Genomic DNA, 40,540 nt, shown 5'->3' on the forward strand with positions numbered 1-40,540 from the left:
AAACTGTGGGAGCGAGCTTGCTCGCGAAGGCGGCCTGCCAGCCGACCTGTTTCTCACTGAACGCACCCGATCAAACTGTGGGAGCGAGCCTGCTCGCGAAGGCGGCATGCCAGCCGACCTGTTTCTCGCTGATGTACTCGATTCAAACTGTGGGAGCGAGCTTGCTCGCGAAGGCGGCCTGCCAGCCGACCTGTTTCTCACTGAACGCACCCGATCAAACTGTGGGAGCGAGCCTGCTCGCGAAGGCGGCATGCCAGCCGACCTGTTTCTCACTGAACGCACCCGATCAAACTGTGGGAGCTGGCTTGCCAGCGAAGGCGGCCAGTCAGCCAACAACGCTCTGCCTGACTCACCACCTGCGCAACCAACATCCTGCTCTTGTCACTCCGGCACAAGCCTGTCCAGTACGCGGTTGACCGCCAGTTCGCCCAGCATGATCACTTGCTGTATTCCCAACAGGGAGCTGCGCTGCGGTCCATCGATAAATCCGGCGAGGTCGCTGGCCATGATGCTTGCCGAGGCCAGTGATTCGCAGGCATGGACCAACAGGGTTTCGTTGTCCGCAGCCGGGTCGACGATGAACAGGGTGCTGGGTTTGCGCGGTGCGGCGGGGTCTTTGATGAGGCGGGGGTTGAGGTAGTAATCGATGGCGCGGTCGGCGGCTTCCTTGAGTTTTTGCGCTTCGACGAGCGGGTCGGCGAAAGTCGGATCGGCAAGGGGTGGATCGGGCGTTATCTTTTTCACGGGCTCAGTCTCCTTGTGGAGTAAGGGCCGCAACCTCACGCTGCTAAACGATAAGGGTGGCAGCTGGACGCAGGTTAGCAGACCGATGAGCCACGAAATCGGCGCGCCCGAGGGCGCCCTGCGCACAGCCGCCATCAAGCACAGGAATGTATTCCAGACTGATGGAACTGGTGCAACGTGGTATCGGCGAGCTGCTAAACCCGACCACTGATGAGCAGTGGCAGGCAAACGATAAAACCCGCGCCCCAGGCGCACAAGCCGGCGGATTCTGGCGTAGCTGTAGGCAACGGCGCAAGGATTTGTGGGCTGTTGCGAGGTAACGGGGCGTGTGTTTAAACGGCTGGTTTAAGCGCTGCGATAAATCGGTTGAATAGCCGAACGCTTTCGCGAGCAGGCTCGCTCACACAGCGACGGCGGTTGTACTGAGGAACCGTGAACACCGCCGAATCTGTGGGAGCGAGCCTGCTCGCGAAGGCGGTGCGTCAGTCAAAAAATCCTGACTGACACACCGCTCGGCCATCACAACTGATAACTGAAACTGATGCTGTACCGAGGCTTGCGGTTCAACGTATCCAGCGCTTCATCGGACATGGCCTTCGCCACTTCCAGCGCGACGTTGTAGTACTTGGCATCGCCGAACCTCAGTCCGAGCGCGGTGGATGACAGGTTGTTGGCCTGCACCGGCAGTTGGTTGAACCAGCTGCGCGAGCGGTCGACGACGACGTAGGGTTGCAGGATGCGCACCCAGTTGCCGTCGCGGTTGAAGCTGTAGTTGACCTCGTAGGCCACGCCCCAACCCTTGTCGCCCGAGGCCTGGTCGTCGGGGTAGCCACGGCCGAAGTTCTGCCCGCCGAATACGGCGCGTTCGCTGTCGGGCAAGGTGTCGTCGCTCCAGTACAGCGCCGCCGAGAGCACGCCTTGCCAGTTGTCGAGGAACTTGTCGCTCTGCACGCCGGACAGCCTGACGCGGAAGAAATCCAGGTCTATGTCGTCGTAGTTGGTGTGCGCGCCGAGGCTGTCGAAGCCCTGGTAGACGCCGGCACTGAGGATGCGCAGTTGGCGGGCGTCGGCCTTGCGCCAGTCGCCTTCGAAAGCCAGGGCGCGGACGTCGGTGCGCAGTTCGGTGCTGAAGGGAAAGTTGATGCCGTCGTAGCGCGTCTTGTCGTCGACCGCATACAGGCGCGAGCCGGCGGTCAGCAGTTCGTTGGCGGAGGCGATCAGGGGCGTGCTGAAGCCGATCGAGTAGCGATCGTTCTCGCGGTGAGTACTCAGGCGTCCGCCACCGCCCACCAGCACTTCGGTGTCCGGGTCGGCGCGGTAACGCGAGGCCGAGACGTTGAGTTGCGTGCCCTCGGTATCGAGGAACTGGCTGTAGTCGAGACGGTAGTAATGCTCTTTGTCGTCGCCCGGTGGGAACAGGCCGCTGAGGCTCAACTGTTCGCCCATCGAAGTCTGCGAATTGCTGCTAACACCGAGCAACGCCTGCGGGCCGTTGCGGTTGTCTTCGGTGGTGCTCAGGGTGCTGGTGAACGGTTTGCGACTGGCCTGGGCAACCAGGGTGGTCGCGCCATCGGTGGTGCCCGGCGGTGGCACTTGCGCTTGAATCGTCACGCCGGGAATGCGGCTCATCAGCGTGGTGTAGCGCTCGAAGGTTTTGCGCGTCAGCGGGCGTTCGGCCTGGATTTTCGCGGCGAGTTTGTCGAGCAGACTTTTGACCCGGCCGATGTCGCCCTGCATCTGGATATCGCGCACGTAGCCCTCGACCAGTACCACGCGGGCCACGCCATCATCGAAGTTCTGTTGCGGCAGGAACGCGTAGGACAACAGATAGCCGTCCTGCTGATAGCGGCGGGTGATGTTGCGCGTGGCTTCGATCAGTTCGGCAAGGCTGGCCTGACGGCCGATCAGGGGCTTGTAGATTTCCGCGAGTTCGTTGAGCGGGTAGATCGTGCCGCCTTCGATCTGCACGGTCTTCAGGTTGACCTTGGTTTCCATCAGCAGTGGCTGTGCGGCGGTCGCACCCGGGTCCGGCACTTGCAGCGGCGCCGCGCTCGGCCGATAGGCGTCGGCGGGCAGGTTGGGTACGGGGAGGTTGCGGATGGTTTCGTTGCTGTTGAGAAAGCTGGGCAAGGTGTCGGCGAGGGCAGCGGAACTGAGGCTCAGGCACAGCAGGGATGCCAGTACGCGCATAGGACACTCCATGGTCAGAACACAGCACAGGGCAAGTTTTTCCGTAGAAAAAAGGCGGAAGACTCGTGGGAATCTTCCGCCCTCAACCAAGCGTAGGCGCTGTAGGTAAGGCCGTCGAATCGGCCAGGTGCAATTTAGCGTTTGTTGCCGCCCAGCGCGCCGGTCAGGCCGCCGAGTACCCCGCCCAGACCGCCAGTTGTGCCGCCAGTGGCAGTGCCGCTGTTGACCAGGCCACCGACCGCTGCCACGGTGCCGCCGACGTTGGTAACCAGACCGCCGACAGCAGTGGTGACCGGGTTGTTGGTGGCGGCAATCGCTCCGCCGAGATTGCCGACGGCGGCGCCCACCTGATTTGTAAGACCAGCGACCGGAGTGCCAAGACCGGTAGCGGCGCCGACTTGTTGAGTGACAGTGGTGACCGCGCTGGTGACCGGATTGAGGCCCGCACCGACTGCGGCGCCGACACTGGCCAGCGGCGACGTGGTTGCAGTGATCGGTGTGCCCGAGCCGCCAAGTACGGTGTTGATCGACGCAATCGTGGTGCCCAGCCCGCCAGCGGTGACGCCGCCGGCACTGACCACGCCGCCGGTGCTGCCGGCATTCAGACCGCTGCCGACGTTGACCACGGCGCCGCCCACGGTTTGCAGCAGACCGGTGCCGCCCAGCCCGCCACCGATGCCACCGATGCCGCCAGTACCCGAGCCAGTGCCATTGGACACCAGGCCGCCCGCTTTGCCGACCGCCGTGCCGGTGTTGCTCAGCGCGCCGCCAAGGGTGTTGGTCAGGGCATTGCCGCTGCCTGCGTCGGTGACTTTGCCGCCAAGGCTGTTCACCGTGCCGCCCACTTTCGAGATCACCCCTTTGAGCGGATCACCCAGACCGGTGGCATCGCCGAGTTTGTCAGTGGTGCTTTCGACCATGGCGATCACCGGCACCAGGCCGCTGCCGACCTTGTTGGTCAACTGGCTGGTCGGGCCGCTGGTCAGTGAGGTGTTGAGGGTGTCGCCAAGCATGGTGACTTTTTCACCGATGCCATCAACCAGCGGCGCCACGCGGGTGACTACACCGCCAACGACGGGAACGCTACCGGTCGCGGTGTTGAGTTTGACGCTGAGGTCCGACACGCCGTCGCCAACATCGGAAACCACGCCGCCAACCGAGGCGACGGTGGTGGTCAGGCCATTGGGGTCAGTGGCCAGTTTGCCGATGCCATCAGTGACGCCATCGCCCAAGGTGCTGACCACGTTGCCGGTGGTGTTGGCCACGCTTTGGACGATGCCGCCAGCGACCGGAACAGTACTCAGTGAATCGCCGATCTGGCCGACGCCATCGCCGACACCGCTGACGGTTTTGCCGACATCCTGAACAAGTGTTGTGGTCACCAGCGAAGGTGCAGCGGGATTGGTCGGGTTGGTGGGATCGGTCGGGTCTGTCGGATTGGTTGGGTTGGTCGGATCGGTGCCACCGCCGGTACCGCCAGTGCCACCGGTTCCGCCGCCAGTGCCGCCAGTGCCGCCGGTGCCACCAGTGCCGGCAGTATCGCCGCCGGTTCCGCCGCCCGCTCCACCGCTGCCATCGGTGCCCGCCGTACCGTCCGCCGTCGAGCTGCCCGAACTGCTGCGATGACCGCCACCGCCGCTGCTGCATCCGACGAGGCCGACCGAAAGAATCAGTGCCAGCGCGATTGCCGATTTGGACCACATCACTTGAGTTTTCATGATTGAGATTCCTGCACCTGTCACAACGTTACGTTGCCTTCGATGGCCCGCCGATCTGTCGTCGGCGATGCCTCGTCCGTGGCTGTAATCTCAGTGGAGGGCAGGTTTTTCACCATTCTCAAGTTGGTATTAACCCCTTTATATAGAGGGCTCGGCGCTATGCCGAAGGACTAATACCCCGGTAATAAACGGGCAAAAAAAAGCCTTGAAATTCAAGGCTCGGTTTTTTGCAAAGCGGCGGGCAGGGCGCGGAAAAACTTAAGTGATATATACACAATTAACGGGTTTTTCCGCCCCGCCAGATCAGGCGATCGGTTGCCACTGACCGACCATATGTTCCAGGTCGCCGGCGCCGATCAAGCGCAACTCACCGCTGGAACCCGCGGCACTGGCCAGCAAAGTCACTTCGCTGGGCAGGCGCACCGGTTTGCGAAAGTGCACGGCGATTTCCAGGTTGGCTTTGGGCAGGTGATCGGAGAGTGCCGCCAGTGTGCGCGCCTTGTTCCAAAGTCCGTGCGCGATCGCGGTGGGAAACCCGAACAGTTTGGCGCTCGCCGCACTGAGGTGAATCGGGTTGTAGTCGCCGGAGACTTTCGCATACTGGCGACCGATATCGGCCGGCGCAGTCCAGCGCGTCAGTTCGAGCAAATCCTGTGACGGCTGCCAGTCTTGTGCCAGCGCCTCGCCCTCGAGTTTTACCCCGCGACAGAGCATCCGGCTTTCGGCTTCCCACAGCGGCCCGAGCTGATCGTCGAGGGTGGTCAACAGATCGAACGTCGCGCCCTTGGCATGTGGTTGCAGGTTGTGCACGCGCACGCTGACTTGCGCGCGACTGATCGCGCCCATCGGCCGCAGCACGCGGATGCGGTTGCTCAGGTGAATCAGCCCCAGCAGCGGGAACGGAAAATCCCTGGCCGTGAGCAATTGCATCTGCAAGGCGAAGGCGAGGATGTGTGGATAGGTCGGCGGCAGCAGGCCGTCATCGACGAAGCCGCAGACTTTGCGATAGGCCGCCAGTCGTTTGCCGTCGATATCGACCCAGCAGCGCAGGCCGCTGTCGGGCAGTTGCGTACCGGTGATTTTGCGTCGCGTCGCTGCGCGCGAATAAAGCCCCGGCAGACTCGGTTCGCGATCCAGCGTGTGCCATTCGATGCTCATGCTCAAGCCCCCAAAACGCTTTGCCCACAGACCCGCAACGCCTGCCCGGTGAACGCGCCCGTGCCCGGTTGCGCCAGCCACGCCACGGCTTCGGCGACGTCTTGCGGCAAGCCGCCCTGGCCCAGCGAACTCATGCGCCGCCCGGCCTCGCGCAGGCCGAACGGGATGTGCGCGGTCATTTGCGTTTCGATGAAACCGGGAGCCACGGCGTTGATGCTGATGCCACGTTCCAGCAGCGTCGGCGCCCATGCCTGGGCCAGACCGATCAGGCCAGCCTTGCTCGCCGCGTAGTTGGTTTGCCCGCGATTGCCGGCGATGCCGCTGATCGAGGCGAGCAGGACCACCCGTGCGTTGTCGCGCAGGGTGCCGCTGTCGAGCAGCGCCTTGGTCAGCACTTGCGGCGCGTTGAGGTTGACGGCCAGCACCGCGTCCCAGAATTCCGGGGTCATGTTGGCCAAGGTTTTGTCACGAGTGATGCCAGCGTTGTGCACGAGGATGTCGAGGCCGTCGGGCAGCAGCTCAATCAATTGCGCGGCGGCGTCATCGGCGCAGATATCGAGAGTGATCGCCCGGCCGCCGAGGCGCGCGGCGAGGGCTTCGAGATCGGTTTTGGCCGGCGGTACGTCGAGCAGAATCACCTCGGCGCCATCACGCGCCAGGGTTTCGGCAATCGACGCGCCGATGCCGCGTGCAGCACCGGTGACCAACGCCTTGCGCCCGGCCAGCGGGCGGGTCCAGTCAGTCACCTGTGTGGCGCACGCGGTCAGGCGAATCACCTGGCCGGAAACGAATGCACTTTTCGGCGAGAGGAAAAATCGCAGCGGGCCTTCCAGTTGATCTTCGGCACCTTCGCCGACGTAGATCAACTGCAACGTACCACCGCTGCGCAGCTCCTTGGCCAGCGAACGCGAAAAACCTTCAAGTGCTCGCTGCGCGCTGGAGGCGAACGGATCACCCAGGCTTTCCGGAGCACGGCCGAGAATCACCAGGTGCGCGCTATGGTCGAGGTTCTTCATCAAGGGCTGGAAGAATTCGCGCAACTGCTTGAGCTGGTCGGTGTGTTGCAGAGCGCTGGCGTCGAACACCACCGCTTTGATTTTCGGCCCGTGGCCGGGGATCCACGCGGTGGCCAGCGAGGGCTCGGTGCCGTAGCTGTAGATTGCATCGGTCAAGCGGTTGGCAAACACGCCGATCCGTTCGGCCAGCGGCCCGCCACCGATCAACAGGGCGCCCTCGATCGGCCGCAGACGCCCCGCCTGCCAGCGCTCCAGCCGCACCGGCGACGGCAGGCCCAAGGCCCCGACCAGACGATGGCCGAAGGATGAGTTGGCGAAGTCGATATAGCGGTCAGACATGGAACGCTCTCCAGAAGTTGGGGTTCAAAGTGTGGACTGTCCACGGCAATCAATCGTTCGATCGGCGCAATAAGGCCTACGCTTGAACACTCAGGTTTAGCAGGTCTTGCAGATAAATGCGGTTCATGTGGGAGCGAGCCTGCTCGCGAAGGCGCTGTATCAGGCGCTGAAGAGGCTGAATGTGCCGACCTCTTCGCGAGCAGGCTCGCTCCCACAGGGATTGGGTAAATTTCGACCATTTGGAACAGGAGCTTTTCATGACCCAGCTGCGCCGCGTCGCGATCATCGGCGGTAACCGCATCCCTTTCGCCCGCTCCAACGGGCCGTACGCCACGGCCAGCAATCAGGCGATGCTCACCGCAGCGCTGGAAGGTCTGATCGAACGCTACAACCTGCATGGCCAGCGCATCGGCGAAGTGGTGGCGGGCGCGGTGCTTAAATTGTCACGGGATATGAACCTGACCCGCGAGTGCGTGCTCGGCTCGCGCTTGTCTCCGACGACACCGGCCTATGACATTCAGCAAGCCTGCGGCACCGGTCTGGAAGCGGCGCTGCTGGTGGCCAACAAAATCGCCCTCGGCCAGATCGACTGCGGCATCGCCGGCGGCGTCGACACCACTTCCGATGCGCCGATCAGCGTCAGCGAAGGCCTGCGCAGGATTCTTCTACAGGCCAACCGCGCCAAGAGCACCGGTGACAAACTGAAAACCCTTTTGCAGTTGCGCCCCCGGCATCTGATTCCCGAATTACCGCGCAACGGCGAGCCACGCACCGGCCTGTCCATGGGCGAGCACTGTGAGCTGATGGCGCAGACCTGGAATATTCCCCGCGCAGAACAGGATCAACTGGCCCTCGAAAGCCACCACAAACTCGCCGCTTCCTACAGCGAAGGCTGGCACAACGATCTGATGACGCCGTTCCTCGGCCTGACCCGCGACAACAATCTGCGCCCGGACCTGACCCTGGAAAAACTCGCCACGCTGAAACCGGCCTTCGAGAAAAGCGCCAAGGGCACGCTGACGGCCGGCAATTCCACGCCGCTCACCGATGGCGCGTCGGTGGTGTTGCTGGGAAGTGAGGAATGGGCCAAAGCGCGCGGCTTGCCGATCCTCGCTTATCTGCGCGACGGCGAAGCGGCGGCAGTGGATTTCGTCAACGGTGCCGAAGGACTGCTGATGGCGCCGGTGTACGCCGTGCCACGCTTGCTGGCGCGCAACGGCCTGACCTTGCAGGATTTTGATTACTACGAAATTCACGAAGCCTTCGCCGCGCAAGTGCTGTGCACGCTCAAGGCCTGGGAAGATCCCGAATATTGCCAAACCCGCCTGGGTCTCGACGCACCGCTGGGTTCGATTGATCGCAGTCGGCTTAACGTCAAAGGCAGTTCGCTGGCGGCGGGGCACCCGTTTGCCGCAACGGGCGGGCGGATTGTGGCGAATCTGGCCAAGCTGCTGGATGCGGCGGGCAAGGGGCGAGGGTTGATTTCGATCTGTGCGGCGGGCGGGCAGGGTGTCACCGCGATCATTGAACGCTGAAAAGCCCCTCACCCTAACCCTCTCCCAAAGGGAGAGGGGACTGATGGGGGGATGCTTGAAATCGACGCCGACCTGAGCGCCCTCCACCGAATCCAAAGCTGCGATTCAAACCAGAAGCGCTGCGGTCTCTCAGGTCGATGTATTACGGGAGACACCGCAGTCGGCCCCCTCTCCCTCTGGGAGAGGGCTGGGGTGAGGGAAACAGAAGTTCACCGACCATGTCAGATTCTGTCGCAAATGCCCTTGCCGGCCGATACCAATCAATGCCACGGTCTCGGCTATGATTCGCCCGGGTCGCTGCGATTGATCCGGCACAGTGTGTGCATCCTCAAGGTTCACAGGTCGGCAACCCCTCCCCGTCGGGCGAGGATTGCCGTATAACGAGTGACATTCGCGTGTTTGGTAATAAAGGACCCACAATAAAAGCTGATGAAGACTCCAAAACGCATTGAACCCCTGATCGAGGACGGTCTGGTCGACGAAGTGCTGCGCCCACTGATGAGTGGCAAAGAGGCAGCTGTTTATGTAGTGCGCTGCGGCAATCAGTTACGTTGCGCCAAGGTCTACAAGGAGGCGAATAAACGCAGTTTCCGCCAGGCAGCCGAGTATCAGGAAGGCCGCAAGGTTCGTAACAGCCGTCAGGCGCGGGCCATGGCGAAGGGGTCCAAGTTCGGTCGCAAAGAGACCGAAGACGCCTGGCAGAACGCTGAAGTGGCGGCGCTTTTCCGTCTGGCCGGCGCCGGTGTGCGAGTGCCCAAACCCTATGACTTCCTCGACGGCGTGCTGTTGATGGAGCTGGTGGCCGACGAATTCGGCGACGCCGCGCCACGGCTGAACGACGTGGTACTGGAGCCGGATCAGGCGCGCGAGTATCACGCGTTCCTGATTTCGCAGATCGTGCTGATGTTGTGTACCGGTCTGGTGCACGGTGACCTCTCCGAGTTCAACGTGCTGCTGACCCCGACCGGCCCGGTCATCATTGACCTGCCCCAGGCAGTCGACGCTGCGGGTAACAACCACGCGTTCAGCATGCTCGAGCGTGACGTTGGCAACATGGCTTCGTACTTCGGCCGTTTCGCGCCGGAATTGAAGAAGACCAAATATGCCAAGGAAATGTGGGCGTTGTACGAAGCCGGCACCTTGCACCCGAACAGTGTGCTGACCGGCGAGTTCGACGATCCGGAGGACCTGGCCGATGTCGGCGGGGTGCTGCGCGAAATCGAAGCGGCGCGCCTCGACGAGGAACGCAAGCAGGCCATTCGCGCGGCGGACGACGCGCCGAAAGGCAAACCCGAAGAACCGCCTCCACCGCCGTGGATGCAGTGATCGCGTGATGAAAAAGCCCGGCTTCGGCCGGGTTTTTTGTTTGAGTCAAAAAGCACCCTCACCCCAGCCCTCTCCCGGAGGGAGAGGGGGCCGACCGAGGTGTCTTGAGCCATACATCGACCTGAAAAAACCGAGTCGATTACGGATTCAAAGAAAAACGTTCAGGTCGGTGTATTTCCCAAATATCCCCCAATCGGTCCCTCTCCCGGAGGGAGAGGGGGCCGACCGAGGTGTCTTTAGCCATACATCGACCTGAAAAAACCGAGTCGATTATGGATTCAAAGAAAAACGTTCAGGTCGGTGTATCTCCCAAATATCCCCCAATCGGTCCCCTCTCCCTTTGGGAGAGGGCTAGGGTGAGGGGGCTTTCGGATCTTGGCTTATTCGCGTCTACTGTCCAGCGCTCCAACCACACTCAAGGACTGAATGTGACCACCCCACGCAACACCCACCTGATCGTAACCGCCCGGCTGATCTCCGATTTCGGCGCTTTCCTCAACATGGTCGCGCTGGCCACCTACGTCTACCTGCTGAGCAACAGCGCCATGAGCGTCGGCATTTTCCTTGCCAGCCGTGTCGGTGGCGGAATCTTCGCCAGTCTGATCGGCACACGCTTCTACCGACGCTGGCAGGGCCGCGCGCCGCTGATTGCGTTCGATCTGTTGCGTGCTGCACTGCTGGGGCTGCTGTTGATCACACCGGCGAGTCAGCAGGCATGGCTGTTGCCGTTGATTGCCTTCGGCCTCGGCTTGGGCAATTCGATGTTCGCCATCGGCCTCAACAGCCAGTTGCCGCGTTTGATCGCGCCGGCGCAATTGCTCAAGGCCAATGCCTGGATCACTTCAGCTTCTTCTGCGGCGATGGTTGGCGGCAGTCTGGTGTCGGGGTTGCTGGTGGCTGCTTTCGGTTTTGAAACGGTCTTCGCCCTCAACGCGCTGACCTATTTGCTCGCCGCGCTGCTGATCGTGCCGCTGCGTTTCGAAAAAACCGATGTCAGCGAACAGCCGCAACGCGGTGAATGGTTTGCGCTGCGGCAGGGCCTGCGTTCGGCGCCTGTGGTCGCGGCCATGCTCGCGGTGACCATGGCCGACACCTTGGGCAGTGCCGCGCATAACGTCGGCTTCCCGATCATTTCGAAACTGCTGACGCCGGAGGCGGCGAGTACGACCTTGGGCCTGGCGCTTGCGGTATGGGCCAGCGGCAAACTGCTCGGCGCACGCATCGCCAGTCACCTCAAGGGCTCGGAGAACAGCCACCTTGAAAGACGATTTTTCTGCGGTGTGGCGCTGATGTCCTGCGGGTTCATTCTGATGTTCCAGCAGCACAGCCTCTACGGTCTGCTGCTGTTCGCCTTGCCGGCCGGACTTGGCGACGGGGTTTCCGAAGTCAGCCTGATGTCACGGCTGCAACGGGAACCTGCGGCGTTGCGCCTGCCGATTTTCAGTGTGCTGACCTTGCTGCAGATGAGCGGTTTCGGCATCGGCATGCTGGTTGCCGCGCCGTTCTACGCGTGGTGGACGCCGGGGGCCGTGGTCATGCTGTTCCACGGCATTCCCCTCGGCAGCTTGGGCGTGGTGACGCTGTTGCGGATCAGGCGCGGGCGGGTTGCGCGCAGCAGCCCGACGCCAGTTCCTTGAGGATCGGGCAGTCCGGGCGATGGTCGCCGCTGCAATGTTCGACCAGATCCTGCAGGGTGTCACGCAACTCGCCGAGCTCGCGGATCTTCTGGTTCAGCTCGTCGATGTGCTGGCGCGCCAGTGCTTTCACATCAGCGCTGGCACGCTGGCGATCCTGCCAGAGGGTCAGCAGCTTGCCGACCTCCTCCAGAGAAAAGCCCAGATCCCGCGAGCGCTTGATAAACGCCAGCGTGTGCAGGTCATCGCTGCCGTACACGCGGTAACCGCTGTCGGTGCGATTGGCCGCTTTGAGCAGGCCGATCGATTCGTAATAACGAATCATTTTTGCACTCAGGCCACTTTGTCGGGCCGCTTGGCCGATGTTCATCGGTGTTCCTCCAGGTTCTTGGGTTTCCAGGTTTTCAACAGTAGCGCATTGCTCACCACGCTGACGCTCGACAGCGCCATCGCCGCGCCGGCCAGCACCGGATTGAGGAAACCGAATACCGCCAGCGGAATGCCGATCAGGTTGTAGACAAAGGCCCAGAACAGGTTCTGGCGAATCTTTGCGTAGGTCTTGCGGCTGATCTCCAGCGCCGCCGGCACCAGTCGCGGATCGCCGCGCATCAAGGTGATGCCGGCCGCGTGCATGGCGACGTCGGTGCCGCCACCCATGGCGATGCCGATGTCGGCAGCGGCGAGGGCCGGGGCGTCGTTGATGCCATCGCCGACCATGGCGACTACGCCGGTTTTCTTCAGCTCGGCGACGGTCGCGGCTTTGTCGGCCGGCAGCACTTCGGCGTGAACACTGCGGATGCCCAGAGCCTCGGCCACCACCCGTGCGCTGCCGCGATTGTCGCCGGTCAGCAGGTGGCTCTGGATATCCCGCGCGGCGAGTTGTTGCACCGCTTGCAGAGCGCCGGGTTTCAGCGTGTCACCGAAGGCGAACAGACCCAGCACCTTCGGCTGAGGACTTTGCTCAATCAGCCACGACAATGTGCGGCCTTCGCGTTCCCACGCTTCGGCGGATGTGCTCAATTCACCGGCACTCAAGGCGCTTTCGTCGAGCATCCGCCGATTGCCCAGCGCCAGGCGCCGGCCATCCAGCGTGCCGGCGATGCCGCGCCCGGTCAGCGCCTGGCTGTCGCTGACATCGGGCACGTTCAAGCCGCGTTCAGCGGCTGCATCCAGCACCGCTTTGGCCAAAGGATGCTCGCTGCCGCGCTGCAACGCACCGGCCAAGGTCAGCAGATTATTTTCGTCACCATCGACCGCGCTGAAGTGCGCGATACGCGGCGTGCCCGAGGTCAGCGTGCCGGTCTTGTCGAACACCACACTGCTGACTTCATGGGCGCGCTCCAGCGCTTCGGCGTCCTTGATCAGAATTCCATGACGCGCAGCGACGCCGGTGCCGGCCATGATCGCCGTCGGAGTGGCGAGGCCGAGGGCGCACGGGCAGGCGATCACCAGCACGGCGACGGCATTGATCACCGCCGTTTCCAGCGGGGCGCCGTGCAGCCACCAGCCGATCAGCGTGGCCAGGGCGATCAGCAATACGGTCGGCACGAAAATCTGGCTGACCTTGTCCACCAGTTTCTGGATCGGCGCTTTCGCTGCTTGCGCGTCTTCGACCAGACGAATGATCCGCGCCAGCACGGTTTCCGCGCCGAGCGCCTGGGTGCGCACCAGCAAACGACCTTCGCCATTGATCGCGCCGCCGGTGACCTTGTCGCCCGGTTGTTTCGGCACTGGCAGGCTTTCGCCGCTGATCAGCGCTTCGTCGGCGTGGCTCTGGCCTTCGACGACTTCGCCATCCACCGGGAAGCGTTCGCCGGGTTTGACCAGCACCAGATCGTCGAGGCGCAGGGCGCTGATCGCAACGTCCTGCTCACGCCCGTCGATGACTTGAATCGCGCGCTCCGGCCGCAACGCTTCGAGGGCGCGGATGGCGCTGGCGGTCTGACGTTTGGCGCGGCTTTCGAGATATTTGCCGAGCAATACCAAAGCGATGACCACTGCCGAGGCCTCGAAATACAGATGCGGCATGCGTCCGGCGGCGCTGGCCCATTCATAGACACTCAGGCCATAACCGGCGCTGGTGCCGAGGGCGACGAGCAGGTCCATGTTGCCGGCGCCGGCGCGCACGGCTTTCCACGCCGCCACATAAAAGCGTGCGCCGAAGATGAATTGCACGGGAGTGGCGAGGGCGAATTGCGCCCAGGCCGGGAGCATCCAGTGAATGCCGAACGGCTGCAGCAACATCGGCAACACCAGCGGCAGAGCGAGGGCGATCGCACAGATCAATGCCCAGCGCTCGCGGTGCAGGCGTTTTTGCTGGTCATCGGACTGTGGCCGTTCGGCTTGCCAGACGCTGGCCGAGTAACCGGCCTTGCTCACCGCGTCGAGCAGAGTTTGCGTATCGACCTGGCCGAGCAATTCGATGTGCGCACGTTCATTGGCCAGATTGACACTGACGCTGCTCACGCCTGGGACTTTGTTCAGGGCGCGTTCGACGCGACCGACGCAGGACGCGCAGGTCATGCCGTCGATGCTCAATTCGACGGTTTGCCGGGGCACGCTGTAACCGGCGCGCTCCACGGCTTGCATCAGCGCCGGCAGGCTGTCGCCGGGCGCCTGTACCCGGGCCTGTTCGGTGGCGAGGTTGACGCTGACGGCACTGGCGCCGCTGACCTTGCGCAGCGCCCGCTCGACACGCCCGGCGCAACTGGCGCAGGTCATGCCGGCAATCGGCAGATCGAAAGTGGTGGATTCGGACATCGGTCGCGCTCCCTGTAGTGGATGTCTACAGGATCAACCTTGCCATGCGGGCAAGGTCAAGCACCATTCCGCAAGATGTTGATCGTTCCCACGCTTCGCGTGGGAATGCCTCCTGTGACGCTCCGCGTCACGCTTCGGGACGCAGAGCGTCCATGGCTGCATTCCCACGCAGAGCGTGGGAACGATCGGCGATTCTTGTGGGAGCGAGCAGGCTCGCTCCCACAGGTTAGGAATTTGCTCAATAACCGAGATCGGCGCGCTTCAGATACATGCCGTCCTGCGTCATCGCTATCCGGTACTTCTGGATCTCACCCGCTTGCAGTTTAATTTCCTGCGAACCCGGTGCGAGCATGCCGGGGTTGCAACCCGGTGCCTGGCCCGGCAGCAGTTTCAGGCGCAGCGAAACCTTGCCCGGTGGCAGGTTAAACGACGTGCTCTGCTCCTGGAACAGGCGCGCCGAGAGCTGGTCCTGGATGTACACGCCGATCTCGCACGAGGTCGCCACTTCGAGACGTTCGCGGGAAATGATCAGTACCGCGTAATCCTCGCCGGCGGCTTGCACCTGCGGGACGGCGGCGAAAAGGCTGAGCAAGCCAAACAGGCCCAAAGCTGACCAGCGCATGGCTGAATCTCCTGAATTCCAGTCATTGATGCATGCAGCTTGGCCGAGCGCGACGCCGATTGCCAGCCCGGCAGTTTTTCGCAGAACTTGACCTTGCCATCGTGGCAAGCTCGAGACTGCCGGCAACCTCACTCAAAGGAGTCTTCCCATGCAAGTGTTCAACGTTCAAGGCATGTCCTGCGGTCATTGCGTCAAAGCCATCACCACTGCGGTGCAGGCGCTGGATCCGGCGGCCAGCGTGCGCGTCGATCTGGCGGCCAAGGAAGTCGGCGTCGAAAGCGCGCTGAGTGCCGACCAGGTGATCGAAGCGATCCGCGAAGAGGGTTATGAGGTGAAGCTCGTCTGAAATTGATCGTTAGCGAGCTATCGGAATGTTCAAGGCGTCCGGGCGCGGCTAGACTGTCGGGCTGCGACTTGCCCACCTGGATGCCTGATGAACTTCCGCACGATTTTGATACTCGGCGCCTTGAGCGCTTTCGGTCCTTTGGCGATCGACTTCTATTTGCCTGCCTTCCCGGCCATGGCGCTGGCGTTCGGCACCGATGAGCAGCATGTCCAGCTGACGCTGGCGGCGTACTTCCTCGGTCTGTCGCTGGGCCAACTGGCTTACGGGCCGATTTCCGATCGTTTCGGCCGGCGGCTTCCGCTGCTCAGCGGCGTTGCTCTGTTCACCCTGGCGTCATTGGCCTGCGCCTACGCGCCGAGCCTGGAATGGCTGATCGGCGCGCGCTTCGTCCAGGCACTCGGTGGTTGTGCGGGCATGGTGATTTCCCGTGCGGTGGTTGCTGACAAGTGCGATGCGGTGGGCTCGGCGAAGGTGTTTTCCCAATTGATGCTGGTGATGGGCCTGGCGCCGATTCTGGCGCCGATGCTCGGTGGGCTGCTGGTCAACACCACGGGTTGGCAGTCGATCTTTCTGGTCCTCACCGGATTCAGTGCGGCGGCAGGTCTGGCGGTGGCGTTGGGTCTGCCGGAAAGCATGCCGGCCCACGTGCCGCGCCAACCGTTGTCCGGTGCGTTGCGCCAGTACGCACGGCTGGTCAAGGATTCGGTCTACCTCGGCCACGCCCTGACCGGCGGCATCGCCATCGCCGGCATGTTCGCTTACATCGCCGGCTCCCCGTTTGTGTTCATCAAGCTCTACGGCGTACCCGCCGAGCACTTCGGCTGGCTGTTCGGCACCAACGCGGCAGGGTTCATTCTGGTGGCGCAGGTCAATGCTCGTTTGCTGGCCAAGCGTGGTCCGGCGTTTTTGCTGGTGCGCGCGGTGTGGGTGTACTTCCTCGCCGGGCTGACGTTGCTGGCGGTCAGCGCGATGCGTCCAGAGGCATTGTGGCCGTTGCTGATTCCGCTGTTCATCTGCATTGCCAGCCTCGGCTGCATCATTCCCAACGCCTCGGCTTGCGCAATGAACGGTCAGGGCGCCCGCGCCGGCAGTGCGTCGGCAATGCTCGGTTGCCTGCAATTCAGCATCGCCGCCGGTGCCGCCGCGTTGGTGGGGGTGTTGCACGATGGCAGCGCCGTGCCGATGGCCATGGTCATCAGCCTGTGTGGTTTGCTGGTGGTGAGCGTCGCGCTGCTCACCCGGCGCTTGCAGAATGCCCGGGCGCTGGCGCAAGCCCAGGTCTGAACGCTCGACTTTAGAACTCAGCCGGCGGCGCGCTGCTGGGTGGGTTCGGGAATCCGGTGGGGCGCGCAGAGTCGCGCTTCGAGGGTGCGAGTGAAGGCCAGAGCCTCGGCTTCACTGCGAAAGGTCACGACGTGCTGGTCCAGACGCACCTGCCATTGGGACTTTGCCACTTCTTTTATCAGGATCTTCATTGCTGACCTCCCTTGCGTAAAAGATGTATCGCAGAGGCTTCGATTGTAGACCTCGATACCCGCGTAATTGTGACAAGGGTCAAGCAACCGACTGACGGCAAAAAGCCCCGCAACCGCTCTGGCATCACGAGCGGTTGCGAGGCTTTATTTTTTTAGAAACCTTCTAAAACAATTTTCCCCTTGGCCTTGCCGCTTTCCAGCAGCTCATGGGCGCGGCGCAGGTTGGCCGCGTTGATTACGCCGAAGTGCTCGCCCAAAGTCGTTTTCAAAGTGCCGGCGTCAATCAGTTCGGCGACGCGGTTGAGCAGCTTGTGCTGTTCAATCATGTCCGGCGTTTCGAACAGCGAGCGGGTGTACATGAACTCCCAGTGCAGCGACAGGCTCTTGCGCTTGAGCAGGCTGATGTCGAGGGACTTCGGATCGTCGATCAGCGCCAGCTTGCCTTGCGGCGCGAGGGCTTCGACCAGTTGCGCCAGATGCTGGTCGGTCTGGGTCAGGCTGGCGACGTGGGTCACGCTGTCGATGCCGGCGCGCTTCAATTCTTCGCTCAGCGGCTGGCTGTGATCGATGACCAGATCGGCACCGAGTGCGCTGACCCAGTCACGGGTTTGCGCACGGGAGGCAGTGCCGATGACTTTCAGGCCGGTCAACTGCTTGGCCAATTGAGTGAGGATCGAACCCACGCCACCCGCCGCACCAACGATCAGCAGGCTCTGGCCTTGATCATTGCTGCCTTCGCTGATTTGCAGGCGCTCGAAGAGCAATTCCCACGCAGTGATCGCGGTCAGCGGCAGCGCAGCGGCTTCGGCAAAACCGAGCGACTTGGGCATGTGACCGACGATGCGCTCATCAACCACGTGCAACTCGCTGTTGCCACCGGCCCGGGCAATCGAACCGGCGTAGAACACCTTGTCACCGGCCTTGAACAGGGTGACGTCGCTGCCGACCGACTTGACCACACCGGCAACGTCCCAGCCCAGCACTTTCGCCGCGCCGTTTTCCGGCGTCACGTTCTGCCGCACTTTGGTATCGACCGGGTTGACCGAGATGGCTTTGACCTCCACCAAGAGGTCGCGCGGGCCGGCAACCGGTTCTGGCAGTTCAATGTCTTGCAGGGACTTGGCGTCGCTGATCGGCAGGGACGCGTAATAGGCAATGGCTTTCATAAGTGGCTCCGTACAGTTGATAGAAGGAGGAATCAGGCAATTTTGCCGAGGCGTTTGAGCTGGAAGTGTTCGATGGTGTGGCCGGCGCTGGCCTGAAACTTCTGAAAATGCGCGCTGGCGTTGTGCGCCTCAAGAATCTCGTCACTGGCCCACTGTTCGATCACATAAAAAACCTGTTGATCGGCAAGGTCGCGGTGCAGGTCGTACTGGCCACAACCGGGCTCGGCGCGGCTCGGTTCGACGAGGGCACGCAGCGCCTGTTCGAGAACGTCCTGCTGGCCGGGCTTGGCGGTCAGAGTAGCAATAGCGGTAAAGGGCTGTGACATGCGCGGACTCCAGAGAATCGGGATGAATTTGTTGGAGGCCATCATTGGCTATTTCTCTGCGCGATAAAACCGGCTAAAAGAGCAGTCTCTTTCAATATTTTTTTGATAATCGAGGCTGCGCATGCTGCGTTTTGATGACTTGCAGTTGTTTGTTCGCGCGGCGGATCTGGGCAGCCTGTCGGCGGCGGCACGGGTGATGGACATGTCTGCGGCGGTGGCCAGCGCGGCGTTGAAGCGCATCGAGCAGCAACTCGGTGCGCGGCTGCTGGCGCGGTCGACCCGCAGCCTGCGCCTCACCGCTGAGGGCGAAGGCTTCCTCGAATATGCCCGCGCCGCCCTGAGCAATCTCGACGAAGGCCGTCGACTGCTCGCCAGCGGACAGGACCAGGTCAGCGGAATTCTGCAACTGTCAGCACCCTCTGATTTCGGCCGCAATCTGCTGCTGCCGTGGCTCGACGTGTTCCAGCGTGAACACCCGAAACTGACGGTACGCCTGCTGCTTGGCGACCGCATCGCCGACCTGTTCCGGCAACCGGTGGACATCGCCCTGCGCTACGGCGAGCCGGAAGATTCCAGCCTGATCGCCTTGCCCATCGCGCCACACAATCGCCGCGTGTTGTGCGCATCTCCCGATTACCTGGCCCGGCATGGCGAACCGCGCCAGCTTGAGCAACTGGCCCAGCACAATTGCCTTTTGTACATGCTCGGCAGCCGCGTCCACGACCACTGGAGTTTTCACGATGGCAAGCGTGAAGTCGGCCTGACCGTCAGCGGCGACCGCTTCAGCGATGACGCCGACGTCGTGCGGCTATGGGCGCTGGCCGGTGCCGGTATCGCCTACAAATCCTGGCTCGACGTCGGCGCCGATGTGCTCGCCGGACGCCTCAAAGTGCTGATGCCGGAACTGCTGTGTGAGCGCGCACCGCTGAATCTGTTGTGCGCCCATCGCGCACAATTGAGTAAGCCGGTGAACCTGCTGAGGGAGATGCTCGCCAGCCGATGCGCCGAATTGAGTAGCCAATTTCCCGGTTTCCTCAAAGTTGATCATTAGTCGCAGGCAATTAGAGAAATTTCTGTCAGGAACAATCGCCACCTGCCCAGGCCCAGGCGCAGGACGTCTGGCTTAACCCGCTTATACTAGCGCCCGCCTCATGCCTGCACTGACACCCGGCGCGCAGACCCCGTAACGCGTTGCCGGCTTTTGGTGACGGTTGCTACTTCTGCTGCCAGGTTGTGTGCCGGAGCAGCTGGTGTCGGTGGCATCCCTTGCCACCGATCCCGGGCGATTTTCGCGTGTTGGCCGATGCCCCATAACCGGCCAGGATGTCTCCGAGCGGTAGACGATACGATTCAACAGGGAGTGAACATATGGAACATGCACCGTGCATCAGCCAGATCGCGACATTGCTGGCCGACCCCAAGCGCAGCGCGATGATGTGGGCGTTGATGGATGGCTCGGCCCGGCAAGCCGAAGAGCTGGCGCTGCTGGCCGGGCTCTCGCCGTCGTCGGCCAGTGCGCATCTGGGACGCCTGTCCGCAGGGGGGCTGTTGAACATCGAAATGCGTGGGCGCAAACGCTTCTTTCGCCTGGCGGCACCGGAAATCGGCGCGGCGATCGAAGCACTGGCCAGCGCCACCATTGCCAGCGCGCCACGGCAAATCCCTGATGCGCTGAAACGCACGGCTCCCATGGTCAGACCACAGGCGGCGCCGTCTTCGCTGTTGCGCGCGCGGTTCTGCGACGATCATCTGGGCGGTACCCTGGCGGCCGACCTGTATCAGCGCCTGCTCGATGCCGGCTGGATCGAACAGCTTGAGCAGCGGGTGGTGGTGACGCACAAGGGCTCCACCCGACTGGCCCAGCGCGGTGTGTTCATCCAGGCCCTGGCCCACCGCAACGTGCAGGTCGCCTGCGCCTGCCCGGACTGGAGCGAGCGTCGTCCGCACATGGGCGGCTCACTGGGCGCGGCGCTGTTGCAGTTGTTCATGCAGTCCGGCTGGCTGACCTTGCCCAACGATTCCCGCGCCTTGCAGTTGACCGCGACGGGCCAGCGCGAAATCCATCGCTTTGCCAAGGAAACCGAGCTGGAAACAGCGTTCTAGAGCGTTGCTCGGCGATGAGCTGAAGGCTGACGTCGTCCACGGCTGTGAACAGGTCGCATCCAGTACGACCTCTGAATGACCATCGCGCACACTCGATCCGGGGATCTTTCGGATGGGGGAGCACAACATGAAAACACAACGCTTTAGTGCGGCTGAGCGCCTGGAACGGCTGCCGCTCAGCGGTTATCACCGCGTCATTTTCATCATCATTGCCTTGGCGTTTTTCTTCGACTCCATGGATCTGGCGATGATGACTTTCCTGCTCGGCTCGATCAAAGCCGAGTTCGGCCTGAGCAGTGCGCAAGCAGGGCTGCTGGCCAGCTCGAGCTTCTTCGGCATGGTGCTCGGGGCGTCGTTGTCAGGGATGCTCGCCGACCGCTTCGGGCGCAAACCGGTGTTTCAGTGGAGCATCGTGCTATGGGGCGTGGCCAGTTACCTGTGTTCGACGGCGCAAACGGTGGAGACGCTGACGCTGTTTCGCATCCTGCTCGGAATTGGCATGGGCATGGAGTTTCCCATCGCACAGTCGATGCTCTCGGAGCTGATTCCGGCGCAACGACGCGGGCGCTATATCGCCCTGATGGACGGCTTCTGGCCGCTGGGGTTTGTCGCGGCGGGTGTGCTCTCGTACTTCCTGCTGCCGCTGATTGGCTGGCGCGATATTTTCCTGGTGCTGGCAGTGCCGGCGGTGTTTGTCCTGGCGATCCGCTTTTTCATTCCCGAGTCACCGCGCTGGCTGGAACAGGCCGGGCGTGACGCCGACGCGGACAAAGTGTTGAACGGCATTGAAGCGCGGGTGCGTGCTTCGCTGGGCGGTGCGGCGTTACCGGAACCGGTTCGTTTGCCACGCACGGTGACGCCGCCGGGTAATTTCTTCTCGGCACTCAAGCAGATCTGGTCGCCGCAATATCGCCAGCGCACGACGATGATCTGGAGTCTGTGGTTCTTCGCATTGTTGGGTTTCTACGGGCTGACTTCCTGGCTCAGCGCATTGCTGCAGCAGTCGGGTTTCGCCGTGACGCAGTCGGTGTACTACACGGTGCTGATCTCACTCGGCGGGATTCCCGGCTTCCTCATGGCGGCGTGGCTGGTCGAGCGTTGGGGGCGCAAACCGGTGTGCATCGTCACCCTGCTCGGCGGCGGGGTGATGGCGTTTCTGTATGGGCAGAGCGCGGTGTTCGGCGGCAACGTCGCGTTGCTGATCGGCACCGGACTGTTGATGCAGTTTTTCCTGTTCGGCATGTGGGCGGTGCTCTACACCTACACCCCGGAGCTGTACCCGACTTCGGCACGGGCAACCGGCTCGGGATTCGCTTCGGCGATCGGCCGCGTCGGCTCACTGCTCGGGCCACTGGTGACCGGGCTGGTGTTCCCGATTACCGGGCAGGGCGGGGTGTTCGCGCTGGGCGCAGCGTGCTTCGCGATTGCGGCGGGCGTGGTGTGGCTGTTCGGGATGGAGACGCGGGGCAAGACGCTGGAAGAGCTTACTGAAGCGCAGCTATTCAAATAAACGCAGCACCCTGTGGGAGCGGGCTTGCCCGCGATGGGGCCAGCAAATTCAACATCTATGTTGACTGACAATCCGCTATCGCGGGCAAGCCCGCTCCCACAGGTATTGATGTGATTTTGCAGTTGCTTACGGTTTCACCAACCGCGCATCCAGGCTGTTCTGCGCCAGGCGCTTGGCCTGATCCTGGGTCATGCCCAGATGCTCGTGCAGCGCATGGAAGTTCTCGGTCACGTACCCGCCGAAATACGCCGGGTCATCGGAGTTCACCGTGACCTTCACGCCGCGCTCGAGCATGTCGAGGATGTTGTGCTGCGACATGTGATCGAACACGCAGAGCTTGGTGTTCGACAGCGGGCATACGGTCAGCGGGATCTGCTCGTCGATGATCCGCTGCATCAGGCGCTCGTCTTCGATGGCGCGCACGCCATGGTCGATGCGCTGGATTTTCAGCAGGTCGATGGCTTCCCAGATGTATTCCGGCGGGCCTTCTTCACCGGCGTGGGCGACGGTGAGGAAGCCTTCGTCGCGGGCGCGATCGAAGACGCGTTTGAACTTGCTCGGCGGGTGGCCCATCTCGGAACTGTCGAGCCCGACCGCGACAAACGCATCACGGAACGGCAGCGCCTGATCGAGGGTTTTCTGCGCTTCGTCTTCGCTGAGGTGGCGCAGGAAGCTGAGGATCAAACCGCTGCTGATGCCCAGTTGCGTCTCGCCATCCTTGAGCGCGGCGGCGATGCCGTTGAGCACCACTTCGAACGGGATGCCCCGGTCGGTGTGGGTCTGCGGATCGAAGAACGGTTCGGTATGAATCACGTTCTGTGCTTTGCAGCGCAGCAGGTAGGCCCAGGTCAGATCGTAGAAGTCCTGCGAGGTGCGCAGCACATCGGCGCCCTGGTAATACAGGTCGAGAAATTCCTGCAGATTGTTGAAGGCATAAGCCTTGCGCAGGGTTTCGACGTCGCTCCACGGCAGGGCGATCTTGTTGCGTTCGGCCAGGGCGAACAGCAGTTCAGGCTCCAGCGAACCTTCCAGATGCAGGTGCAGTTCGGCTTTGGGCAGGGCGTTGAGCCAGTCGTACATAGTCTTTTCTCATCAGGTGCAATGCCGGCATTCTACAGAGGCTGGCCGCAACAATTGGCAAAACCTGACCAGGTGATCGATCAAACCGCCTCTTGTTCACGGCGATAGGCGTAGGTATCGGCGAAGCGCGACAGCAGGAATTGCGCACAGGTGGTGGTCGGATATTTCGCCGGATGCTGTGCGTCCTGGCAACCGGGCAGGCATTCGATGCGCGTGTCCGGGTGCGGTTCGGCGAAGAACGGCATCGAATAACGATCCACGCCCAGCGGGCTGATCACCCGGTGCGGCGTCGAGCGATAACGGTCGTTGCTCCAGCGCGCCATCATGTCGCCGAGGTTGACCACGAACGTGCCGTCAATCGGTGGCGCGTCGGTCCATTCACCATTGACGTTCTTCACCTGCAAACCGCCGGCGCTGTCCTGATAGAGCAGGGTGATGCAGCCGTAATCGGTGTGGGCGCCGGCACCTTGTTGCTCGGCGGAGCTGGCGGTGTGACGCGGCGGATAATGGATCATGCGCAACACGCTGACCGGGTCGACAAAGCGCGAATCGAAGAAGTCGCGCTCGATGCCCAGCGCAATGGTCATCGCCCGCAACAGGGTTTGCGCCAGCGCCTGCATGTCGAGGTAATGCTGCTCCATCAGCGCTTCCCAGCCGGGTTGCGCCGGGTGCCGATTGGGGCCGCGCAAGGGTTTTTCCGCGAGCACCTCGGGATGTTCGTCCGGCAAGTGCAGGCCCATGTCGAAGGTTTCCTTCAGATCGCTGGGTTTATCCGGGTCCAGTTGCTCGGTGGCAATCGCACCGTAGCCGCGATGGTGGCGGGTCTGGGTGATGTCGATCTTGAGTTTTTCTGCGGCGGGCAAGGCAAAGAAGCGTTGGGCGTGATCGAGCAGGGCGTCGATGCGCTGCGCCGAGATCGGATGGCCCTTGATGTAGAAAAAGCCCCATTCGCGACAGGCTTGGTCGATTTGTTCGGCCACCGCAGGCCAGGCGTTTTCGTCGTCGCCATAGAGCGGGCTGATATCAATGATCGGAAGCTGATCCATACACAATCCTTGAATACGCTGTGTTGCCAATGTGGGAGCGAGCCTGCTCGCGAAGAGGGAGTGTCAGACCACATTTTTGTTTAATGACACACCGCTTTCGCGAGCAGGCTCGCTCCCACAGGGTTTTGTGTGGTGAATCGGGGGACTACTTCGGCATCTCGGCCTTCATGCCTTCAACGTAATAATTCATCGAAGCCAGTTCCGCATTGGTCGCGCTCACGCCCGCGGGGATTTTTTCCACACCGGCCTGATCCTTGATCGGCCCGGTAAACGGCTGCAATGCGCCGCTCTTGATGTCGGCGATCAACTGCTCGGCTTCGGCTTTGACCGGCGCCGGCACCAGATCGCTGATCGGCAGTTCCACCGTGCCTTCCTTCAACCCGCCCCAGTAATCCTGAGATTTCCAGGTGTGATCGATCACGCTCTGCGTCGCCTGAATGTAGTGTGGCGCCCAGTCGTTGACGATCGAGGTCAGCACCGCTTTCGGGCCGAAGTGGGCCATGTCCGAGGCATAGCCCACGGCATACACGCCGCGCCGTTCGGCAGCCTGAATCGGCGCCGGGCTGTCGGTGTGCTGGAACACTACATCAACACCCTGATCGATCAGCGCATTGGCGGCGTCGGCTTCCTTGCCCGGATCGAACCAGGAGTTGACCCACACCACCTTGATTTCGGTGCCAGGGTTGTACTTGTTCAGGGCCAACTGGATGGCGTTGATGTCGCGGATCACTTCCGGAATCGGGAACGAGGCGACGTAGCCGATCTTCTTGGTCTTGGTCATCTTCGCCGCGAGGAAACCGCCGACGTAACGGCCCTCGTAAGTGCGCGCCAGGTAAGTGCCGAGGTTCTTGTCCTGCTTGTAACCGGTGGCGTGTTCGAAAGTGACCTTGGGGAATTGCTTGGCGACTTTCACTGTCGGGTTCATGTAGCCGAAAGACGTGGTGAAGATCAGGTCATATTTGTCCTTGGCCATGTTGCGGATCACCCGCTCGGCGTCGGCGCCCTCGGCGACGTTTTCCACGTAGTTGGTGGTGATCTGCGTGCCGAGTTTTTCCGCCAGGGCCTTGCGCCCCTGTTCGTGCTGATACGTCCAGCCGTGGTCACCGATCGGGCCGATGTAGACGAAACCGACCTTCAGCGGATCGGCAGCACTGGCGCTCAGGCTGATTCCCAGACCGATGGCGGCGTACAGCAGTTTGTGCAGCGGACGTATTGGCATGAACCCGAACTCCATTTTGTTGTGTGTGCTCAGGGCCAATGCAAATTGCTGACCAACAGGACAACAAACACATTTGAAAACGCGGCGCGGCCTTCGCGAGCAGGCTCGCTCCCACAGCGGACGCATTTCAATGTGGGAGCGAGCCTGCTCGCGAAGAGGCCGGCAAGGCCAATAAAAGTGCATGCCTGAATCCAGCTGCCATCGCGTGGTGCGTAAAGATGTAACGAAACGTTAGTGGCGCGCGGCAGTCAGTAGCTTCATCAGCTCTTTTCGGCAAAAGGCCCGTCATGCTCTCGATCCTCAAACAAGAAAGCTTCCTGCTGCTGGCAGTCCTTGCCGCGTGCGTCGCTTATCCACTGGAACACTGGCTGCTGCGCAGCGGCCAGATCGTCGCGCTGGGCGGCGGTCTGCTGCTGATCGCCTTTATCGTCGCCGCTTCGATGCGCGTCGCTCATCACGCCGAACTGCTGGCGGAAAAGGTCGGCGACCCCTACGGCACGATGATCCTCACGCTCTCGGCGGTGCTGGTCGAAGTGGTGATTCTGGCGATCATGATGAGCAACGAAGCCTCGGCAACGCTGGTGCGCGACACGATTTATTCAGCGGTCATGCTCGACATCAACGGCATCCTCGGCCTCGCCGCTTTGATGGGCGGGATCAAACACGGCGAACAGTCCTACAACGACGATTCGGCGCGCAGCTATAGCGTGATGATCCTTACCGCGATGGGCGTATCGATGGTGGTCCCGGAGTTCATTCCCGAGGCCAACTGGAAGATGTATTCGGCGTTCACCATCGGCGCGATGATGGTGCTTTACGCGCTGTTCCTGCGCATGCAGGTCGGCCCGCACAGTTACTTTTTCAGCTACAGCTACCCGGACAAACGCCGCAAGAAGGAGCCGGTCGAGCAGGAGCCGAAGCCGGTCAGCCTGGCGCTGTCGATCGGCATTCTGGTGTCGGGGGTGGTGATCATCGGCGCACTGGCCGAGGTGATGTCCAAGACCCTCGATCTGGGCCTGGAAGGCACGGGTGCACCGCCAGTGATCACGGCGATTCTGGTGGCAGCGATTTCCGCCGCGCCGGAGATTCTCACCGCATTACGAGCGGCGCTCGCCAATCGCATGCAGTCGGTGGTCAACATTGCGATGGGCGCGTCACTGTCGACGGTGATTCTGACCGTACCGGTGATGGAAGCGATGGCGCTGTACACCGGCCAGCCGTTTCAAATGGCGATGACCCCGGTGCAAACGGTGATGATCTTCATCACCCTGATCGTCAGCGCGATCAACCTCAATGACGGCGAAACCAACGCCATTGAGGGCATGACGCACTTTGTGCTGTTTGCGACCTTTATCATGCTGTCGCTACTGGGCCTTTAGGGCTGGCAGATACTCATGTGGGAGCGAGCCTGCTCGCGAAAGCGGTCTGTCATCCGACAAACATGTTGTCTGACACTCCCTCTTCGCGAGCAGGCTCGCTCCCACAGTTTTGAACGGCGGTGAGTCAGGTCCCGGCGATCAACTGCCGAGCCGCCTGGCTGTGATCGGCGATCAGACCTTTCAGGTCCAACCCCTCAACCTGACCATCAACCACACGCCACTTGCCGCCAATCATTACTCGATCCGCCCGATCCGCGCCGCACAACAACAGCGCCGAAATCGGATCATGGCTACCGGAGAAGCGCAGTTCATCGAGCTTGAACAACGCCAGATCCGCCTGTTTGCCCACGGCGATTTCGCCGATGTCGCTGCGACCGAGCAGGCTCGCCGAACCCTTGGTCGCCCAGCCCAGCACGCGCTCCGGGGTGATCTTTTCGGCGCCGTAACGCAGGCGCTGGATGTACAGAGCCTGACGCGCTTCGAGGATCATGTTCGAGGCATCGTTGGACGCCGAACCGTCAACGCCAAGGCCGAACAGCGCGCCGGCGTCGGTCAGCTCGATGCTCGGGCAGATGCCGGACGCCAGGCGCATGTTCGAGCTTGGGCAGTGGCAGATGCCGGTACCGGCCTGGCCGAGGCGGGCGATTTCGTCGGGGTTGAAATGGATGCCGTGGGCCAGCCAGGTACGCGGGCCGAGCCAGCCGACGCTGTCCAGATAATCGACGGTGCGCAGACCGAAGCGTTGCAGACAGAAGTCTTCTTCATCGAGAGTTTCAGCAAGGTGGGTGTGCAGACGCACATCGAGCTTGTTCGCCAGATCAGCGCTGGCCGACATGATTTCCGGGATCACCGAGAATGGCGAGCATGGCGCCAGAGCGATCTGGATCTGTGCACCATCGCCACGCTCATGATACTCGCGAATCAGCCGCTGACTGTCGTCGAGAATCACCTGACCTTCCTGCACCGTTTGTTGCGGAGGCAGACCGCCGTCCTTCTCGCCAAGGCTCATCGAGCCGCGCGTGAGCATGGCGCGCATGCCCAGTTCACGCACCGTTTCGACCTGCACGTCGATGGCGTTTTCCAGACCGTCCGGGAACAGATAGTGATGGTCGGCAGCTGTGGTGCAACCCGAGAGCAGCAATTCGGCCAGCGCCACTTTGGTGGCGAGGGCGAGTTTTTCCGGGGTCAGCCGCGCCCATACCGGGTACAGGGTTTTCAGCCACGGGAACAGCGGCTGATTGACTACCGGCGCCCAGGCGCGGGTCAGGGTTTGATAGAAGTGATGGTGAGTGTTGATCAGGCCCGGCAGGATCACATGCTCGCGGGCATCGAACACTTCATTGCAGGGCGCCGACGGCTGCTGACCGGCAGCGAGGACTTCGACGATGACACCGTCTTGCACGACAAGACCGCCACGGGCATCAAGCTCGTTGGAGGTGAAAATGGCGAGGGGATTTTTTAACCAGGTACGGGTCGCAGGCATTGTGGCCGGCTCCTCTGAAAGTTGGGTTCAGGGTTGCCAGCTCAGTGTTGCCCTGTCTGCTGATCCAGGGTCGCCGCGAAGGACGAGGCGCGCAGTTTCAAACAAATCGCAGCGCCGGGCAAGCGCCACCCGACCATTCACCATTACTCCCTGTGGGAGCGAGCCTGCTCGCGAAGGCGTCATGTCAGTCGATACAGATTTACCTGACAGATCGTATTCGCGAGCGGGCTCGCTCCCACATCGGGATTTTCAGTGCTTACCAGGCAATCGTTTCACCCTTGTAATTGACGAAGTGATGCCCGCCCTTGCCGGTGAATGCATTGACCTGGTCAATCAGCCCGCGAGTGCTGGTCTCTACATCCAAGTCAGCACCTTCGCCGCCCATGTCGGTCTTCACCCAGCCCGGGTGCAACGACAGTACGGTGAGTTTCTGCTCGCCCAGTTGCGTGACAAAACTGTTGGTCATCGAATTCAGCGCCGCCTTGCTCGCCTTGTACAGCGCCAGCTCCGGCGCGTCGGGCATGGTCACGCTGCCGAGCACCGAACTCATGAACGCCAGCACGCCGCTGCCTTCGCGGATCTGCCCGACGAAACGCTGGGCCAGATTGATCGGCGCCACTGCGTTGGTGAAAAACAGTTGCCCGACCTCGGCCAATGTCGCGCCGCCCGGCGTCTGCACGTCCGGGCCTTTGACCCCGGCGTTGACGAACAACAGATCGAAGGTTTCGCCCTTGAGTTTCTGGCTCAGAGCGATCACCGCTTGCTGATCGTCCATGTCGAGCTTCTCGATGCGCACGTCACCCAGCGCTTGCAGCGCCTCGGCCTTCTGCGGATTGCGCACCGTCGCGGTGACCTGCCAGCCATCGCCCAGCAGGGTCTTCACCAGACCGAGGCCCAAGCCGCGGGAGGCGCCGATGATCAGTGCGTTTTTTGCCTGAGACATGATGGGTTTCCTTGAAAGTCAGCATTCAGGTTTCAATGGACACGCCTGACCGCGCCACAGTTGCAGCGCTTGGCGAAAACAGGCTTTGACCCCGGAGCATACTCCAGGCTTCTTGAGTTTCTCGAGGGTGTTTGATCAGAAACAATCATGAGGCGTGGTTCAAGTGTTGCCTGTGCGGACGCTTTCGCGAGCAGGCTCGCTCCCACATTTGCCCGCGTTCACTCAGATCCCCTTTGGGAGCGAGCCTGCTCGCGAAGAGGCCCGCTCTGGCATCAATTAATGTCCCGGTTGCCACGGCTGCCCCAACGAAACCGGCGCATACAACCGAGTGCGCACGGCATCGCGGGACAGCAACACCAGCACCAAGATCGTCGCCACATACGGCAGCATCGCCAGCAGGCTCGAAGGAATCGCCAGTCCCAATCCCTGTGCCACCAAGTGCAGGATGCTGGCGAGGCCAAACAGATACGCCCCGAGCAACAACCGCCACACCCGCCAACTGGCAAACACCACCAGCGCCAAGGCAATCCAGCCGCGCCCGGCGGTCATGTTTTCCGCCCACATCGGCGTGTAGGCCAGCGACAGATAAGCCCCGGCCAGCCCGGCCATTGCTCCGCCGAACAACACCGCCAAGGTGCGTACGGTCAGCACCGGCAAGCCCATGGCGCTGGCCGCATCCGGGTTTTCTCCGACCGCCTGAATGATCAGGCCGACACGGCTTTTGATGATCACCCACGCCACCAGCGCAAACAGCGCGAACGACAGATACACCAGCAGATCCTGGGCAAACAGCATCCGCCCGATCAGCGGGATCTCACTCAGATACGGAATCGCCAGAGGCTCGAAACCCGCCAGCGGCTTACCGACCCAGGCCGCACCGACAAATGTCGACAGCCCGACACCAAAGATCGTCAGCGCCAAACCGGTGGCCACCTGATTGGCGTTGAACACCAGCGCGACCAGGGCAAACAGTGACGACAACAACATCCCGGCCAACATCGCCAGCAGCACACCCAGCCACAGGTTGCCGCTGTTCAGCGCGACGATAAAACCGATCACCGCACCGAACAGCATCATGCCTTCCTGGCCGAGGTTGAGGACGCCGCTTTTCTCGCAGATCAACTCACCCAATGCCACCAGCAGCAGCGGCGTGCCGCAGCGGACCATCGCGTAGAAAATATTGCTCAACAGATCGATATCCATCACAGCGCTCCGGCGGTTACGGCAGGGGTCGAGGCGCGCCGGGTCCAGCGCAGTTTCAGGCGTGGCCGATAGAGAATCAGCACGTCACAGGCGAGCAGGAAAAACAGCATCATGCCCTGGAACAATTGAGTGATTGCCTGCGGCAGGTTGAGCGACATCTGCGCGCTCTCGCCGCCGATGTACAGCAGCGCCATGAGCAGACTGGAGAACAGAATGCCGATCGGATTCAACCGTCCGAGGAACGCCACGGTGATCGCTGCGTAGCCATAGCCCGGCGACACTTGGGGCACCAGTTGGCCGATCGGCCCGGTCACTTCGCAGACCCCGGCGAGCCCGGCCAGACCACCGCTGATCAACAGCGCCAGCCAGATCAGGCGCTTCTCGCGGAAGCCGACAAAACCTGCCGCACGCTTGTCCAGCCCGAGCACTTTGATCTGGAAGCCGATGAAGCTTTTCTGCAACAACACCCACACCGCAACCAGCGCGAGCAGGGCGAAATACACCCCGGCATGCACGCGGCCGTCCTCCAGCAGCAGCGGCAAACGACTGGCGTCGCCGAACATCGCCGACTCGGGAAAATTGAAGCCCGCCGGATCCTTCAACGGCCCGTGCACGCAGAACAGCAGCAGGTTCAACGCGATGTAATTGAGCATGATGCTGGTGAGGATTTCGTTGGCGTTGAAGCGCGTGCGCAGCCATGCGGTGAGCCCGGCCCATGCGGCGCCGGCCAGCGTGCCGGTCAGCAGAATCAGCACCAGCGCCCAGCGACTTTGCATGTCGATAACGTTCACTGCCAGAGCACTGCCGGCCAAGGCGCCAAGTAGAAGTTGGCCTTCGGCGCCGATGTTCCAGATCCGCGCCTGATAGGCCACCGCCAGGCCGAGTGCGCAGAGCAGAATCGGCAGCGCCTTGACCAGCAATTCAGACACGCCATACAAATCGCTGACCGGTGCGATCAGCAGCGTGTGCAAGGTTTGCAGTGGGTCGTGGCCCAGCGCGATGAACAACAGCGAGCCGCAGCCGAGGGTCAGGGCCGCCGCCAATAACGGCGAGCACCACAGCATCAGGCGCGATTGCTGGCCTCGGGGTTCGAGAGAAAGCAGCATGGTTGGAACTCCGTTAAACCGAGGCGGTGCCAGGTGAGTGATCGAACTGGCCGGCCATCCACGCGCCGACATCGCTCAGTTGTGTAGCGCTGGTGTCTTGCAGCGCCGACAGACGCCCGCCGCACAGCGCGCCGAGGCGATCGCTGATCTGGAACAGCTCATCGAGGTCTTCGGAAATCACCAGAATCGCCGCGCCGGCATCGCGCAGGGCAATCAGCGCACGGTGAATGGTCGCGGCGGCGCCGACGTCGACGCCCCAGGTCGGGTGCGCGGCGATCAGCAGTTTCGGTTGCTGAAGAATTTCCCGGCCGAGGATGAATTTCTGCAAGTTGCCGCCGGACAGGCTGCGCGCGGCGGTTTGCGTGTCCGGGGTCTTCACGCCGAAACGCTGGATGATCTGCTGCGCGAGGGCTTCGACTTTGCTTCGTTGAATCAACCCGTGGCTCACCAGTCCTTGCTGGAAAGCACTGAGCAGGGCGTTATCGGCCAGACTTAACTCCGGCACCGCGCCGTGGCCAAGGCGTTCGGCCGGCACGAAGGCCAGACCGAGTTTGCGCCGCGCATCCGGGCGCAGATCGGCAACGTTTTTCTCTGCGAAGCGAAGGGTCGCCGCCTGCGCACGAGGCAAGGGCTGCTCGCCGCTGAGCAGGGCGAGCAATTCATCCTGACCATTGCCCGCGACCCCGGCGATGCCGACGATTTCACCGCTGCGCACTTGCAGGTCGATGTCGGTCAGCGAGCAGCCGAACGGATCCGGGTTGTGCCAGCTCAAACCCTGCACCTGCAGAAATGCCGCGCCACCGCTGACCTTCGGATACTCGCCAATCAAAGCCGCCGCTTCACCGACCATCATTTGCGCCAGTTGCTGGTCCGAACATTCGGCGGGCTCGCAATGCCCGGCAACCCGACCGCCGCGCAGCACCGTGGCGCTGTGGCACAAGGCGCGCACTTCACCGAGCTTGTGGCTGATAAACAGAATGCTGCAGCCCTCGGCGGCAAGGCGCCGCAGGGTGATGAACAATTCGTCGGCCTCTTGCGGCGTCAGCACTGAGGTCGGCTCGTCGAGAATCAACAGGCGGATGTCCTGCATCAGGCAACGGATGATTTCCACCCGCTGGCGCTCGCCAATCGACAGGCTGTGGACAAGTCGCTCCGGTTCCAGGGCCATGCCATAACGCCGTGATACTTCGCGGATCTTCGGCTCCAGTTGCTTCGGCGTGCCGGCCGCCGCGCCCATCGCCAGGGCAATGTTCTGCGCCACGCTGAGGGTTTCGAACAGCGAGAAATGCTGGAACACCATGCCAATGCCCAACTGCCGCGCCTGCGCCGGATTGCGCATCTGCACGCGCTGCCCCTCCCAGAGCATTTCACCGCTGTCGCACTGGGTGACTCCGTAAATGATCTTCATCAACGTACTTTTGCCCGCGCCGTTTTCACCGAGCAGGGCATGGATTTCACCCGGCGCGATGCTCAGGTCGATGGCGTCGTTGGCCAGACAACCGGGGTAGCGTTTGCTGATCTGGCGCAGTTGCAGGCGCGGTGGGGAAGGGGCGATGGACATGACAGGCTCGACTGACTTGGAGTTGTGCCTGTGGATAAAGCAATTTCCTGGCCATTGAGTCAGGAACGCTTGCGGAGCCAGTGCGCAAGTGCCGACAGCAGCGCATCGGCGGGCATTTTGTCTTTCTCTCGAGCACCAATTCAGCGCAAAGCCATTGAACAGGCTCCAGTTTTGCCCGCTTGCAGTTGGTTAAAAAACGAGCAACTGCCTGGGAGCCAGACAGATCCAGCGGCTGCGGCGGTCATGAACGGCTTATCCACAGGTTGCTCCACAGTAATTGTGCGCAAGCGCCGAGGGTGGGCATAAGCACTGCGATGCTTTGTTCTAATGGTGATAAACAAAGGTAACTGTTTGTTTTTAGGCTGGATTTCCCTTTTGTCGGGTCAATTGAACGAAAATTGAACAAATCGCGCAAAGCCGCATGACAGAAGGGTTACAGCGGTATGTGCTCAGGTTATCCACAGTCGGGTGCACAGCCGATGTGGGCAAGTCGCCAATTGGGGAATGCCCTAAAAGATCGCAGCGTTCCGCAGCTCCTACAATTGGAATGCGATCCCCCAAGGAGCTGCCGAAGGCTGCGATCTTTTGATCTTCCACTCTCAACGCTGCAACAAAATCCGCCCACGGCTCAGATCCGCCAACTGACTTTGCAGCACTTCGATCTGCGCTTTTCCTACCGCCAATTTCAACTCAACCCCATTGGCCGTGAAGATTTCCTCCACCACCAATCCACCGAGATCCGCCACGCGCAACTTCACCAGCGCCAACTCGGCAAATCCGCAGGCGCAACTCAGCGACACGCGGTTGATCAGCTCGATTTTTTCCGCCGCTTGCAGGCACTTGTTGGCGCCACCGCCATAGGCCCGGGCCAAACCGCCGGTGCCCAGTTGAATGCCGCCGTACCAGCGAATCACCAGCACCGCGACCTGATCGCAATCCTGAGCTTCTATCGCCGCCAGAATGGGGCGCCCGGCCGTGCCGCCCGGCTCGCCGTCGTCAGTGCTGCGGTATTGCGCGCCGAGTTTCCACGCCCAGCAATTGTGCGTGGCATTCAAATCGCTGTGCTGCTCGAAAAACGCCTGCGCATCGGCGGGGCTGCTGATCGGCGTCGCCAGAGTGATGAAACGGCTTTTGCGAATCTCTTCGCGGTACTCGCAAAAACCGCTGAGGGTGAAAGGCATAAACGTCTTATAGAGAAGGAGTGAGGCCGCAGCCTTTGAGAATGATGCGGATCAGGTTGTTGCCGGCGTCTTCCATGTCCTGCTTGGTCAACTTGCTGCGCCCGGTGACGCGGCAGATCTGCGTGGCGAAGTCGGCGTAATGCTGGGTGCTGCCCCACAGCAGGAAAATCAGGTGCACCGGGTCGACCGGGTCCATTTTGCCCGCATCGATCCACGCCTGAAACACCGCCGCGCGCCCGGTGAACCAGGTGCGGTAATCCTGATTGAAATATTCGCTCAGGCATTCGCCGCCGCTGATCACTTCCATGGCGAAGATTCGCGAAGCCTGTGGCTGGCGCCGGGAGAATTCCATCTTCGCGCGGATGTAGCGCGTCAGCGCTTCGGCCGGGTCGTCCTCGGCAGTGAGGGTGTTGAAGGTGCTGTCCCACAACTCGATGATGTTGCTCAGCACCGCCACATACAAACCGAGCTTGTTGGTGAAGTAGTAATGCAGGTTGGCCTTGGGCAGCCCGGCATTCTGCGCGATGGTGTTCATGCTGGTGCCTTTGAACCCGTGACGGGCGAACTCGTCTTCGGCGGCTTTGAGAATGGTCTCTTCGTTCTTCTGACGAATGCGGCTGGCGGGTTTGCCGCCGTGGGCTGGGACTTCAAAGGTCATAGGCACTTCCGGGATTGTCTGTGGGTGCAACCAGTTGCGTTGATAGCGCACCCACAGGCATCCGACAAGTCCTGGCGCGGAAAAACAGTTACGCCTGTTCGATCTTGTTCAATGACGCGGGGCTTTTTGTCTCGGCGGTTTTGCCTTCCGGCAACAACAGACAGAGGACGATTGCCGTCAGCCCGCCGCTGGTGATCGCCGAGTCGAACAGGTTCTGCACCAGTTTCGGCAGCAGGTGCAGCAGGTTCGGTTGCGCGGCGATGCCGAGGCCGACGCCGAACGAAGTGGCGATGATCAACATGCTGCGCCGGTCCAGCGGCGACTGCGCGAGAATGCGCACGCCCGCCGCCGCCACAGCGCCGAACATCACCAGCGTTGCGCCGCCCAGCACCGGTTTCGGAATCTGTTGCAGCACCGCACCGATCATCGGGAACAGGCCGAGGCAGAACAGGATCGCGCCGATGTACAGGCCGACGTAGCGGCTGGCAACGCCGGTCAATTGGATCACGCCGTTGTTCTGCGCGAACGTTGTGTTGGGGAAGGCGCTGAAGGTCGCCGCGATCATGCAGCTCACGCCGTCACCGAGCACGCCACCGCGCAAGCGGCTTATATAAGAAGGGCCGCTGATCGGTTGGCGAGCAAGCATGCAATTGGCGGTGAGGTCGCCGACGGTTTCGATGGTGCTGATCAGGTAAATCAGCGCGACCGGCAGGAAAGCCGTCCAGTCGAAGTTGAATCCGAACTTGAATGGCGTAGGAAAACTCACCAGTGGCAAGTCAGGCAACGGCTGCGGGACCAGTTTCCCGCTGAACCAAGCGGCGAGACTGCCGAGCACCAGCCCGATGATGATCGCCGACAGTCGCACCCACGGCGTATTCGAGCGGTTGAGCAGAATGATCGTCAGCAGCACGAACACGCCCAAGGCCAGATTGCCCGGCGCGCCGAAGTCCGGCGCGTTGAAGCCGCCACCCACATCGGTGATGCCGACCTTGATCAGGCTGATGCCGATCAGCGTGATGACGATGCCGGTCACCAGCGGTGTCACCACTCGGCGCAACTGACCGATGAAACGGCTGAGCACGATCTGCACGATTGCGCCGAAAAAGCACACGCCGAAAATCATCGCCAGAATATCTTCCGGGCTGCCGCCGCGCTGCTTGACCAGAAACCCGGCCGACAGCACCGCACCGAGAAACGCGAAACTGGTGCCTTGCAGACAGATCATCCCCGCGCCAATGCCGAACGGTCGCCGCGCCTGGATAAAAGTGCCGACGCCCGAGACCATCAGCGCCATGCTGATCAGGTACGGTAGATGCGCGGTCAGCCCGAGCGCGGAACCGATCACCAGTGGCGGGGTGATGATGCCGACGAAACTCGCGAGCACGTGTTGCAGCGCGGCGAGAATGGCGGCGAGTGGTTTGGGGCGGTCGTTGAGGCCGTAGATCAGTTCACTGGATGAATCGGAATCTGGCTGCATGGCTTTGGCTTCTTGAAGGAGAGTTATCCCTTCTCTGCAAAAACCTGTCCACTTGCTCAGGTTATTCCTCGATTCTGTCGATGAGGCCCAGACGGGCTGGGCTCTGCGCGCTTATCTATCGCGTCGCGGCCAGACTCTCGAGGAAACTTTCCAGCACCAAATGAGGGCGCCGCCCCTTGCGCGTGACCGATGCCAGACTCAAATCGTAAAAACGCGTGCCGGCCTTGAGCGCACGCAAGCGCCCCTGCTGCACCCAAAGATTGGCGTAGTGATCCGGCAGGTAACCGATGTAGCGTCCGGTCAGAATCAGAAATGCCATGCCCTCACGGTCAGAGGCACTGGCGGTGCAGTTGAGCGCCTGGTAGTGCGCCTGAATCTCTGCCGGCAAACGGAAGGTCGGCGCAATCGCGTCCTGACTGTCGAGGCGTTGATCATCGAGTTGCTTGTCGTCGACATAAAACAGCGGATGACCCACCGCGCAATACAGCAGCGAACGCTCGCTGTACAACGGCTGATATTCCAGTCCCGACAAGGCGCTGGCCTGCGGCACCACGCCGACATGCAGACGCCCGTCGAGTACGCCTTGCTCGACTTCATTCGGCGCAATCATGCGGATCTGAATCTGCACATCCGGCCCGCGCTCCTTCAATTGCGCGAGGGCGTGGGTGATGCGCATGTGCGGCAGGGTGACCAGATTGTCGGTCAGGCCGATGATCAGCTCGCCGCGCAGGTGTTGGTGCAGACCGTTGACCTCAGTGCGGAAGCTTTCCAGCGCACTCAACAATTGCAGCGCTGATTGATACACCTCACGGCCTTCCTCGGTCAGGGAAAATCCGGCCCGGCCGCGCTGACACAAGCGCAAGCCGAGGCGCTGCTCCAGATCGCTCATCTGTTGGCTGATCGCCGAACGCCCGATGCCGAGCACGGTTTCCGCTGCGGAGAAGCCGCCACATTCCACGACACTGCGAAAAATCCGCAGCAGACGGATATCAAAGTCACTGACTTGAGCCAGTGGGTCGGCGCGGCGGCTGCTCATTTCTTGTTCTCTTTGTTTAGCGATGATCTAACTGAAGGTTAGAAGAGTTGGATTTCACCGACTTTATCGCCGTGGCAATTTAGCTGCAACAACGCTTTCCATCTCCCTGACGCTTATGCCCTGCGAGGTTTTGCCCGATGAACATGCCTGAAAACGCGCCGTCGCCACTGGCCAGCCAACTGAAGCTGGACGCGCACTGGATGCCGTACACCGCCAACCGCAACTTTCAGCGCGACCCGCGTTTGATCGTCGGCGCTGAAGGCAGCTGGCTGTTCGATGACAAGGGCCGCAAGATCTACGACTCGCTGTCCGGTCTGTGGACCTGCGGCGCCGGGCACACCCGCAAGGAAATTCAGGAAGCCGTTTCGAAACAACTGGGCACCCTCGATTACTCGCCGGGCTTCCAGTACGGCCATCCGTTGTCGTTCCAACTGGCAGAGAAAATCACTGAACTGACCCCGGGCAATCTGAACCACGTGTTCTTCACCGACTCTGGTTCCGAGTGCGCTGACACCGCGGTGAAAATGGTCCGTGCCTACTGGCGCCTGAAAGGCCAGGCGACCAAGACCAAGATGATCGGCCGCGCCCGTGGCTACCACGGCGTGAATATCGCCGGCACCAGCCTCGGCGGCGTCAACGGCAACCGCAAGATGTTCGGTCAGGCGATGATGGATGTCGATCACCTGCCGCACACACTGCTGGCGAGCAATGCGTTTTCCCGCGGCATGCCGGAGCAGGGCGGTATTGCTTTGGCCGATGAACTGCTGAAGTTGATCGAACTGCACGACGCTTCCAACATCGCTGCGGTGTTCGTTGAACCGATGGCCGGCTCTGCCGGGGTATTGGTTCCGCCGCAGGGTTACCTCAAGCGTCTGCGCGAGATCTGCGATCAGCACAACATCCTGCTGGTGTTCGACGAAGTGATCACCGGTTTCGGCCGCACCGGTTCGATGTTCGGCGCCGAGAGCTTCGGCGTGACCCCGGACCTGATGTGCATCGCCAAACAAGTCACCAACGGCGCGATTCCGATGGGCGCGGTGATTGCCAGCTCCGAGATCTACCAGACCTTCATGAACCAGCCGACGCCGGAATACGCCGTGGAATTCCCCCACGGCTACACCTATTCGGCGCACCCGGTGGCCTGCGCCGCCGGTCTTGCGGCACTGGATCTGCTGCAAAAGGAAAACCTGGTGCAGAGCGTCGCCGAAATTGCGCCGCATTTCGAGAACGCGTTGCACGGCCTGAAAGGCTCGAAGAACGTCATCGACATCCGTAACTACGGCCTGGCCGGCGCGATCCAGATTGCCGGGCGTGACGGCGACGCCATCGTGCGTCCGTTCGAAGCGGGCATGGCCCTGTGGAAAGCCGGGTTCTACGTGCGCTTCGGCGGCGACACCCTGCAGTTCGGCCCAACCTTCAACAGCAAGCCGCAAGACCTCGATCGTCTGTTCGACGCGGTCGGCGAAGTGCTGAACAAGCTCGACTGATTTTTCCTTCTATATATGTACAAAAGTGCGGGCGCCTCTCACGGCGCCTGCGGACCAGAATTCAGGAGTGTTCGATGAGCGTTATTCCGCATTTGATCAATGGCGAACTGGTGACCGAAACCGGTCGCGCGGTAGATGTGTTCAACCCGTCTACCGGTCAGGCAATTCACAAACTGCCACTGGCCAGCCAGGCCACCATTCAGAAAGCCATCGATGCCGCCAAGGCTGCGTTCCCGTCCTGGCGCAACACGCCGCCAGCCAAACGCGCCCAGGTGATGTTCCGCTTTAAGCAATTGCTGGAGCAGAACGAAGCGCGCATCTCGCAACTGATCAGCGAAGAGCACGGCAAGACCCTGGAAGACGCCGCCGGTGAATTGAAGCGCGGTATCGAGAACGTCGAGTTCGCCTGCGCCGCCCCGGAAATCCTCAAGGGCGAGTACAGCCGCAACGTCGGCCCGAATATCGATGCCTGGTCGGACTTCCAGCCGTTGGGGATTGTGGCCGGTATCACTCCGTTCAACTTCCCGGCCATGGTCCCGCTGTGGATGTACCCGCTGGCGATCGTCTGCGGCAACTGCTTCATCCTCAAGCCATCCGAGCGCGATCCAAGCTCGACGCTGCTGATCGCTCAGTTGCTGCTGGAAGCCGGGTTGCCGAAAGGTGTGATGAGTGTGGTCCATGGTGACAAGACGGCGGTGGACGCGTTGATCGAAGCGCCGGAAGTCAAAGCGCTGAGCTTCGTCGGTTCGACACCGATTGCCGAATACATCTACGCCGAAGGCACCAAGCGCGGCAAACGCGTTCAGGCACTGGGCGGCGCGAAGAACCACGCGGTGCTGATGCCGGATGCCGATCTGGACAATGCGGTGAGTGCACTGATGGGCGCGGCCTACGGTTCCTGCGGCGAACGCTGCATGGCCATCTCGGTGGCCGTGTGTGTTGGCGATCAGGTCGCGGACGCGCTGGTGGCGAAACTGGTTCCACAGATCAAAGCGCTGAAAATCGGTGCGGGTACCTCGTGCGGTCTGGACATGGGGCCGTTGGTTACCGGTCAGGCGCGTGACAAGGTCAGCGGTTATGTGGACGACGGTGTGGCGGCGGGCGCGACCCTGGTGGTTGATGGTCGTGGTTTGAGCGTTGCCGGGCATGAAGAAGGCTTCTTCCTCGGTGGCTGCCTGTTCGACAACGTCACTCCAGAGATGCGCATCTATAAAGAAGAGATCTTCGGGCCAGTGCTGTGCGTGGTGCGGGTGAACAGCCTGGAAGAGGCGATGCAACTGATCAATGATCACGAATACGGCAACGGCACCTGCATCTTCACCCGTGACGGCGAAGCGGCGCGGCTGTTCTGTGACGAGATCGAAGTCGGTATGGTCGGCGTCAACGTGCCGCTGCCGGTGCCGGTGGCTTATCACAGCTTCGGCGGCTGGAAGCGTTCACTGTTTGGCGACCTGCATGCGTACGGTCCGGACGGCGTGCGCTTCTATACTCGTCGCAAGGCAATCACCCAGCGCTGGCCGCAGCGTGCAAGCCATGAAGCTTCGCAGTTCGCATTCCCTAGCTTATAAGTAGCTGGATGTGCAGAAGGCCGACCTTTCAGGTCGGCCTTCGCGTTTTCGGGGCTTTTTGACCGATATGACAGAAATATGAAAATAGGTGTTGACGGCAGATTCCAGAGGTCTATAATTCGCCCCACTTCCGGCGCAGTCGAAA

Annotated in this window: 35 protein-coding genes; 12 read left to right on the forward strand and 23 right to left on the reverse strand. The window is 61.7% G+C overall.

The window, feature by feature from the left end:
• On the forward strand, positions 1–416 hold a 416-nt coding region (locus D8U82_RS28265; RefSeq protein WP_206663322.1), incomplete at its 5' end, for a hypothetical protein.
• On the opposite strand, the gene D8U82_RS05125 is transcribed toward D8U82_RS28265, so the two are convergent.
• The 5 genes from D8U82_RS05125 to D8U82_RS05145 form a co-directional block, all read right to left on the reverse strand.
• On the reverse strand, positions 382–744 hold the full coding sequence (locus D8U82_RS05125; RefSeq protein ID WP_041479635.1) for a DUF6124 family protein: 363 nt from the start codon (positions 742–744) through the stop codon (positions 382–384). The two genes, D8U82_RS28265 and D8U82_RS05125, sit on opposite strands and share 35 nt — an antisense overlap.
• A 519-nt stretch (positions 745–1,263) precedes the next feature.
• The gene (locus tag D8U82_RS05130; RefSeq protein ID WP_110603761.1) at positions 1,264–2,934 is read right to left on the reverse strand and encodes a POTRA domain-containing protein; all 1,671 of its coding nucleotides are present in this window, start codon (positions 2,932–2,934) and stop codon (positions 1,264–1,266) included.
• Positions 2,935–3,068: 134 nt separating this feature from the next.
• A complete protein-coding gene (locus tag D8U82_RS05135) occupies positions 3,069–4,652 on the reverse strand; it encodes a collagen-like triple helix repeat-containing protein (protein ID WP_130901777.1) in 1,584 nt (527 codons plus the stop codon).
• Positions 4,653–4,955: 303 nt separating this feature from the next.
• Positions 4,956–5,810, reverse strand: a complete 855-nt coding sequence (locus D8U82_RS05140; RefSeq protein ID WP_130901778.1) for a MaoC/PaaZ C-terminal domain-containing protein — start codon at positions 5,808–5,810, stop codon at positions 4,956–4,958.
• A 2-nt stretch (positions 5,811–5,812) separates the two neighbouring features.
• Positions 5,813–7,165 (reverse strand): 3-oxoacyl-ACP reductase, encoded by a 1,353-nt coding sequence (locus D8U82_RS05145; protein ID WP_130901779.1) that lies wholly within the window; start codon positions 7,163–7,165, stop codon positions 5,813–5,815.
• 257 nt (positions 7,166–7,422) lie between these two features.
• Between D8U82_RS05145 and D8U82_RS05155 the strand changes: the two genes are divergently transcribed.
• From D8U82_RS05155 to D8U82_RS05165, 3 genes are all read left to right on the forward strand, one after another.
• Positions 7,423–8,700, forward strand: coding sequence for an acetyl-CoA C-acetyltransferase (locus D8U82_RS05155; RefSeq protein ID WP_130901780.1), 1,278 nt, complete (start codon positions 7,423–7,425; stop codon positions 8,698–8,700).
• Between the two features lie 429 nt (positions 8,701–9,129).
• Positions 9,130–10,026 carry a PA4780 family RIO1-like protein kinase gene (locus D8U82_RS05160; protein WP_016771829.1) on the forward strand — a complete coding sequence of 299 codons (897 nt, stop codon included), beginning with the start codon at positions 9,130–9,132 and terminating at the stop codon, positions 10,024–10,026.
• Positions 10,027–10,454: 428 nt separating this feature from the next.
• Positions 10,455–11,663 (forward strand): MFS transporter, encoded by a 1,209-nt coding sequence (locus D8U82_RS05165; protein ID WP_130887056.1) that lies wholly within the window; start codon positions 10,455–10,457, stop codon positions 11,661–11,663.
• Here D8U82_RS05165 and cueR read toward each other — a convergent pair.
• The 3 genes from cueR to D8U82_RS05185 all read right to left on the reverse strand — a co-directional run bounded on the left by cueR (position 11,617) and on the right by D8U82_RS05185 (position 15,042).
• Positions 11,617–12,030 (reverse strand): Cu(I)-responsive transcriptional regulator, encoded by a 414-nt coding sequence (gene cueR, locus D8U82_RS05170; protein ID WP_016771827.1) that lies wholly within the window; start codon positions 12,028–12,030, stop codon positions 11,617–11,619. The two genes, D8U82_RS05165 and cueR, sit on opposite strands and share 47 nt — an antisense overlap.
• A complete protein-coding gene (cueA, locus tag D8U82_RS05175) occupies positions 12,027–14,420 on the reverse strand; it encodes a copper resistance metal-translocating P1-type ATPase CueA (protein ID WP_130901781.1) in 2,394 nt (797 codons plus the stop codon). Before cueA ends, cueR begins: the two co-directional genes overlap by 4 nt.
• A gap of 238 nt (positions 14,421–14,658) precedes the next feature.
• Entirely contained in the window at positions 14,659–15,042 is a 384-nt protein-coding gene (locus tag D8U82_RS05185; protein ID WP_122611286.1) for a hypothetical protein, read from the reverse strand.
• 148 nt (positions 15,043–15,190) lie between these two features.
• Here D8U82_RS05185 and D8U82_RS05190 point away from each other — a divergent pair, with 148 nt between their 5' ends.
• Positions 15,191–15,388, forward strand: a complete 198-nt coding sequence (locus D8U82_RS05190; RefSeq protein ID WP_056787762.1) for a cation transporter — start codon at positions 15,191–15,193, stop codon at positions 15,386–15,388.
• Positions 15,389–15,475: 87 nt separating this feature from the next.
• Positions 15,476–16,672, forward strand: coding sequence for a multidrug effflux MFS transporter (locus tag D8U82_RS05195; RefSeq protein ID WP_024011460.1), 1,197 nt, complete (start codon positions 15,476–15,478; stop codon positions 16,670–16,672).
• A 17-nt stretch (positions 16,673–16,689) separates the two neighbouring features.
• Here D8U82_RS05195 and D8U82_RS28035 read toward each other — a convergent pair whose 3' ends face one another.
• The 3 genes from D8U82_RS28035 to D8U82_RS05205 all read right to left on the reverse strand — a co-directional run bounded on the left by D8U82_RS28035 (position 16,690) and on the right by D8U82_RS05205 (position 18,355).
• A complete protein-coding gene (locus D8U82_RS28035; protein WP_168772664.1) occupies positions 16,690–16,863 on the reverse strand; it encodes a hypothetical protein in 174 nt (57 codons plus the stop codon).
• Positions 16,864–17,015: 152 nt separating this feature from the next.
• Complete coding sequence (locus tag D8U82_RS05200; protein ID WP_130901783.1) at positions 17,016–18,029, reverse strand: zinc-binding alcohol dehydrogenase family protein; 1,014 nt, start codon at positions 18,027–18,029, stop codon at positions 17,016–17,018.
• Between the two features lie 32 nt (positions 18,030–18,061).
• On the reverse strand, positions 18,062–18,355 hold the full coding sequence (locus D8U82_RS05205; protein ID WP_122611296.1) for a putative quinol monooxygenase: 294 nt from the start codon (positions 18,353–18,355) through the stop codon (positions 18,062–18,064).
• A gap of 121 nt (positions 18,356–18,476) precedes the next feature.
• Here D8U82_RS05205 and D8U82_RS05210 point away from each other — a divergent pair, with 121 nt between their 5' ends.
• From D8U82_RS05210 to D8U82_RS05220, 3 genes are all read left to right on the forward strand, one after another.
• Positions 18,477–19,406 (forward strand): LysR family transcriptional regulator, encoded by a 930-nt coding sequence (locus D8U82_RS05210; protein WP_130901784.1) that lies wholly within the window; start codon positions 18,477–18,479, stop codon positions 19,404–19,406.
• A 317-nt stretch (positions 19,407–19,723) separates the two neighbouring features.
• On the forward strand, positions 19,724–20,458 hold the full coding sequence (locus D8U82_RS05215) for a helix-turn-helix transcriptional regulator (protein WP_016771819.1): 735 nt from the start codon (positions 19,724–19,726) through the stop codon (positions 20,456–20,458).
• Positions 20,459–20,585: 127 nt separating this feature from the next.
• Positions 20,586–21,968: an MFS transporter gene (locus D8U82_RS05220; RefSeq protein WP_130901785.1), complete on the forward strand. Its 1,383-nt coding sequence runs from the start codon at positions 20,586–20,588 to the stop codon at positions 21,966–21,968.
• Between the two features lie 126 nt (positions 21,969–22,094).
• Here D8U82_RS05220 and D8U82_RS05230 read toward each other — a convergent pair whose 3' ends face one another.
• The 3 genes from D8U82_RS05230 to D8U82_RS05240 form a co-directional block, all read right to left on the reverse strand.
• Positions 22,095–23,048: an adenosine deaminase gene (locus D8U82_RS05230; RefSeq protein ID WP_024011466.1), complete on the reverse strand. Its 954-nt coding sequence runs from the start codon at positions 23,046–23,048 to the stop codon at positions 22,095–22,097.
• Between the two features lie 80 nt (positions 23,049–23,128).
• A complete protein-coding gene (locus D8U82_RS05235; RefSeq protein ID WP_130901786.1) occupies positions 23,129–24,094 on the reverse strand; it encodes a 2-oxoglutarate and iron-dependent oxygenase domain-containing protein in 966 nt (321 codons plus the stop codon).
• A 145-nt stretch (positions 24,095–24,239) separates the two neighbouring features.
• Positions 24,240–25,313, reverse strand: a complete 1,074-nt coding sequence (locus D8U82_RS05240) for a BMP family ABC transporter substrate-binding protein (RefSeq protein WP_016771815.1) — start codon at positions 25,311–25,313, stop codon at positions 24,240–24,242.
• A 287-nt stretch (positions 25,314–25,600) separates the two neighbouring features.
• On the opposite strand from D8U82_RS05240, the gene D8U82_RS05245 reads away from it, so the two are divergent.
• Positions 25,601–26,692 (forward strand): calcium:proton antiporter, encoded by a 1,092-nt coding sequence (locus D8U82_RS05245; RefSeq protein WP_130901787.1) that lies wholly within the window; start codon positions 25,601–25,603, stop codon positions 26,690–26,692.
• A gap of 124 nt (positions 26,693–26,816) precedes the next feature.
• On the opposite strand, the gene D8U82_RS05250 is transcribed toward D8U82_RS05245, so the two are convergent.
• The 9 genes from D8U82_RS05250 to D8U82_RS05290 form a co-directional block, all read right to left on the reverse strand.
• Positions 26,817–28,175 carry an 8-oxoguanine deaminase gene (locus D8U82_RS05250; protein WP_130901788.1) on the reverse strand — a complete coding sequence of 453 codons (1,359 nt, stop codon included), beginning with the start codon at positions 28,173–28,175 and terminating at the stop codon, positions 26,817–26,819.
• 256 nt (positions 28,176–28,431) lie between these two features.
• Positions 28,432–29,118, reverse strand: coding sequence for an SDR family oxidoreductase (locus D8U82_RS05255; protein ID WP_130887050.1), 687 nt, complete (start codon positions 29,116–29,118; stop codon positions 28,432–28,434).
• 276 nt (positions 29,119–29,394) lie between these two features.
• Positions 29,395–30,321: an ABC transporter permease gene (locus D8U82_RS05260; protein WP_130901789.1), complete on the reverse strand. Its 927-nt coding sequence runs from the start codon at positions 30,319–30,321 to the stop codon at positions 29,395–29,397.
• On the reverse strand, positions 30,321–31,427 hold the full coding sequence (locus D8U82_RS05265) for an ABC transporter permease (RefSeq protein WP_122611292.1): 1,107 nt from the start codon (positions 31,425–31,427) through the stop codon (positions 30,321–30,323). Before D8U82_RS05265 ends, D8U82_RS05260 begins: the two co-directional genes overlap by 1 nt.
• A gap of 13 nt (positions 31,428–31,440) precedes the next feature.
• Positions 31,441–32,988 carry an ABC transporter ATP-binding protein gene (locus D8U82_RS05270; RefSeq protein WP_130901790.1) on the reverse strand — a complete coding sequence of 516 codons (1,548 nt, stop codon included), beginning with the start codon at positions 32,986–32,988 and terminating at the stop codon, positions 31,441–31,443.
• A 599-nt stretch (positions 32,989–33,587) separates the two neighbouring features.
• Positions 33,588–34,169, reverse strand: coding sequence for a YigZ family protein (locus tag D8U82_RS05275; protein ID WP_130901791.1), 582 nt, complete (start codon positions 34,167–34,169; stop codon positions 33,588–33,590).
• Positions 34,170–34,176: 7 nt separating this feature from the next.
• A complete protein-coding gene (locus tag D8U82_RS05280; protein WP_016771809.1) occupies positions 34,177–34,827 on the reverse strand; it encodes a TetR/AcrR family transcriptional regulator in 651 nt (216 codons plus the stop codon).
• 88 nt (positions 34,828–34,915) lie between these two features.
• Positions 34,916–36,304, reverse strand: a complete 1,389-nt coding sequence (locus D8U82_RS05285) for a nucleobase:cation symporter-2 family protein (protein ID WP_130901792.1) — start codon at positions 36,302–36,304, stop codon at positions 34,916–34,918.
• A gap of 115 nt (positions 36,305–36,419) precedes the next feature.
• Positions 36,420–37,340, reverse strand: coding sequence for a LysR family transcriptional regulator (locus tag D8U82_RS05290; RefSeq protein ID WP_016771807.1), 921 nt, complete (start codon positions 37,338–37,340; stop codon positions 36,420–36,422).
• 137 nt (positions 37,341–37,477) lie between these two features.
• Here D8U82_RS05290 and D8U82_RS05295 point away from each other — a divergent pair, with 137 nt between their 5' ends.
• Both D8U82_RS05295 and D8U82_RS05300 read left to right on the forward strand, forming a co-directional pair.
• Positions 37,478–38,827: an aspartate aminotransferase family protein gene (locus D8U82_RS05295; RefSeq protein ID WP_130901793.1), complete on the forward strand. Its 1,350-nt coding sequence runs from the start codon at positions 37,478–37,480 to the stop codon at positions 38,825–38,827.
• Between the two features lie 74 nt (positions 38,828–38,901).
• Positions 38,902–40,395 (forward strand): CoA-acylating methylmalonate-semialdehyde dehydrogenase, encoded by a 1,494-nt coding sequence (locus tag D8U82_RS05300; RefSeq protein WP_130901794.1) that lies wholly within the window; start codon positions 38,902–38,904, stop codon positions 40,393–40,395.
• The last annotated feature ends 145 nt before the right edge of the window (positions 40,396–40,540 follow it).

This window comes from Pseudomonas sp. Sample_23 (assembly GCF_004307595.1).
Taxonomy (GTDB): Bacteria; Pseudomonadota; Gammaproteobacteria; order Pseudomonadales; family Pseudomonadaceae; genus Aquipseudomonas; species Aquipseudomonas atacamensis.

Excerpts from the sequence above, each read along its gene's own strand:
- D8U82_RS05130 (WP_110603761.1), bottom strand. The coding sequence starts at position 2,934 with ATGCGCGTACTGGCATCCCTGCTGTGCCTGAGCCTCAGTTCCGCTGCC.
- D8U82_RS05135 (WP_130901777.1), bottom strand. The coding sequence starts at position 4,652 with ATGAAAACTCAAGTGATGTGGTCCAAATCGGCAATCGCGCTGGCACTG.
- D8U82_RS05140 (WP_130901778.1), bottom strand. The coding sequence starts at position 5,810 with ATGAGCATCGAATGGCACACGCTGGATCGCGAACCGAGTCTGCCGGGG.
- D8U82_RS05145 (WP_130901779.1), bottom strand. The coding sequence starts at position 7,165 with ATGTCTGACCGCTATATCGACTTCGCCAACTCATCCTTCGGCCATCGT.
- D8U82_RS05155 (WP_130901780.1), top strand. The coding sequence starts at position 7,423 with ATGACCCAGCTGCGCCGCGTCGCGATCATCGGCGGTAACCGCATCCCT.
- D8U82_RS05160 (WP_016771829.1), top strand. The coding sequence starts at position 9,130 with ATGAAGACTCCAAAACGCATTGAACCCCTGATCGAGGACGGTCTGGTC.
- cueR (WP_016771827.1), bottom strand. The coding sequence starts at position 12,030 with ATGAACATCGGCCAAGCGGCCCGACAAAGTGGCCTGAGTGCAAAAATG.
- cueA (WP_130901781.1), bottom strand. The coding sequence starts at position 14,420 with ATGTCCGAATCCACCACTTTCGATCTGCCGATTGCCGGCATGACCTGC.
- D8U82_RS05185 (WP_122611286.1), bottom strand. The coding sequence starts at position 15,042 with ATGCGCTGGTCAGCTTTGGGCCTGTTTGGCTTGCTCAGCCTTTTCGCC.
- D8U82_RS05190 (WP_056787762.1), top strand. The coding sequence starts at position 15,191 with ATGCAAGTGTTCAACGTTCAAGGCATGTCCTGCGGTCATTGCGTCAAA.
- D8U82_RS05195 (WP_024011460.1), top strand. The coding sequence starts at position 15,476 with ATGAACTTCCGCACGATTTTGATACTCGGCGCCTTGAGCGCTTTCGGT.
- D8U82_RS28035 (WP_168772664.1), bottom strand. The coding sequence starts at position 16,863 with ATGAAGATCCTGATAAAAGAAGTGGCAAAGTCCCAATGGCAGGTGCGT.
- D8U82_RS05200 (WP_130901783.1), bottom strand. The coding sequence starts at position 18,029 with ATGAAAGCCATTGCCTATTACGCGTCCCTGCCGATCAGCGACGCCAAG.
- D8U82_RS05205 (WP_122611296.1), bottom strand. The coding sequence starts at position 18,355 with ATGTCACAGCCCTTTACCGCTATTGCTACTCTGACCGCCAAGCCCGGC.
- D8U82_RS05210 (WP_130901784.1), top strand. The coding sequence starts at position 18,477 with ATGCTGCGTTTTGATGACTTGCAGTTGTTTGTTCGCGCGGCGGATCTG.
- D8U82_RS05215 (WP_016771819.1), top strand. The coding sequence starts at position 19,724 with ATGGAACATGCACCGTGCATCAGCCAGATCGCGACATTGCTGGCCGAC.
- D8U82_RS05220 (WP_130901785.1), top strand. The coding sequence starts at position 20,586 with ATGAAAACACAACGCTTTAGTGCGGCTGAGCGCCTGGAACGGCTGCCG.
- D8U82_RS05230 (WP_024011466.1), bottom strand. The coding sequence starts at position 23,048 with ATGTACGACTGGCTCAACGCCCTGCCCAAAGCCGAACTGCACCTGCAT.
- D8U82_RS05235 (WP_130901786.1), bottom strand. The coding sequence starts at position 24,094 with ATGGATCAGCTTCCGATCATTGATATCAGCCCGCTCTATGGCGACGAC.
- D8U82_RS05240 (WP_016771815.1), bottom strand. The coding sequence starts at position 25,313 with ATGCCAATACGTCCGCTGCACAAACTGCTGTACGCCGCCATCGGTCTG.
- D8U82_RS05245 (WP_130901787.1), top strand. The coding sequence starts at position 25,601 with ATGCTCTCGATCCTCAAACAAGAAAGCTTCCTGCTGCTGGCAGTCCTT.
- D8U82_RS05250 (WP_130901788.1), bottom strand. The coding sequence starts at position 28,175 with ATGCCTGCGACCCGTACCTGGTTAAAAAATCCCCTCGCCATTTTCACC.
- D8U82_RS05255 (WP_130887050.1), bottom strand. The coding sequence starts at position 29,118 with ATGTCTCAGGCAAAAAACGCACTGATCATCGGCGCCTCCCGCGGCTTG.
- D8U82_RS05260 (WP_130901789.1), bottom strand. The coding sequence starts at position 30,321 with ATGGATATCGATCTGTTGAGCAATATTTTCTACGCGATGGTCCGCTGC.
- D8U82_RS05265 (WP_122611292.1), bottom strand. The coding sequence starts at position 31,427 with ATGCTGCTTTCTCTCGAACCCCGAGGCCAGCAATCGCGCCTGATGCTG.
- D8U82_RS05270 (WP_130901790.1), bottom strand. The coding sequence starts at position 32,988 with ATGTCCATCGCCCCTTCCCCACCGCGCCTGCAACTGCGCCAGATCAGC.
- D8U82_RS05275 (WP_130901791.1), bottom strand. The coding sequence starts at position 34,169 with ATGCCTTTCACCCTCAGCGGTTTTTGCGAGTACCGCGAAGAGATTCGC.
- D8U82_RS05280 (WP_016771809.1), bottom strand. The coding sequence starts at position 34,827 with ATGACCTTTGAAGTCCCAGCCCACGGCGGCAAACCCGCCAGCCGCATT.
- D8U82_RS05285 (WP_130901792.1), bottom strand. The coding sequence starts at position 36,304 with ATGCAGCCAGATTCCGATTCATCCAGTGAACTGATCTACGGCCTCAAC.
- D8U82_RS05290 (WP_016771807.1), bottom strand. The coding sequence starts at position 37,340 with ATGAGCAGCCGCCGCGCCGACCCACTGGCTCAAGTCAGTGACTTTGAT.
- D8U82_RS05295 (WP_130901793.1), top strand. The coding sequence starts at position 37,478 with ATGAACATGCCTGAAAACGCGCCGTCGCCACTGGCCAGCCAACTGAAG.
- D8U82_RS05300 (WP_130901794.1), top strand. The coding sequence starts at position 38,902 with ATGAGCGTTATTCCGCATTTGATCAATGGCGAACTGGTGACCGAAACC.